Origin of the sequence: Streptomyces sp. NPDC012769 (assembly GCF_042901205.1) — a bacterium.
Classification (GTDB): Bacteria; Actinomycetota; Actinomycetes; order Streptomycetales; family Streptomycetaceae; genus Streptomyces.
On record NZ_JBIBCP010000003.1, the window covers coordinates 1 to 56284 of the forward strand.

Annotated in this window: 51 protein-coding genes, 1 rRNA gene and 1 riboswitch (1 of these 53 cut by a window edge); of the genes, 33 read left to right on the forward strand and 19 right to left on the reverse strand. The window is 73.0% G+C overall.

The window, feature by feature from the left end; all coding sequences use genetic code 11:
• The 11 genes from rrf to ACFY7C_RS15395 all read left to right on the forward strand — a co-directional run.
• Nucleotides 1-93: ribosomal RNA gene (rrf, locus tag ACFY7C_RS15345) — 5S ribosomal RNA — on the forward strand; the annotation flags it as partial.
• Between the two features lie 135 nt (nt 94-228).
• Entirely contained in the window at nt 229-837 is a 609-nt protein-coding gene (locus tag ACFY7C_RS15350) for a CDP-alcohol phosphatidyltransferase family protein (protein ID WP_389649562.1), read from the forward strand.
• A 114-nt stretch (nt 838-951) separates the two neighbouring features.
• Nucleotides 952-3447: a sugar phosphate nucleotidyltransferase gene (locus tag ACFY7C_RS15355; RefSeq protein ID WP_389649564.1), complete on the forward strand. Its 2496-nt coding sequence runs from the start codon at nt 952-954 to the stop codon at nt 3445-3447.
• A 111-nt stretch (nt 3448-3558) separates the two neighbouring features.
• A complete protein-coding gene (locus ACFY7C_RS15360) occupies nt 3559-4485 on the forward strand; it encodes a DUF881 domain-containing protein (protein WP_389649567.1) in 927 nt (308 codons plus the stop codon).
• Nucleotides 4482-4814 (forward strand): small basic family protein, encoded by a 333-nt coding sequence (locus tag ACFY7C_RS15365; RefSeq protein WP_015032176.1) that lies wholly within the window; start codon nt 4482-4484, stop codon nt 4812-4814. The genes ACFY7C_RS15360 and ACFY7C_RS15365 overlap by 4 nt, the downstream gene beginning before the upstream one ends.
• 5 nt (nt 4815-4819) lie before the next feature.
• Nucleotides 4820-5749 carry a DUF881 domain-containing protein gene (locus tag ACFY7C_RS15370; RefSeq protein WP_389649569.1) on the forward strand — a complete coding sequence of 310 codons (930 nt, stop codon included), beginning with the start codon at nt 4820-4822 and terminating at the stop codon, nt 5747-5749.
• A gap of 61 nt (nt 5750-5810) precedes the next feature.
• Nucleotides 5811-6773 (forward strand): FHA domain-containing protein, encoded by a 963-nt coding sequence (locus ACFY7C_RS15375; protein WP_389649572.1) that lies wholly within the window; start codon nt 5811-5813, stop codon nt 6771-6773.
• A 28-nt stretch (nt 6774-6801) separates the two neighbouring features.
• Nucleotides 6802-7545, forward strand: a complete 744-nt coding sequence (locus ACFY7C_RS15380) for a MerR family transcriptional regulator (protein ID WP_389649574.1) — start codon at nt 6802-6804, stop codon at nt 7543-7545.
• Between the two features lie 53 nt (nt 7546-7598).
• Nucleotides 7599-8072, forward strand: coding sequence for a bifunctional nuclease family protein (locus ACFY7C_RS15385; protein WP_265866874.1), 474 nt, complete (start codon nt 7599-7601; stop codon nt 8070-8072).
• Nucleotides 8073-8253: 181 nt separating this feature from the next.
• Nucleotides 8254-8877 (forward strand): MerR family transcriptional regulator, encoded by a 624-nt coding sequence (locus ACFY7C_RS15390; protein WP_389649579.1) that lies wholly within the window; start codon nt 8254-8256, stop codon nt 8875-8877.
• Between the two features lie 82 nt (nt 8878-8959).
• Nucleotides 8960-10375, forward strand: a complete 1416-nt coding sequence (locus tag ACFY7C_RS15395; RefSeq protein ID WP_389649582.1) for a DNA polymerase IV — start codon at nt 8960-8962, stop codon at nt 10373-10375.
• 119 nt (nt 10376-10494) lie between these two features.
• Here the strand turns inward: ACFY7C_RS15395 and ACFY7C_RS15400 are convergent, their stop codons facing one another.
• Nucleotides 10495-10869, reverse strand: coding sequence for a PRC-barrel domain-containing protein (locus ACFY7C_RS15400; protein WP_389649585.1), 375 nt, complete (start codon nt 10867-10869; stop codon nt 10495-10497).
• A 113-nt stretch (nt 10870-10982) separates the two neighbouring features.
• Nucleotides 10983-11081: riboswitch (glycine riboswitch) on the forward strand.
• 177 nt (nt 11082-11258) lie between these two features.
• On the opposite strand from ACFY7C_RS15400, the gene gcvP reads away from it, so the two are divergent.
• Nucleotides 11259-14144 (forward strand): aminomethyl-transferring glycine dehydrogenase, encoded by a 2886-nt coding sequence (gene gcvP, locus ACFY7C_RS15405; RefSeq protein WP_389649588.1) that lies wholly within the window; start codon nt 11259-11261, stop codon nt 14142-14144.
• Nucleotides 14145-14240: 96 nt separating this feature from the next.
• Here gcvP and ACFY7C_RS15410 read toward each other — a convergent pair whose 3' ends face one another.
• Entirely contained in the window at nt 14241-14447 is a 207-nt protein-coding gene (locus ACFY7C_RS15410; protein ID WP_352080233.1) for a DUF5999 family protein, read from the reverse strand.
• A gap of 302 nt (nt 14448-14749) precedes the next feature.
• Nucleotides 14750-15361, reverse strand: a complete 612-nt coding sequence (locus tag ACFY7C_RS15415) for a hypothetical protein (RefSeq protein ID WP_389649591.1) — start codon at nt 15359-15361, stop codon at nt 14750-14752.
• Between the two features lie 486 nt (nt 15362-15847).
• On the opposite strand from ACFY7C_RS15415, the gene ACFY7C_RS15420 reads away from it, so the two are divergent.
• Nucleotides 15848-17356: a glutamate--cysteine ligase gene (locus tag ACFY7C_RS15420; RefSeq protein WP_389649594.1), complete on the forward strand. Its 1509-nt coding sequence runs from the start codon at nt 15848-15850 to the stop codon at nt 17354-17356.
• A gap of 63 nt (nt 17357-17419) precedes the next feature.
• On the forward strand, nt 17420-18211 hold the full coding sequence (locus ACFY7C_RS15425; RefSeq protein ID WP_389649597.1) for a CPBP family intramembrane glutamic endopeptidase: 792 nt from the start codon (nt 17420-17422) through the stop codon (nt 18209-18211).
• Between the two features lie 100 nt (nt 18212-18311).
• Here ACFY7C_RS15425 and ACFY7C_RS15430 read toward each other — a convergent pair whose 3' ends face one another.
• Entirely contained in the window at nt 18312-19121 is an 810-nt protein-coding gene (locus tag ACFY7C_RS15430) for a PhzF family phenazine biosynthesis protein (protein WP_389649600.1), read from the reverse strand.
• Nucleotides 19122-19304: 183 nt separating this feature from the next.
• Here ACFY7C_RS15430 and ACFY7C_RS15435 point away from each other — a divergent pair, with 183 nt between their 5' ends.
• Complete coding sequence (locus ACFY7C_RS15435; protein WP_389649603.1) at nt 19305-19925, forward strand: PadR family transcriptional regulator; 621 nt, start codon at nt 19305-19307, stop codon at nt 19923-19925.
• Between the two features lie 86 nt (nt 19926-20011).
• On the opposite strand, the gene ACFY7C_RS15440 is transcribed toward ACFY7C_RS15435, so the two are convergent.
• The gene (locus ACFY7C_RS15440) at nt 20012-20440 is read right to left on the reverse strand and encodes an SRPBCC family protein (RefSeq protein WP_389649606.1); all 429 of its coding nucleotides are present in this window, start codon (nt 20438-20440) and stop codon (nt 20012-20014) included.
• 70 nt (nt 20441-20510) lie between these two features.
• On the reverse strand, nt 20511-20723 hold the full coding sequence (locus ACFY7C_RS15445; RefSeq protein WP_345490442.1) for a hypothetical protein: 213 nt from the start codon (nt 20721-20723) through the stop codon (nt 20511-20513).
• Nucleotides 20724-20991: 268 nt separating this feature from the next.
• Here ACFY7C_RS15445 and ACFY7C_RS15450 point away from each other — a divergent pair, with 268 nt between their 5' ends.
• The 3 genes from ACFY7C_RS15450 to ACFY7C_RS15460 all read left to right on the forward strand — a co-directional run bounded on the left by ACFY7C_RS15450 (nt 20992) and on the right by ACFY7C_RS15460 (nt 23913).
• On the forward strand, nt 20992-21591 hold the full coding sequence (locus ACFY7C_RS15450) for a Clp protease N-terminal domain-containing protein (protein WP_389652651.1): 600 nt from the start codon (nt 20992-20994) through the stop codon (nt 21589-21591).
• A gap of 23 nt (nt 21592-21614) precedes the next feature.
• Nucleotides 21615-22730, forward strand: coding sequence for a DMT family transporter (locus tag ACFY7C_RS15455; protein ID WP_389649609.1), 1116 nt, complete (start codon nt 21615-21617; stop codon nt 22728-22730).
• 175 nt (nt 22731-22905) lie between these two features.
• Nucleotides 22906-23913, forward strand: a complete 1008-nt coding sequence (locus ACFY7C_RS15460) for a DMT family transporter (RefSeq protein WP_389649612.1) — start codon at nt 22906-22908, stop codon at nt 23911-23913.
• Here the strand turns inward: ACFY7C_RS15460 and ACFY7C_RS15465 are convergent.
• Together ACFY7C_RS15465 and ACFY7C_RS15470 are read right to left on the reverse strand one after the other, a co-directional pair.
• A complete protein-coding gene (locus ACFY7C_RS15465) occupies nt 23910-24578 on the reverse strand; it encodes an FMN-binding negative transcriptional regulator (protein WP_389649615.1) in 669 nt (222 codons plus the stop codon). The genes ACFY7C_RS15460 and ACFY7C_RS15465 overlap by 4 nt on opposite strands.
• Before the next feature lie 10 nt (nt 24579-24588).
• Nucleotides 24589-25284: a pyridoxamine 5'-phosphate oxidase family protein gene (locus tag ACFY7C_RS15470; RefSeq protein ID WP_389649617.1), complete on the reverse strand. Its 696-nt coding sequence runs from the start codon at nt 25282-25284 to the stop codon at nt 24589-24591.
• 35 nt (nt 25285-25319) lie between these two features.
• Here ACFY7C_RS15470 and ACFY7C_RS15475 point away from each other — a divergent pair, with 35 nt between their 5' ends.
• Nucleotides 25320-26651, forward strand: a complete 1332-nt coding sequence (locus ACFY7C_RS15475; protein ID WP_389649620.1) for an aminotransferase class I/II-fold pyridoxal phosphate-dependent enzyme — start codon at nt 25320-25322, stop codon at nt 26649-26651.
• 38 nt (nt 26652-26689) lie between these two features.
• Here ACFY7C_RS15475 and ACFY7C_RS15480 read toward each other — a convergent pair whose 3' ends face one another.
• Nucleotides 26690-27676 (reverse strand): DMT family transporter, encoded by a 987-nt coding sequence (locus ACFY7C_RS15480; RefSeq protein WP_389649623.1) that lies wholly within the window; start codon nt 27674-27676, stop codon nt 26690-26692.
• Between the two features lie 73 nt (nt 27677-27749).
• On the opposite strand from ACFY7C_RS15480, the gene ACFY7C_RS15485 reads away from it, so the two are divergent.
• Nucleotides 27750-28670, forward strand: a complete 921-nt coding sequence (locus ACFY7C_RS15485) for a LysR family transcriptional regulator (RefSeq protein ID WP_389649626.1) — start codon at nt 27750-27752, stop codon at nt 28668-28670.
• Here ACFY7C_RS15485 and ACFY7C_RS15490 read toward each other — a convergent pair.
• Nucleotides 28667-29152 (reverse strand): pyridoxamine 5'-phosphate oxidase family protein, encoded by a 486-nt coding sequence (locus tag ACFY7C_RS15490; protein WP_389649629.1) that lies wholly within the window; start codon nt 29150-29152, stop codon nt 28667-28669. The two genes, ACFY7C_RS15485 and ACFY7C_RS15490, sit on opposite strands and share 4 nt — an antisense overlap.
• A gap of 94 nt (nt 29153-29246) precedes the next feature.
• On the opposite strand from ACFY7C_RS15490, the gene ACFY7C_RS15495 reads away from it, so the two are divergent.
• A complete protein-coding gene (locus tag ACFY7C_RS15495) occupies nt 29247-29954 on the forward strand; it encodes a cysteine hydrolase (RefSeq protein WP_389649631.1) in 708 nt (235 codons plus the stop codon).
• On the opposite strand, the gene ACFY7C_RS15500 is transcribed toward ACFY7C_RS15495, so the two are convergent.
• Nucleotides 29941-30387 carry a Rieske (2Fe-2S) protein gene (locus ACFY7C_RS15500; RefSeq protein WP_389649634.1) on the reverse strand — a complete coding sequence of 149 codons (447 nt, stop codon included), beginning with the start codon at nt 30385-30387 and terminating at the stop codon, nt 29941-29943. The genes ACFY7C_RS15495 and ACFY7C_RS15500 overlap by 14 nt on opposite strands.
• Before the next feature lie 241 nt (nt 30388-30628).
• Between ACFY7C_RS15500 and ACFY7C_RS15505 the strand changes: the two genes are divergently transcribed.
• The 3 genes from ACFY7C_RS15505 (at nt 30629) to ACFY7C_RS15515 (ending at nt 34313) form a co-directional block, all read left to right on the forward strand.
• On the forward strand, nt 30629-32224 hold the full coding sequence (locus tag ACFY7C_RS15505; protein ID WP_389649637.1) for an SDR family oxidoreductase: 1596 nt from the start codon (nt 30629-30631) through the stop codon (nt 32222-32224).
• Nucleotides 32221-33615, forward strand: a complete 1395-nt coding sequence (locus ACFY7C_RS15510; RefSeq protein ID WP_389649640.1) for a cryptochrome/photolyase family protein — start codon at nt 32221-32223, stop codon at nt 33613-33615. The genes ACFY7C_RS15505 and ACFY7C_RS15510 overlap by 4 nt, the downstream gene beginning before the upstream one ends.
• 116 nt (nt 33616-33731) lie before the next feature.
• Nucleotides 33732-34313 (forward strand): RNA polymerase sigma factor, encoded by a 582-nt coding sequence (locus ACFY7C_RS15515; protein ID WP_389649643.1) that lies wholly within the window; start codon nt 33732-33734, stop codon nt 34311-34313.
• 29 nt (nt 34314-34342) lie between these two features.
• Here the strand turns inward: ACFY7C_RS15515 and ACFY7C_RS15520 are convergent, their stop codons facing one another.
• From ACFY7C_RS15520 to ACFY7C_RS15540, 5 genes are all read right to left on the reverse strand, one after another.
• Nucleotides 34343-35701 carry a MerR family transcriptional regulator gene (locus ACFY7C_RS15520; protein ID WP_389649646.1) on the reverse strand — a complete coding sequence of 453 codons (1359 nt, stop codon included), beginning with the start codon at nt 35699-35701 and terminating at the stop codon, nt 34343-34345.
• A gap of 55 nt (nt 35702-35756) precedes the next feature.
• Entirely contained in the window at nt 35757-36419 is a 663-nt protein-coding gene (locus tag ACFY7C_RS15525) for an adenosylcobinamide amidohydrolase (RefSeq protein ID WP_389652654.1), read from the reverse strand.
• Nucleotides 36420-36575: 156 nt separating this feature from the next.
• Nucleotides 36576-37886: an ROK family protein gene (locus ACFY7C_RS15530; RefSeq protein WP_389649649.1), complete on the reverse strand. Its 1311-nt coding sequence runs from the start codon at nt 37884-37886 to the stop codon at nt 36576-36578.
• Nucleotides 37887-37993: 107 nt separating this feature from the next.
• Entirely contained in the window at nt 37994-39499 is a 1506-nt protein-coding gene (locus ACFY7C_RS15535) for an FAD-dependent monooxygenase (protein WP_389649652.1), read from the reverse strand.
• Between the two features lie 18 nt (nt 39500-39517).
• On the reverse strand, nt 39518-40399 hold the full coding sequence (locus ACFY7C_RS15540; RefSeq protein ID WP_389649655.1) for an NAD(P)-dependent oxidoreductase: 882 nt from the start codon (nt 40397-40399) through the stop codon (nt 39518-39520).
• Between the two features lie 215 nt (nt 40400-40614).
• On the opposite strand from ACFY7C_RS15540, the gene ACFY7C_RS15545 reads away from it, so the two are divergent.
• The gene (locus ACFY7C_RS15545) at nt 40615-40944 is read left to right on the forward strand and encodes an ArsR/SmtB family transcription factor (protein WP_389649658.1); all 330 of its coding nucleotides are present in this window, start codon (nt 40615-40617) and stop codon (nt 40942-40944) included.
• Here ACFY7C_RS15545 and ACFY7C_RS15550 read toward each other — a convergent pair.
• Both ACFY7C_RS15550 and ACFY7C_RS15555 read right to left on the reverse strand, forming a co-directional pair.
• Nucleotides 40923-42185, reverse strand: coding sequence for a Cmx/CmrA family chloramphenicol efflux MFS transporter (locus ACFY7C_RS15550; protein WP_389649661.1), 1263 nt, complete (start codon nt 42183-42185; stop codon nt 40923-40925). The genes ACFY7C_RS15545 and ACFY7C_RS15550 overlap by 22 nt on opposite strands.
• Before the next feature lie 95 nt (nt 42186-42280).
• Nucleotides 42281-42868, reverse strand: a complete 588-nt coding sequence (locus ACFY7C_RS15555; RefSeq protein WP_389649664.1) for a TetR/AcrR family transcriptional regulator — start codon at nt 42866-42868, stop codon at nt 42281-42283.
• Nucleotides 42869-43167: 299 nt separating this feature from the next.
• Between ACFY7C_RS15555 and ACFY7C_RS15560 the strand changes: the two genes are divergently transcribed.
• The 5 genes from ACFY7C_RS15560 (at nt 43168) to ACFY7C_RS15580 (ending at nt 50467) form a co-directional block, all read left to right on the forward strand.
• Entirely contained in the window at nt 43168-47058 is a 3891-nt protein-coding gene (locus tag ACFY7C_RS15560; RefSeq protein ID WP_389652657.1) for an amino acid adenylation domain-containing protein, read from the forward strand.
• Between the two features lie 95 nt (nt 47059-47153).
• Complete coding sequence (locus ACFY7C_RS15565) at nt 47154-47387, forward strand: tautomerase family protein (protein ID WP_389649667.1); 234 nt, start codon at nt 47154-47156, stop codon at nt 47385-47387.
• 53 nt (nt 47388-47440) lie between these two features.
• Nucleotides 47441-48187 carry an arylmalonate decarboxylase gene (locus ACFY7C_RS15570; protein WP_389649669.1) on the forward strand — a complete coding sequence of 249 codons (747 nt, stop codon included), beginning with the start codon at nt 47441-47443 and terminating at the stop codon, nt 48185-48187.
• 174 nt (nt 48188-48361) lie between these two features.
• Nucleotides 48362-49588, forward strand: coding sequence for an MFS transporter (locus tag ACFY7C_RS15575; RefSeq protein WP_389649672.1), 1227 nt, complete (start codon nt 48362-48364; stop codon nt 49586-49588).
• 183 nt (nt 49589-49771) lie between these two features.
• Entirely contained in the window at nt 49772-50467 is a 696-nt protein-coding gene (locus tag ACFY7C_RS15580; protein WP_389649675.1) for a TetR/AcrR family transcriptional regulator, read from the forward strand.
• Between the two features lie 305 nt (nt 50468-50772).
• On the opposite strand, the gene ACFY7C_RS15585 is transcribed toward ACFY7C_RS15580, so the two are convergent.
• Nucleotides 50773-53631 (reverse strand): BREX system ATP-binding domain-containing protein, encoded by a 2859-nt coding sequence (locus ACFY7C_RS15585; protein ID WP_389649678.1) that lies wholly within the window; start codon nt 53629-53631, stop codon nt 50773-50775.
• 382 nt (nt 53632-54013) lie between these two features.
• On the opposite strand from ACFY7C_RS15585, the gene ACFY7C_RS15590 reads away from it, so the two are divergent.
• From ACFY7C_RS15590 to ACFY7C_RS15600, 3 genes are all read left to right on the forward strand, one after another.
• A complete protein-coding gene (locus ACFY7C_RS15590) occupies nt 54014-54511 on the forward strand; it encodes a hypothetical protein (RefSeq protein WP_389649681.1) in 498 nt (165 codons plus the stop codon).
• Nucleotides 54508-55254: a thioesterase II family protein gene (locus ACFY7C_RS15595; protein ID WP_389649683.1), complete on the forward strand. Its 747-nt coding sequence runs from the start codon at nt 54508-54510 to the stop codon at nt 55252-55254. The genes ACFY7C_RS15590 and ACFY7C_RS15595 overlap by 4 nt, the downstream gene beginning before the upstream one ends.
• A gap of 108 nt (nt 55255-55362) precedes the next feature.
• Nucleotides 55363-56284 carry the 5' portion of a class I SAM-dependent methyltransferase gene (locus ACFY7C_RS15600; RefSeq protein ID WP_389649686.1) on the forward strand. It continues 5 nt past the right edge of the window, so 922 of the gene's 927 nt are visible here — the first part of the coding sequence; it begins with the start codon at nt 55363-55365; the stop codon falls past the right edge of the window.

Genomic DNA, 56284 nt, shown 5'->3' on the forward strand with positions numbered 1-56284 from the left:
ACGCCCGGTTACATTCCGAACCCGGAAGCTAAGCCTTTCAGCGCCGATGGTACTGCAGGGGGGACCCTGTGGGAGAGTAGGACACCGCCGAACAATCATTGTGGGAAAGCCCCGCACCTTATGGTGCGGGGCTTTTCTGCGTTCTGGGAGACCCCTGTGCATCCGGTCCTCGCGGCTGAAGGTAAGGTCATGGGGCATCGTCAGCTCGTTCCCACAGGAGGCCCCCGGGTGGAGGTCCAGGAGACTCGCGTTCAAACGGACCGGGTCCTCACCATCCCCAACATCCTCAGCATGGCGCGCCTCGCCGGCGTGCCGCTGTTCCTGTGGTTGATCCTTCGCCCCGAGTTCGGGGGGCCCAACAGTGATGGCTGGGCTCTGCTCGTCCTGGCGCTCAGCGGCGTCAGCGACTATCTCGACGGCAAGCTCGCCCGGCGCTGGAATCAGATCAGCAACCTCGGCCGGCTGCTCGACCCCGCCGCCGACCGGCTGTACATCCTTTCCACGCTGGTGGGCCTCACCTGGCGGGAGATCCTGCCGCTCTGGCTGACCGTCGCCCTTTTGGCCCGCGAGCTGATGCTGCTGGTCATGGTGGGAATCCTCCGCCGGCACGGGTATCCGCCGCCGCAGGTGAACTTCCTCGGCAAAGCTGCCACATTCAACTTGATGTACGCGTTCCCGCTGCTGCTGCTCAGTGACGGAAACGGATGGCTGGCGTCACTCGCCGAAGTTTTCGGGTGGGCCTTCGCCGGATGGGGTACAACTCTGTATTGGTGGGCAGGGATCCTCTACGTGGTCCAGGTCCGTCGACTCGTGAAGGCGGATACCGCGGCCGATTGAGCCCGTCCGTCTGCCGAGCAACGGCGCCGGCATGAACGAGGACGCCCCAGGGCCCGTTGAGCGGACAGGCACAGTCGGCAGGACCGTCGTCTCTTCAAGGAGGACGCTTCCGACATGAAGGCCGTCGTGATGGCCGGTGGTGAAGGCACCCGCCTTCGCCCCATGACCTCGAGCATGCCCAAGCCTCTTCTGCCGGTGGTCAACCGGCCGATCATGGAGCACGTCCTGCGACTGCTCAAGAGGCACGGTCTCAACGAGACCGTCGTCACCGTGCAGTTTCTCGCCTCGCTCGTCAGGAATTACTTCGGGGACGGCGAAGAGCTCGGAATGGAGCTCACCTATGCGAACGAGGAGAAGCCGCTCGGCACCGCGGGGAGCGTGAAGAACGCCGAGGAGGCGCTGAAGGACGACGCCTTCCTCGTCATCTCGGGCGATGCGCTCACCGACTTCGACCTCACCGATCTGATCGCCTTCCACAAGGAGAAGGGCGCTCTCGTCACGGTCTGTCTGACCCGGGTGCCCAATCCGCTGGAATTCGGCATCACGATCGTCGACGAGGAAGGAAAGGTCGAACGATTCCTGGAGAAGCCCACGTGGGGGCAGGTCTTCTCGGACACGGTGAACACGGGCATCTACGTCATGGAGCCCGAGGTCTTCGACTACGTCAAGGCGGATGTCCCGGTCGACTGGTCGGGTGATGTCTTTCCGCAGCTGATGAAGGAAGGCAAGCCCATCTACGGCTATGTGGCCGAGGGCTACTGGGAGGACGTCGGCACCCACGAGAGCTACGTGAAGGCGCAGGCCGACGTCCTCGAGGGCAAGGTCCAGGTCGACATCGACGGCTTCGAGATCTCCCCCGGGGTCTGGGTCGCCGAAGGGGCCGAGGTCCATCCCGACGCCGTGCTGCGCGGGCCGCTGTACATCGGCGACTACGCCAAGGTCGAGGCCGGGGCGGAGGTCCGGGAACACACCGTGATCGGCTCCAATGTGGTCGTCAAGAGCGGTGCCTTCCTGCACAAGGCCGTCGTCCACGACAACGTCTACATCGGGCAGCAGAGCAATCTGCGCGGCTGCGTCATCGGCAAGAACACCGATGTGATGCGGGCGGCCCGGATCGAGGACGGGGCGGTCATCGGTGACGAGTGCCTGATCGGTGAGGAATCGATCGTGCAGGGCAACGTCCGGGTCTACCCGTTCAAGACGATCGAGGCCGGCGCCTTCGTCAACACCTCCGTCATCTGGGAGTCCCGCGGGCAGGCGCATCTGTTCGGGGCGAGAGGCGTCTCCGGCATCCTCAACGTGGAGATCACGCCCGAACTGGCGGTGCGGCTCGCCGGCGCGTACGCGACCACGCTGAAGAAGGGTGCGACCGTCACCACGGCCCGTGACCACTCCCGGGGTGCGCGAGCGCTCAAGCGGGCGGTGATCTCGGCCCTGCAGGCCAGCGCCATCGACGTACGCGACCTGGAGAACGTGCCGCTGCCGGTGGCCCGGCAGCAGACGGCACGAGGCAGCGCCGGCGGAATCATGGTGCGGACCTCGCCGGGTGTGCCGGACTCCGTCGACATCATGTTCTTCGACGAGCGCGGCGCGGACCTGTCGCAGGCGGGGCAGCGCAAGCTCGACCGGGTCTTCGCACGTCAGGAGTACCGGCGGGCGTTCCCCGGCGAGATCGGCGACCTGTCCTTCCCGGCCAGCGTCTTCGACTCGTACACCGGATCGCTGTTGCGGAACGTGGACACCTCCGGGATCGCCGAGGCGGGTCTGAAGGTGGTCGTGGACGCGTCCAACGGCAGCGCCGGGCTCGTTCTGCCGAGCCTGCTGGGTCGGCTCCAGGTCGACTCGCTCACGATCAATCCGGGCCTGGACGAATCACGGCCGACCGAGTCTGCCGAGAGCCGGCGGGCCGGTCTCGTGCGGCTCGGGGAGATCGTGGCGTCGGCGCGGGCCGCGTTCGGTGTGCGGTTCGACCCGGTGGGCGAGAGGCTGTCGCTCGTCGACGAGCGGGGCCGGATCATCGAGGACGACCGGGCGCTGCTGGTGCTGCTCGACCTGGTGGCGGCCGAGCGCAGATCCGGGCGGGTGGCGTTGCCGGTGACGACCACGAGGATCGCCGAGCAGGTCGCCGCGTACCACGGCACCCAGGTGGAGTGGACGACGACCTCGCCGGACGATCTGACGAGGGTCGGCCGGGAGGAGTCGACGATCTTCGGCGGCGACGGCCGGGGCGGATTCATCGTTCCGGAGTTCAGCAGCGTCTTCGACGGCGCCGCGGCCTTCGTCCGGCTGATCGGTCTGGTGGCGCGGACCCAGCTCACCCTGAGCCAGATCGACGCGCGGATTCCGCGGGCCCATGTGCTGAAGCGGGACATCGCGACGCCGTGGGCGGTCAAGGGGCTCGTGATGCGCCGGGTGGTGGAGGCGGCCGGGGACCGGTCCGTGGACACCACCGACGGGGTGCGGGTGGTCGAGGCCGACGGGCGCTGGGTGATGGTGCTGCCCGACCCGGCGGAGGCGGTCACCCATCTGTGGGCGGAGGGCCCGGACGACGCCTCGGCGCAGGCCCTGCTCGACGAGTGGTCGGCGGTGGTGGACAGCGCGGGCCACTGAGTGACCGGTCCCCGTAGGGGTTGAGAGAGCCGGGAGGCACCGGGCGGTACCTCCCGGCTCTTCGGAGGGGCCATTCGGCGGTAGGGCGTGCGACGTGCGACGATGTGCGGCATGTCGCAGCAGCCCCCCGTTCGGAGCACAGGAACGCCCCCTCCGCGGCCGGACGCGTCCATGTCGCTGCTGAACAACGTGATCGACCACGCGCTCGACGACGGGTACGCGGAGGCGTCGGCCCGGCGCGCGGCCGAGGGCGGTGGCCTGCCCCGTACGATCCGGGCCAAGCTCGGTCTCGCGGTCGGCCTGGTGCTCGCGGCCGCCGTGGTGACGCTGGGTGCGGCCGAGGCGCGGGTGTCCGCGCCGGTGGTGGCCAAGGAGCGGCAGGAGCTGATCGACCGGATCGAGTCGGAGACCTCGGCGGCCGACCGGCTGGAGCAGGACGTCGAGCGGATCCGTGACGAGGTGGGGGAGCGGCAGCGCAAGGCGCTGGAGCAGCACGGGGGTGACCAGGCCGAGCTCGTGGCGCTGTTGTCCGGGGCGACGCCGGTCCACGGGCCGGGCGTCAGGCTCGTCGTGGACGACGCCAAGGGCACCGACACGGGGGGCGGCGGGCCGCGGGAGAGCAGTGGCTTCTCCGACACGGGGCGGGTGCGCGACCGGGACATGCAGCGGGTGGTGAACGGCCTGTGGGAGTCGGGCGCGGAGGCGGTCGCGATCAACGGGCAGCGGCTGACGGCGCTGTCGGCGATCCGAGCCGCGGGTGACGCCATACTGGTCGACAACAAGCCGCTGGTGCCGCCGTACACGATCCTCGCCGTGGGCGACGGGCAGCGGCTGAGCACCGCGTTCCAGGACAGCGCCGACGGGCAGTATCTGCACGCGCTGCAGGAGAACTTCGGGATCCGTACGAGCATCTCGGCGGAGGGCGATGTGCGTCTGCCGGCCGCGCCGAGCCTGATCGTACGAACAGCAGAGCCGAGGGGAGCCGGGGCGAAGGCCACCGGGCAGGCCACGGCCGACACAGGGAAGGGCACATCTTGATCGCCGTACTGGGCCTGATCGTGGGAGTCGTGGTCGGACTGTTGGTCCGGCCCGAGGTTCCGGCGGTGGTCGAGCCCTATCTTCCGATCGCCGTGGTCGCCGCCCTCGACGCGGTCTTCGGCGGGCTGCGGGCCATGCTCGACGGGATCTTCGTCGACAAGGTCTTCGTGGTGTCGTTCCTGTCCAACGTGGTCGTGGCCGCGCTGATCGTCTTCCTCGGCGACAAGCTGGGCGTGGGCGCGCAGCTGTCGACCGGCGTGGTCGTGGTCCTCGGCATCCGGATCTTCTCCAACGCGGCCGCCATCCGGCGGCACGTGTTCCGGGCGTGAGGCCGATGAGCGAGAACGACAAGAACCCGGCGCAGGAGCCGGAGGAGTCCCGGCCGCAACCCCGGCCCGAGCCGCAGCCGCGCCCGGAGCCGCAGGGGCGGCACGTGCCGTTGCCGCAGCCGCAGCCGCAGCCGCAAGGCCAGACGCCGTCTCAGCCGCAGCCGCAGCCTGCGGCGCCGGCCGGTCCTTCGGCGCCGGCGGCGGCCGAGTCCGGGGTCACCGGCCGTCAGCGGCTGGCCGCCAGTCTGTGGCCGCCGCGGGTGAGCCGGGCCCAACTCATCGTGGCGCTGCTGCTGTTCGTGCTCGGTCTCGGGCTCGCCATCCAGGTGCGGTCGACCAGCGACAACAGCGCGCTGCGCGGTGCCCGCCAGGAGGACCTGGTGCGCATCCTCGACGAGCTCGACGACCGGACCCAGCGCCTGGAGGACGAGAAGACGCGTCTGGAGAGCCAGCGCTCGGAGCTGGAGTCCAGCTCGGACCAGGCCGAGGAGGCGCGTCGGCAGACCCAGGAGAAGGAGCGGCAGCTCGGCATCCTGGCCGGCACGGTCGCCGCCGAGGGGCCGGGGATCACGCTGACGATCACGGACTCCACGGGTGCCATCGAGTCGGACATGCTCCTCGACGCCATCCAGGAGCTGCGGGCGGCGGGCGCGGAGGCGATCCAGGTCAACGACGTGCGGGTGGTGGCGGACAGCTATTTCTCGGGCAGCGGACGCGATATGCGGATTGATGGAACGCAGGTGGCCGCTCCGTACGTCTTCAAGGTCATCGGCAAGCCGGAGGATCTCGAGCCCGCGCTCAACATCCCCGGCGGTGTCGTCCAGACATTGGAGAAGGAGCAGGCCACGGCCACGGTGCAGCGTTCCGGGAAGATCGTCGTCGACGCCTTGCGGCCTGCGAAGCGGCCTGACTACGCTCGGTCGTCCTCGCAGTGAGGCGGGGGTCGATGACGGTCGCGCGGCAAGGGCATGACCTTGCGGGGGGTCGCCGCACCACATGGGTGGTGCGTGGTGGAAACTGTCGAGTGGATACGGACGTTGTGAAGATGTCCGGGTCGGCAGGTGTGTTCAGTCAGGGTTCGTCCTGCCCCACGGGCGGGTCTGTTTCGGTCAAGGGGAATCGCCCGTGAAGTTGTTTGCGAAGTTGTTCGGCAAGAGCGGACGCGAGGACGGCGGCAACGCCAAGCATCGCGCGCCGCGTCACGCGCAGGGTGAGGAACAGGGCGGCGAGCGCCCCCTCTTCCGCGATGAGGTCGGTGGACCGGGTGGCGACATTCCGGGCACACAGGGCGCGTCTTCTGTTGACCCTGCCGGTGCCGCGCGCATAGGTTTCGGAGAACCATCAACCTCAGGTACGGGTGGAGGGTTCGTCCCCGACCCGTACGCGACCCAGACCTCCGCGGGGCAGCCGCGGCAGGAGGACGCGTCCATGCCGGTGTGTACGAGGTGCGGTCACCGCAATACGGCCGACAGCCGCTTCTGCTCCCACTGCGGCGCGCCGCTGCGCGGCGGGGTGGCCCCGGAGCGCGCTTCCGAGACGACCTCGACGATCTCCATCTCGGGGCTCGAGGCCTACGACTCGGAGGTCACCGGTCAGACCGCGCTCCCGGCGCTGCCGCCCGAGGCGCTCGCCGCCGTCGAGGCGCTGCCGCTCGGTTCGGCGCTGCTGATCGTGCGGCGCGGTCCGAACTCGGGCAGCCGCTTCCTGCTGGACGGCGAGCTGACCACGGCCGGCCGCCACCCGCAGAGCGACATCTTCCTGGACGACGTGACCGTGTCGCGTCGTCACGTGGAGTTCCGGCGCGGGCAGGACGGCACCTTCACGGTGTCGGACGTCGGCAGCCTCAACGGCACGTACGTCAACCGGGAGCCGATCGACTCGGTCGTGCTCTCCAACGGTGACGAGGTGCAGATCGGCAAGTACCGGCTCGTCTTCTTCGCGAGCCAGCGGGGCGTGTGACGCTCCGGAGAACCTTCAGGGAAGGTCCATGCTGCGTACACCGACGGGCGGTGCCGGACTCGGCACCGCCGCCGCGGGCGACCGGCTGTTCAGCATCGGGACGGTGCTGAGCCAGCTGCGCGACGAGTTTCCCGAAGTGACCATCTCCAAGATCCGGTTCCTGGAGGCCGAGGGGCTCGTCGAGCCCCGGCGGACGGCTTCCGGCTACCGGAAGTTCAGCCCGCAGGACGTGGAGCGGCTCGCCCAGATCCTGCGGATGCAGCGCGATCACTATCTGCCGCTCAAGGTGATCCGCGAGCATCTCGACGCCCTCGCCCGGGGCGAGCAGATCAGGCTTCCCTCGCCCAGCCCCCAGCGGGACCTGCTGGACGGTGCCCTGGAGGCGGACGCCGAGCGGCCCACGGCGGCCAGGATCGGCCGGGCCGAGCTGCTCGCCGCCGCGGAGGTGACCGAGACCGAGCTCGCCGAATGGGAGTCGTACGGCCTGGTTGCCCAGGCGGACGGCGGCGGCTACGACGCCGAGACCGTGACCGTCGCCAAGCTCGTGGCGGACCTGGGGAGATTCGGTCTGGAGCCCCGGCATCTACGGGCGGTCAAGGCGGCCGCCGACCGGGAGGCCGGTCTGGTCGAGCAGATGGTGGCGCCGCTGCGCAGGCACCGTAATCCCCAGACCAGAGCCCATGCGGAGGCGACCGCGAAGGAGCTCGCCGGACTCTCCGTACGGCTCCACGCGGCACTGGTCCAGACCGCGCTCGGACTCCGTCTGCAGTGATCTCGGACCGGCCCGACTACCCAAACCGGTCGGGCACGTCCTAGGGTTGCTGTGTGAACGAGCTCGACGTTGTGGGTGTCCGGGTGGAAATGCCCTCCAACCAGCCGATCGTGCTCCTGCGTGAAGTGGGAGGCGACCGCTACCTTCCCATCTGGATCGGACCGGGGGAGGCGACCGCGATCGCCTTCGCCCAGCAGGGCATGGCCCCGGCCAGGCCGCTGACGCACGACCTCTTCAAGGACGTCCTGGAGGCCGTGGGGCAGGAGCTCACCGAGGTCCGCATCACGGATCTGCGGGACGGCGTCTTCTATGCCGAGCTGGTGTTCGCCAGCGGTGTGGAGGTGAGCGCCCGGCCGTCCGACGCGATAGCGCTGGCGCTGCGCACGGGAACGCCGATCTACGGCAGTGACGGTGTGCTCGACGACGCGGGGATCGCGATTCCGGACGAGCAGGAGGACGAGGTGGAGAAGTTCCGCGAGTTCCTCGACCAGATCTCGCCGGAGGACTTCGGGACCGGCAACCAGTAGGCCGTCAGGTCGTCGCCGGAGAGCGCCCTCGGAGCATTCGAGTAGCCTTTCCCCGGAGTGGGGTACGCGAAACCACTCTCAGGGTGATTATCACTCGGCGTGCCGAGTGTGGCGATCGTTGACGCACCCCGAGTGACTGCCTACCTTCGTGTGGGCAGGTCAAGGACGGAGGGTCGGCGTGATGAGCAGCGGCGACGGTACGGCAGGGGGCTTCCTGGGGCGTGCCCCCGGGGAGAAGGGCCCGTATCCGCTTCACGGGAGCGTGGGCGACTTCGGCACGGACGAGGGCGCGGACGCGGACGTGGGCTCTGACGCCATCGGTTACCGCGGCCCCACGGCCTGTGCGGCGGCCGGCATCACCTACCGCCAGTTGGACTACTGGGCGCGCACCGGTCTCGTCGAGCCGAGCGTGCGGCCCGCGTACGGCTCCGGGACCCAGCGGCTCTACAGCTTTCGTGACGTCGTCGTCCTCAAGATCGTCAAGCGTTTCCTCGACACCGGGGTCGCCCTGCAGAACATCCGGGCGGCGGTGCAGCACCTGCGGGCCCGGGGCTTTCGCGATCTGGAGCGGATGACGCTCATGAGCGACGGCGCGACCGTCTACGAGTGCTCCTCGCCGGACGAGGTCGTCGACCTGCTCCAGGGCGGGCAGGGCGTCTTCGGCATCGCCGTCGGAGTGGTGTGGCGGGACGTCGAGGCGGCGCTGTCACAGCTGCACGGCGAGCGTGTGGACACCGGCGAGACGCTGATCGGGCACAACCCGGCCGACGAGCTGGCGCGCCGGCGCCGGGACCGGGCCGTCTGACCTTCCGGGCCCCGGCCCGGATCGGAGCGGCCCGTACGCGCGTGCGGGCCGATTGTCAGTGGCGTAGGGCAGCATCGGAACCGTGAGAGCCGCGCCCACGATCCTGCATCTCGACATGGATGCCTTCTTCGCCGCCGCGGAGCAGGCGTCGAAGCCGAGCCTGCGCGGAAAGCCCGTGGTGGTGGGCGGGCTCGGGCCGCGCGGGGTGGTCGCCACCGCCTCGTACGAGGCGCGGCGCTTCGGGGTCCACTCGGCGATGCCGATGGCGCAGGCGCGCAGGCTCGCCCCGAACGCGGCGTATCTGGTGCCGCGCTTCGCCTTCTACCGGGCGATCAGCGGGCAGGTGATGGAGCTGCTCGGGCGGCTGTCGCCGCTCGTGGAGCCGCTCAGCCTCGACGAGGCGTTCGTCGACCTGGAGGCCGGGGGAGTGGCCGAGGACAGCGCGGGAGCGCGGGCGGCGGGGGAGCGGCTGCGTCGCGACATCCTGGCCACGACCGGTCTGACCGGCTCGGTGGGGCTGGCCGGCTCCAAGATGCTCGCGAAGATCGCCTCGGAGGAGGCCAAGCCGGACGGTCTCGTGCTGATCGAGCCGGGCACGGAGCGCGAGCTGCTCGGGCCGCGATCGGTGCGGATCATCCCCGGCATCGGTCCGGCGACCGGGGAGCACCTGCGGCGGGCCGGGATCATCACGGTCGCCGATGTGGTGGAGGCGGGCGAGGACGAGCTCGTACGGCTGCTGGGGCGGGCGCACGGCGGCTCGCTGTACCGGATGGCCCTCGGGCACGACGACCGGCCGGTGGTGGCCGAGCGGGACGCCAAGTCGGTCTCGGTGGAGGACACCTTCGACGTGGACCTGCACGACCGGCTGCGGATCCGGCTGGAGGTCGAGCGGCTCGCGGAGCGGTGTGTGGCGCGGCTGCGGGGGTCGGGCCACTCGGGGCGGACGATCGTCCTGAAGGTGCGGCGGTACGACTTCTCGACGCTGACGCGGTCGGAGACGCTGCGCGGGCCGACGGACGATCCGGTGGTGGTGAAGGAGGCGGCGGCGCGGCTGCTCGACCTGGTGGACACCACCGGTGGCGTGCGGCTGCTGGGGGTCGGGGTCAGCGGCCTCGCCGACTACACGCAGGAGGACCTGTTCGCGCAGGCCGAGGCGGAGCAGGCGGAGCTGGCCCAGGCGGCGCGGGAGGCGGGGGAGCCGGGGGAGTCGCGGGATCCGGCGACGGCTTCCGAGGCGGTGGCCGCCGCGGTGCCGGCCGCGCCCGCGACGGCCACGGAGACCGCGGAGCGGCGCTGGGCCGCCGGGCACGACGTGCGGCACGCCGTCCACGGGCACGGGTGGGTGCAGGGCAGCGGCGTCGGGCGGGTCACCGTCCGTTTCGAGGAGCCGGGCTCGGCGCCCGGTCGGGTGCGGACGTTTCCGGTCGACGACCCGGAGCTCGAGCCCGCGGACCCGTTGCCGCTGGTCCCGGGAGGGGCTACGGGAGCGGCGGCCTGACCTCACGGCCCCGGCGGCGGCCCGCGCGGCCGGTGGCCCGGTCGCCCGGTGCCGGTCCGGCGGCCGTCAGGCACCCGCGCGGCCGGTGGCCCGGTCGCCCGGTGCCGGTCCGGCGGCCGTCAGGCCTCCTCCTGGCCCGCCAGACGGCCGAAGTCGCGGTCCGGGGTGTCCTGGGGCGCGGGAGGCAGTGCGAGGCTGTAGTGGCGGTAGAGCTGGAGTTCCTGTTCGGGCGAGAGGTGACGGCCGACGCCGAAGTCGGGGGCGTCCTTGATGAGGGAGCGCTCGTACGGGATGTGGAGGGCCTCGCCCACCAGCTCGCTCGGCTCCAGGGGGACGAAGGCGTCGCGGCTGAAGAGGCCGGTGCGGACGGCGGCCCATTCGGGGACTCCGGTGGCGTCGTCCAGGTACACCTCGTCGACGGTGCCGATCTTGTGCCCGTTCCGGTCGTAGGCCTTGCGGCCGATCAGGCTGCGCGGATCGATATCGGTCTGCACGGTCCCTCCAACGGGTCGCAACTGCGCTACACCCCTACGAAAGTGCACATCTGGGATGTCGGCCACTTGAGCGATGGGAGACGGAACGGCGCTGGTAGGCTGGCTGTGGCTGTCGACCCCGCGCGGGAGAGTCCTCCGGAGAATCCTTTCGGAGGCGCCGAAGGAGCAAATCCTCCCCGGAATCTCTCAGGCCCCTGTACCGCGCGGACGAGGTCACTCTGGAAAGCAGGGCGGGCGTCGACGGCATCCGCTCTCACCGACGGTGAAAGCCGGTCCTCCGTCAGGCGGGCCGGTGAAGCTCTCAGGTTTGGATGACAGAGGGGGAGGCCGTCCGGGCACCCGCGCCGTGGTGCCCCTCGCAGGTCGTGACGACCAGGAGGCCCCCGCACATGACCGCCAACCGCACCCCGCTCGCCGAGCTCGAGCAGGGCATCCCCTTCGAGCAGCGGCACATCGGACCCGACGCCGAGGCGCGGGCCAAGATGCTCGCCCAGGTCGGTTACGGCTCCCTGGACGAGCTCACCGCCGCGGCCGTTCCGGACGTCATCAAGAACGCCGAGGCCCTGGGCCTGCCGGCCGCCCGCACCGAGGCCGAGGTCCTGGCCGAGCTGCGCGCCCTGGCCGACCGCAACCAGGTCCTGGCGCCGATGATCGGCCTCGGCTACTACGGCACCTTCACCCCGCCGGTGATCCTCCGCAACGTGATGGAGAACCCGGCCTGGTACACCGCCTACACCCCGTACCAGCCGGAGATCTCGCAGGGCCGCCTGGAGGCGCTGCTCAACTTCCAGACCGTGGTCGCCGACCTGACCGGCCTGCCCACCTCCGGCGCCTCGCTGCTCGACGAGAGCACCGCCGCCGCCGAGGCCATGGCGCTGTCCCGCCGGGTCGGCAAGGTCAAGAACGGTGTCTTCCTCATCGACGCCGACGCCCTGCCGCAGACCATCGCCGTCATCGAGACCCGCGCCGAGCCGACCGGTGTCGAGGTCGTCGTCGCCGACCTGTCCGCCGGCATCCCGGCCGAGGTCGCCGAGCGCGGTGTCTTCGGCGTGCTCATCCAGTACCCGGGCGCCTCCGGTGCGATCCGCGACATCAAGCCGGTCATCGACCAGGCCCACGAGCTCGGCGCGATCGTCACCGTCGCCGCCGACCTGCTCGCGCTCACCCTGCTCGCCTCGCCCGGCTCGCTGGGCGCGGACATCGCGGTCGGCACCACCCAGCGCTTCGGTGTCCCGATGGGCTTCGGCGGCCCGCACGCCGGCTACATGGCCGTCCAGGACAAGCACGCCCGCTCCCTGCCCGGCCGCCTCGTCGGAGTCTCCGTCGACGCCGACGGCAACAAGGCCTACCGCCTGGCCCTGCAGACCCGCGAGCAGCACATCCGTCGCGAGAAGGCCACCAGCAACATCTGTACAGCGCAGGTGCTCCTCGCCGTCATGGCCGGCATGTACGCCGTCTACCACGGCCCGGACGGCCTGAAGCAGATCGCGCAGCGCACCCACCGCTACGCCGCGATCCTCGCCGCCGGTCTGCGCGCCGGAGGCGTGGAGCTCACCCAGGGCGCCTTCTTCGACACCCTCACCGCCCGTGTCCCGGGCCGCGCCGACGCCGTCGTCGCCGCCGCCCGCGAGGGCGGTGTGAACTTGTACCGCGTCGACGCCGACCACGTCTCGGTCTCCTGCGACGAGACCACCACCCGCACCCAGGTCGCCGCCGTCTGGACCGCCTTCGGCGTCACCGCCGACATCGAGGCCCTGGACGCGGTCACCGAGGACGCGCTGCCCGTCGACGCGCTGCGCACCGACACGTACCTGACCCACCCGGTCTTCCACGCGCACCGCTCCGAGACCTCGATGCTGCGCTACCTGCGCAAGCTGGCCGACCGCGACTACGCGCTCGACCGCGGCATGATCCCGCTCGGCTCGTGCACGATGAAGCTGAACGCGACCACCGAGATGGAGCCGGTGACCTGGCCCGAGTTCGGTCAGATCCACCCGTTCGCGCCGGTCGAGCAGGCGCAGGGCTACCTCACGCTCATCACCGAGCTGGAGGAGCGCCTGGCCGAGGTCACCGGCTACGACAAGGTCTCCCTCCAGCCGAACGCCGGCTCCCAGGGCGAGCTCGCCGGTCTGCTCGCGGTCCGCGCGTACCACCGGGCCAATGGTGACGACCAGCGCACCGTCTGCCTCATCCCGTCCTCCGCGCACGGCACCAACGCCGCCTCCGCCGTGATGGCCGGCATGAAGGTCGTCGTCGTCAAGACCGCCGACGACGGCGAGGTCGACGTCGAGGACCTGCGGGCCAAGATCGAGCAGTACCGCGACGAGCTGTCCGTGCTGATGATCACCTACCCGTCCACGCACGGCGTGTTCGAGGAGCACGTCTCCGAGATCTGCGGCCTGGTGCACGAGGCCGGCGGCCAGGTGTACGTCGACGGCGCCAACCTCAACGCCCTGGTCGGCCTCGCCAAGCCGGGCCACTTCGGCGGCGACGTCTCGCACCTGAACCTGCACAAGACCTTCTGCATCCCGCACGGTGGCGGCGGCCCCGGCGTCGGCCCGGTCGCGGTGCGCGAGCACCTCGCCCCGTACCTTCCGAACCACCCGCTCCAGCCCAGTGCGGGCCCGGAGACCGGCGTCGGCCCGATCTCGGCCGCCCCGTGGGGCTCCGCGGGCATCCTGCCGATCTCCTGGTCGTACGTGCGCCTGATGGGCGGCGAGGGCCTCAAGCGCGCCACGCAGGTGGCCGTCCTCGCGGCGAACTACATCGCCAAGCGACTGGAGCCGCACTACCCGGTGCTGTACACGGGCCCGGCCGGTCTGGTCGCCCACGAGTGCATCGTCGACCTGCGCCCGCTGTCCAAGGCGACCGGCGTCAGCGTCGACGACATCGCCAAGCGACTGATCGACTACGGCTTCCACGCGCCGACGATGTCGTTCCCGGTGGCCGGCACGCTGATGATCGAGCCCACCGAGTCCGAGGACCTCACCGAGATCGACCGCTTCTGCGACACGATGATCGCGATCCGGGCCGAGATCGAGAAGGTCGGCTCCGGCGAGTGGCCGGCCGAGGACAACCCGCTGCGCAACGCCCCGCACACCGCGGCCGCGCTCGGCGGCGAGTGGAACCACCCGTACACCCGCGAGGAGGCGGTCTTCCCGGCCGGCGTCTCGACCGCCGACAAGTACTGGCCGCCGGTCCGCCGGATCGACGGGGCCTTCGGCGACCGCAACCTGGTCTGCTCCTGCCCTCCGCTGGACGAGTACGACAACTGAGCCACGACGACTGACCGACGACGGCTGAGCGACGACGACGGAACATGAGTCGAGGGCTGGCCCGGAGGATCCTCCGGGCCGGCCCTCGGGCTTTTCTCAGGCCGCCGTCGTCACCCGCGCCGCGGTCAGCGGGCGGTGCGGGGCGATGATCCGCCCGTCCGGCAGCAGCTCACCGGTGTCCTCGAAGATCAGGACTCCGTTGCACAGCAGGCTCCAACCCTGTTCCGGGTGGTGCGCCACGCGTCGGGCGGCCTCCCGGTCGGCGGAGTCGGCGGTGGGACAGGCGGGCTGGTGCTGGCACATGGGTGGGTTCTTTCGCTGCGTCGTGGTGGATGTCCTGCGGCTCTTCGTAGGCATGGCCGCCCCCGTAGGTCGGTTCGGTTCCGGTCCCAGTCTTGCCCCAAGGACGGCGTTCCGCAGGGATTTCGCGGCAGCTCGTCCTCTCCGGGGAAGACGCATCACCCGCAGGGGCGGTTCAGGTCAACCACCCCCTCTCTTCGGGGGGTTCGGGGTGGTCCCAGTGGGCTAGTCCGAACGGGAGCCTCCTCGGACAGCAGTGCGCCCCGGGACCGGTGGTCCCGGGGCGCGGGTGCGCGTGCGGTGGATCAGGCGGGCGCCGCGGAGCCCAGCAGGGGCGGCGGCGCGAGACGCAGTCCGATGACGGGCAGGAGGTCGGCGACCCGGTAGGGGCGGTTGGCGGCGATGCCGGGCGGCGCGGGGGCGAGCGGCACCAGGAGGTCGTCCGGGCCGGGTTCGGTGGTGGCGCCGTCCGCCTCGGTGTCGGTGTGCAGCCACAGCGTCAGCATGTACAGCTGCGGTACGGACAGCAACCGGGGCTGGTACGGAGTGACGAGCGCCTCGGCCTGGATCAGGGCCCGCTCGGTGGCCGTGACGTAGGGCCCCTCGAAGAAGTGGGAGAAGGACCACCCGTCGGGGGTGAGCATGGTGTCGGCGGCGGCGATCGCCCGGTCCCCGTTCCTGATCAGGAAGCGCCAGCCGGCCAGCACGGTCCTGGGTGGCTGCTGCCCTGTCGCGCCGGCGGCTCCGGTGGCGCCGGGCACGCCCAGCAGGTGGACGGGCAGGGGCAGTTCGGGGCTCAGCGGTCCCTGCGCGGCCCGCAGGGCCGGGGTTCGGGGCTCGCGGACCGCCGAGGGCGATCCGAGGGCCGCGAGGACACTGCGGAGGGCCGGCGCGGGGGCCGGGGAGGGTCGGAGCATAGTGGGTCGCCTCTCACTCAGGAGACACGGTGAAGCGTGGGCAGGTACGACGGCGCTGTCAGCGACGGGGTCAGAGAGGGGGGCCATGGGTCCCATGGCCGGGCGCCAACACTCTGCCTCGTGCGCGGAGTTTATACGACACGTGTTCACACAGTGTTTCCGCTAGAGGTCGCCGATATTCCTGACAAGGCGTCATTCGGTCGTATTCCCAGGGTGATTCGGTGGAATGCCTGCGTCCGGTGGATCGTCTGCCTGCACTTTCCCCGCCGGACCGGTCGGCCGAATCCCGACCCCACCTCCCGGGACAATATGACTTTGGTATATGTCCATTGCCATATGCCCTGAGGGACTGCCTCCGGAGATCCCGCTCCAGACTATCCGCCAAACCGTCCGCCCCGCAGGCGTTATGGATCAGCGGGTCGGGGCATCATCGTCCGTGACGCTCGCGGCCGTCGTGGCGGCTGCCCACTCGGGAGGGACGCTTCGATGGGGGAGAAGGTCGTGGCCGACGGGTTCGGCCCGTCCGACCGTCAGCGCTACCGCAGAAAGCTCCAGCAATGCCTCGCCGCCCTCGCGCGGCTGCTCGCGGAGAAGCGGTTCGACCGGCCCCGCAATCTCATGGGTCTGGAGATCGAGCTCAATCTCGCGGGCGAGGACGGCCGCCCCCGGATGCTGAACACACCGGTGCTCGACCGTATCGCCAGTCCCGATTTCCAGACGGAACTCGGAATGTTCAATCTGGAAGTGAACATCGCTCCGCACCGGCTCGACGGCCATGTATTCGACCGGCTCGCCGAGGAACTCCGTACCGGACTCGGATACGCCGACCGCAAGGCCAGGGAAGTCGGCGCCGGAGTCGTGATGATCGGCATACTGCCGACCCTCACCCAGGACGACGCGGTCCTGGCCAACCTCTCCGTCGCCGACCGCTACACGCTCCTCAACGACCAGATCCTCGCCGTCCGGGGCGAGGACTTCACTCTCGACATCCACGGCGTGGAGCGGCTGCACTGCACCTCGGCCTCGATCGTGCCCGAGGCCGCCTGCACGTCGGTGCAGCTGCACCTCCAGGTGACCCCGCCCCGCTTCGCCGCGGTGTGGAACGCGGCGCAGGCGATCGCCGGCGTCCAGATAGCGGTCGGCGCCAACGCGCCCTTCCTCTTCGGCCGGGAGCTGTGGCGCGAGTCCCGGCCGCCGCTCTTCCTCCAGGCCACCGACACCCGGCCGCCCGAGCTCCAGGCGCAGGGGGTGCGCCCGCGCACCTGGTTCGGCGAGCGGTGGGTCGACTCGGTCTACGACCTGTTCGAGGAGAACCTGCGCTACTTCCCGGCCCTGCTGCCGATCTGCGAGGACGAGGACCCGCTGCGGGTCCTGGACGAGGGCGGGGTGCCCAGGCTGCAGGAACTGGTCCTGCACAACGGCACCGTCTACCGCTGGAACCGTCCGGTGTACGGCTGGGTCGACGGCGTCCCGCACCTCAGGGTGGAGAACCGGGTGCTGCCGGCCGGGCCGACGGTCACCGACGTCATCGCCAACGCCGTCTTCTACTACGGGCTGGTGCGGGCCCTCGCCGAGGAGTCCCGGCCGATCTGGAAGCGGATGGCCTTCGAGGACGCCGACCACAACTTCGACACCGCGTGCCGCCACGGCATCGAGGCGGAGCTGCGCTGGCCGCGGCCGGGCCGCTCCGGAGGGGTCGGGACCGTGCCGGCGGTCAAGCTCGTCCTGGACGAACTGCTCCCGCTGGCCGCGTCCGGGCTCGACGCCTGGCACGTCGAGCGGCGCGACCGCGACTTCTACCTGGGGGTGATCGAGGAGCGCTGCCGGCGGCGGGTGAACGGCGCCTCCTGGCAGGCCGACACCTTCCACCAGGCCCTGGAGTCCGGCCTCGACCGGCCGGAGGCCCTCGCGGCCACCACGCGCCGCTACCGCGAACTGATGCTCACCGGGGAGCCGGTGCACACCTGGCCGGTGGGGGTGGACGGCACCGTGTAGGTAGGGTTCCCGTACCCGGCAAGCGATGGGGAATGGGAGACAGGTGTGGTGTCGGAGCAACGAGTGAGGGACGCTTCCCCGCCACCTGACGGGCTGCCGCGCACGACCCTGCGCTCCGAGACGCTGCTGGTGCTCGCGCTGTCCCTCGGCGCCAGCGCGGTCTCCTCGCTCATCAGCTTCGTCGGCGCGCTGACCAGGCCGGGGGCGCTGAAGGAGCAGGCGGCCACGCTCAACGGCTCCTACGCGCCCGGGCGGCCCTGGCTGGACCTCGCCTGGCAGCTCTTCGGCATCGCCACCGCGCTGGTGCCGGTCGTCCTGGTCGCCCATCTGCTGCTGCGGGAGGGTGCCGGGGCGCGCGGGCTGCGCGCGATCGGCTTCGACCGCACCCGGCCGTGGCCGGACCTGGGGCGCGGGGCGCTGGTGGCGGCCGGGATCGGCAGCGCGGGCCTGGCCTTCTACCTGGGGGCGCGGGCGGCCGGTTTCAACCTCACGGTGGTGCCCGAGTCGCTGCCGGAGGTGTGGTGGAAGTATCCGGTCCTGATCCTCTCGGCGATGCAGAACTCCGTCGTGGAGGAGGTGATCGTCGTCGGCTACCTGCTGCGCAGGCTCGACGGCCTGGGCTGGTCCCCGACGGCCTCGCTCGCGGCGAGTTCGGTGCTGCGCGGCTCCTACCACCTCTACCAGGGCATCGGCGGCTTCGTCGGCAACATGGTCATGGGCGTGGTGTTCGTGTGGCTGTACCGGCGCTGGGGGCGGGTCGGGCCGCTGGTGGTCGCGCACGCGCTGCTCGACATCGTGGCCTTCGTCGGTTACGGGCTGCTCGCCGGGAAGGTGGGCTGGCTGCCCACCCCGTGAGCGGAGGACGACGTGAGCGGACGACGAAGGGGCGTACGGCATCGGCCGTACGCCCCTTCGTCGTGTCGCGGGCCGGGTGGCCGGCCGGGTGGCGGTGGGGTCAGGCGTGCAGCTCGCCGTCGATGACGGTGACCGCGTGGCCGTTGAGGTGGGTGCGCTCGCCCCGCAGCCGGGTGCGGACGATGCCGGTGCGGGCGCCGCCCTGGAAGCCGGTCAGCTCGTCGCGGCCGAAGCGCGGGGCCCAGTAGGGGGCGAGGGCGGTGTGGGCGCTGCCGGTGACCGGGTCCTCGTCGACGCCCACGGCGGGGAAGAAGCCGCGCGACACGAACTGGTAGTCGCCCTCGGGACGGTCCGCGCGGGCGGTCGCGATCACGCCCCGCTCGGAGAGGACCTTCAGGGCCGCGAAGTCCGGACTCAGGTTCCGCACCGTCGTCTCGTCCTCGAGCTCGACGATCAGGTCGCCGATGTGGGCGGCGGTGTCGTGGACGGCGACCGGCTCGGCGCCCAGGGCCTTCGCCAGGCCGTCGGGGACCGGGACCGGGGTCAGCGAGGACGTCGGGAAGTCCAGGGTGATGGTGCCGTCCGGCTCGGCCGTCGCGAGCAGCACGCCGCAGCGGGCGGCGAAGCGGACGGTGCCGGTCGCCCTGCCCTCGCCGCGCAGGACGTGCGCGGTGGCGAGGGTGGCGTGGCCGCACATGTCGACCTCGGTGGTGGGCGTGAACCAGCGCAGCGCCCAGTCCGCCTCGCCGCCCGGCGGCAGGGGGTGGGCGAAGGCGGTCTCCGAGAGGTTGACCTCGGCGGCCACCTTCCGGAGCCAGTCGTCGTCCGGGAAGGAGTCGAGGAGCAGGACTCCGGCCGGGTTGCCGGAGAAGGGCCGGTCGGTGAAGGCGTCGACGATTCGAATCCGCATGAGCCGGAACGTACCGGATGCGGAAAACCGCAGGCCAAGGCCAATTCGGGAGAGCTGGACCGGTCGGGTGCGGTCCGGGGGCCGCCGGTCGGGGGTTCGGAGTGTTGCCGAACGAAGTGTTCCGATATATCGTTGAAGCATCGCGACAGTTCAACGATGAATCCCGATGGAAGGAGCGTTGCGATGCGTACACATGGACACGAGCACCAGCACGGACCCGGTCGTGGGTACTGCGGGCCCGGCCCTCGCGGTGACTTCGAGGGGCGGCGCGCCGCCTTCGGCCCCTTCGGGCCGGGGCCTTTCGGCGGCGGACCCTGGGGCGGCGGCTTCGGCGGCCGGGGCGGGCGCGGCGGAGGCCGCGGACGGGCCCGGCGCGGCGATGTGCGCGCCTCGATCCTGACCCTGCTGAAGGACCGTCCGATGCACGGCTACGAGATGATCCAGGAGATCGGCGAGCGCAGCGGCGGCGCCTGGAAGCCCAGCCCCGGTTCGGTCTACCCGACCCTCCAGCTGCTGGAGGACGAAGGGCTGATCGTCAGCGAGAGCGAGGGGGGCAAGAAGCTGTTCACGCTCACCGACGCCGGGCGCGCGGAGGCCGAGGCGGGGCCCGAGGCCCCGTGGGAGGAAGCCGGACGCGGCGTCGACTGGGAGGCCCTCAACGAGGTCCGGCAGGCCGGCTTCGGTCTGATGGAGGCGTTCGGCCAGGTCTGGAAGACCGGCAGCGCCGAGCAGCGGCAGAAGGCCGTCGAGGTCATCACCGAGGCCCGCAAGAAGCTGTATCTGATCCTGGCCGACGAGCACTGAGCGGTTCCGGTCCCGGAAGGGAAGGCGCGAGACGAGGGCCCCGCGGCGATCCGCCGCGGGGCCCCTCGCCGTACGGAGCGCGGCCGTCAGGAGACCAGGCCGGCGAGCTTGCGCAGCGACTCGGTCAGCGCCGCCGTCGCCGAGTCCCTGAGCTTGCCCGCCATCAGGGAGACGGCCGCACCCGTGAACTCCCCGTCGATCCGTACGGTGGTGGCGGCGCCGTCGGGGGTGAGCGAATAGCGCGTGCCGACGACCACACCCATCGGTCCCTTGCCCCGGATCGCGAACACCCGGGCGGTCTCCAGCTCCTCCACCGTCCAGGTCACCTCGGCGGGGAAGCCCATGAGCTTCATGTTCTCCGCGAAGGTGGCACCGGTCTCCAGGTCGGCCGGGCCGCCGTTCGGGAAGTTCGTGTGGGTGGCGTTCCACTCCCCGTACGAGCCGAAGTCGGTGAGCCGCGCCCACACCTTCTCGGCCGGTGCCTCGATCCGTGCCTCCGCGCTGACTTCGGCCATGGGACCACCCCTTCACGCGTACCAGTCGGGCCTTCGGTGTCGCGGAACGTAGCCGCAGGGCCGTGAACATTCAATACTGATGAACCGTCAGTTCTGCGGTCTCTCCGTCGATCCACCAGATCTGCGCGGAGTCGAACCAGTCGGAGGCGCGCGGTCCGCCGCTCTCGTCGTGGCAGTGGAAGGCGGCCCAGAACAGATCGGCCGGCAGCGCCTCCCGCGGTGCGTACACGCGGTAGACGTACTGCCGCCCGTCGAGCGCGAGCAGGGCCACCATCCAGAACATGCCTGAAGGACGATGCGGGGCGGGCCTGTGGTTGCGAACGGGGCGCAGATCAAGGCGGCGCGCGCCCCGGGAGGCGATGTCGCACGATCTCATCCGCAAGGAGGAGGAACCGCTCGCCCGTACCCGACTCCGGTGGGATGCGCACATGCTCCTCGCCGGGGATGTTCGCGCGCTCACGGGCTGATGAGGTGGAAGGGTGCAGCCTTCCGTCCCTCCGGCCTCCGCCCCGCGCGATCCCGCCTCGTCGACCCGTCCCGCCTCCTCGCCCCTGCCTGTCCGGTCGCCCCGTCCCGTACGGTCGTCCGCGCACGCCCTCGCCCCCCGGGCGCCGCGGCCATCGCCCGCGGCACGCGGAGCGGAACTCGAGAACGTCCTGACGCCGGAGCTCATGGCGGTGGTGGCGGGCGCCCGGCGCCGGGCCCTGCGTGACGGCGACCGGCAGATCGACACCGCGCACCTCCTGCACTCCCTCGTCGAGACCGACGCCGAGGCCGCCGCGGCCTTCGAGGACGACCACCGGCTGGCCCGGATCCTCGGCTATCTCGTCCAGCGCTCCATCGGCTACGGGCTGCGCTGGCAGCGCTCCGTCGAGGACACCGGCTCCGCCCTGCCCGTGCTGCGGGGTGCGGCCGGGAATGACGGCGCCGACTGGTCGCCCGCGGCCGCCGCCGCCCTCGCGGGCGCCTTCGAGCGGGCCGCGCGGCGGGGCGACCGCCGGGCCCGGGGCCTCGATCTGCTGGCGGCACTCGCCGCCGATCCGGACAACCGGGCCGCCGAGGTGCTGCGCCGGGCCGGGGTCGACGGGGCCGCTCTCGCGGCCCGGATCGGGGAGCCGTCTCAACAGGTGTCACGGGGTTCACGCTCCTGACCGGCTCCTGTCATGATGGCCCGATGCACGCGTCTCAGGGGAGAAGCGCCGGCCTGGGACTCGCCCTGGCCTCGGCCTTCGCATTCGGTGGTTCAGGTGTCGCGGCCAAGCCGCTCATCGAGGCGGGACTCGACCCGCTGCACGTGGTGTGGCTCAGGGTGGCCGGCGCCGCGCTCGTCATGCTGCCCTTGGCCTGGCGCCACCGCGACCTGGTGCGCCGCAAGCCCGCCCTGCTCGCCGGCTTCGGACTGCTCGCCGTCGCGGGCGTCCAGGCCTGTTATTTCGCCTCCATCTCCCGGATCCCGGTCGGCGTCGCCCTGCTCATCGAATATCTCGCCCCCGCCCTGGTCCTCGGCTGGGTCCGATTCGTCCAGCGCCGGCCGGTGACCCGCGCCGCCGCCCTCGGTGTCGTCCTCGCCGTCGGCGGCCTCGCCTGTGTCGTCCAGGTCTGGTCCGGGCTGAGCTTCGACCTGCTCGGCCTGCTCCTCGCGCTCGGCGCCGCCTGCTGCCAGGTCGGCTACTTCGTCCTGTCCGACCAGGGCAGCACCGAGGCCGAACCCGTCGACCCGCTCGGCGTCATCGCGTACGGCCTCCTCGTCGGCGCCCTCGTGCTCACCGTCGTCGCCCGCCCGTGGGGCATGGACTGGTCCGTCCTCGCCGGCCACGCCGACCTCGACGGCACCGCCGCCCCCGCCTGGCTGCTGCTCGGCTGGATCGTCCTGATCGCCACCGTCCTCGCGTACGTCACCGGTGTCGTCTCGGTGCGCCGGCTCTCCCCGCAGGTCGCGGGTGTCGTGGCCTGCCTGGAGGCGGTCATCGCGACCGTGCTCGCCTGGGTGCTGCTCGGCGAGCACCTTGCCGCGCCGCAGATCATCGGCGGCGCCGTGGTCCTCGTCGGCGCCTTCATCGCCCAGTCCTCGACCCCCAAGGCGACGGGGGACGAGCCGGTCGCCGGGTCGGTGGGCGGATCGGTGGCCGCGACGGTGGCCGGCGCGGCGGCAGCCGGCTCGGACGACGGCTCGGCGGGTGGGTCCGCCGACGGCCCGGCCGGCGGTCCGGCGGACGGCGGGGCCGCCGGGAGCGGCTCGTCGCCGGTGTCGGAGGAGGCCGGGTTGTCGGGCCGACGGACCACCTCGTAGGGTGACGATCATGCACTCGACCGTTCTTCCGCCTCCCGCCGCCTAGCGCGGGCGGCACCTTCCGCTGACGAAGACCGGACTCGGCGGCCCGCACAGGGCCCCCGAGCGGTTCGTCGCTGCCCGCCCGCGCCGGAGCGAAGCGACCACCCATCCCGTCTTCACGCGGAGAACACACGTGTCGAACACTCCTGGTTCCGCCCTGTCCACCGGGCGGAGCCTCACCTACCTGATCGTCGCCGGAATCGCCTGGGGCACGGCCGGCGCCGCCGCGTCCCTGGTCTTCCGGGCCAGCGGCATGGGCCCCCTCGCCCTCTCCTTCTGGCGCTGCGTCGGCGGGCTCGCCCTGCTCCTGGGCGTGCTCGCGCTGCGCCGGGGGTCACGGACCGCCACGCCCGCCGCGACCGCCGCGACAGCCGAGCCGCGTCGGCGGCGGCTCGTCCGCATCCTCGGTACGGGGATCGGCCTGACCGTCTTCCAGAGCACCTACTTCGCCGCGGTCGAGGCCACCGGTCTCGCGGTCGGCACCGTCGTCACCCTCGGCGCCGGACCCGTGCTCATCGCGGTCGGCGCCCGGGTGCTCATGGGCGAGCGGATCGGAGCCGGCGGAGCCGCCGCCGTCGCCGGGGCGCTCGCCGGGCTGGGGGTCCTCGTCCTCGGCGGCGGAGGCGCCGACGTCCGGCCGTTCGGCATCGTCCTCGCGGTGGTGTCCGCCGCCGGATACGCGGCGATCACCCTGCTCACCCGATGGCTCGGCCGCGACGGCGGCGGCGCGGACGCGCTGTCCACCACCACCTGGTCCTTCGCCGTCGGAGCGGTCGGCCTGCTGCCGATCGCCGCGATCGAAGGGCTCCTGCCGCACACCGACGCCCCGGCGCGGCTGCTCGTCCTGCTCGTCTACGTGGCCGCCGTCCCGACCGCGCTCGCCTACGCCCTGTACTTCGCCGGGGCGGCCGTGGTCCGCGCCGCGACCGTCTCGGTGATCATGCTCCTGGAGCCGGTGAGCGCGGCGGTCGTCGCGGTCGCCCTCCTCGGCGAGACCCTCACCGCGACGACCCTCGCCGGCACCCTGCTCCTGCTCGTCGCCGTCGCGGGGCTCGCCCTCGCCGAGACCCGCACGGCGGCGGAACGCAGGCGCGAGACGGAGGCCGTGACGGGGACGGAGGCGGAGGCGGTGACGGTCTAGAGGACTGGACGGTCCACGTTCGGGGCCGTGGTGCGGCGGCGGGACTGGTGGGACAGGGCTGCCGCGTCGCCGGGGCCGGCGCGGTCGGCGAGGTGGGCGGCCACCCGGTCCTGGACGTCCCGCGGCTTGTTGCCCGCGTACTTGAACTTGGCCCGTACGTCGGTCACCTCCAGGCGCAGCACGCGGATGCCGGGCAGCAACCGCCCGAAGGGGGCCTCGCCCGCGCGCACCGGGGCGGTGCCGCCCTCCGGCTGGAAGTGGGCGACCTGCCGGTCGAGCAGGGCGGCCTTCTCCTCGGGATCGTCGACCACGTGCGCGGTGCAGCGCAGCTGGACGGCCGCGTAGTACGAGGTGGGGGTGCCGTGCTCGGACGGGGCTCCCGCGGGGGCCGCCCAAGGGCCCGGGACGAAGACGTAGTCGTCGACCACGCTCAGCAGCACGGTCGGGTTCCGCTCCAGATCGCCCCAGAGCGGGTTGGGACGCGCCAGATGGGCGATCGCCTGACCGTACGGGCCGGGCTCGGCCTCGTACCGGAAGTGCGTCGGCTGCACCCACGGCGGCTCGCCGGGGCCGCCGTTGACCGCGAGCTGCCCGAAGTCGTGGGCGGCCAGCCAGCTCCGCCACTCGCGCTCGTCGTGGGGCGCGTCCCAGGGGTGGATCAGCACGGTCGGGTCCTCAGAGGGCGGCGAGGTAGTCGGGCAGGGCGATCGACGGGTCCAGGTCGGCGGCCGGGACCGGAGTGCCGTAACCCCGCTGGACCGGGATCACCCCGGACCAGTGGGGGAGCGCGGCGTCCTCCGGATCGTCGTTGGGCCCGCCGGTGCGGACCTTGGCCGAGACCTCGGTGAGGTCGAGGCGCAGGACGGCGGTCGCGGCGAGCTCCTTGGCGTTGCCGGGACGGGAGTCGGCGGCGCGGCCGGGGACGACCTGCTCGACCAGCGCGTCGAGCGCGGTGCGCAGCTCCTCGGGGTCGGTGACCTGGTGGGCGGTGCCGTGCACCACGACCGAGCGGTAGTTGAGCGAGTGGTGGAAGGCGGACCTGGCCAGCACCAGGCCGTCCACGTGGGTCACCGTGAGGCAGACCGGCAGACCGGGCGCCGTCTCGCCGCGACCGGCCGTCCGCAGCGGCCGGGAGCCGGTCGAGCCGTGCACGTAGAGGCGCTCGCCGACCCGGCCGTAGAGGGTGGGCAGGACGACGGGCGCGCCGTCGCGGACGAAGCCGAGGTGGCAGACGTAGGCCTCGTCGAGTATCGAGTGGACCAGCTCGCGGTCGTACGAGGCCCGCTCGCGGGACCGGGTGGGGACGGTCCGCTCGGTGGGCTCGTAGCCCGTCCTCGCGGAGTCGGTGTCGGTGACCCTCGCGTCCGTCATTGCGTCTCCTATTGCACTAGTGCATACTTGGCTTTGTGCTAGGAGAGTATCGGATCGAAGGTCGTCGCGCATCGGAGATCGCCGCCAGCGTGGAGCGGGGGGTGGGCTCCGGTCGGCTCACGCCGGGGCAACTGCTTCCGCCCATGAGGGAGTTGGCGGCATCACTCGGAGTGAACCCCAACACCGTCGCGGCCGCCTACCGCACCCTGCGCGAGCGCGGGGTGATCGAGACGGACGGCCGGCGCGGCAGTCGGGTGCGCCCCGCGCCCGCCACGACGGCCCGCGGCTCCATCCGGGTCGAGGCTCCGGAGGGCGTCCGGGACGTGAGCAACGGCAGCCCGGACCCCGCCGTGCTGCCGTCGCTCGGGGCGGTCCTCGCCGAGGTCGCGCGCGAGTACGCCGAGCGGCCCCCCATGTACGGGGAGGCGCCCGTCGACGAGGAGTTCGCGCGGCTCGCGCGGACCGCCTTCGACGAGGGCGGGGTCCCGGCCGGGCCCGTCGGTGTCGCGTCCGGCTCCCTCGACGCCGTCGAGCGGGTGCTGGCCGCCCACCTCAAGCCGGGCGACGCCGTCGCCGTCGAGGACCCCGGCTGGGGCAGCCTCCTCGACCTCGTACCGGCGCTCGGACTGCGGCCCGTGCCGGTCGCCGTCGACGACGAAGGGCCGCTGCCCGGCGCCGTGGCGCGGGCGCTGCGGGCCGGGGCGCGGGCGGTGATCGTCACCGACCGGGCCCAGAACCCGACCGGCGCCTGCGTCACGGCCGGGCGCGCCGCCGAACTGCGGGCGGTCCTCGACGGCCACCCGGACGTGCTGCTGATCGAGGACGACCACGGGCACGGCATCGTCGCGCAGCCGCTGCACCCGCTCGCCGACGGGCGGGGCAGATGGGTCTTCGTACGCTCCGTGGCCAAGGCGTGGGGCCCCGACCTGCGGATCGCCGCCTTCACCGGGGATCCGGAGACCGTCGACCGGGTCCTCGGACGCCAGCGGCTCGGCCCCGGCTGGGTCAGCCGGCTGCTCCAGCGGGCCGTGGTCCATCTGTGGACCACCGGGGCCGTCGACCCGGCGGTCGTGGCCGCCTCGTACGGGGCGCGCCGCGACGGTCTGGTCCGCGCGCTCGCCCGGCGCGGGGTGGAGGCGCACGGACGCAGCGGCATGAACGTGTGGGTGCCGGTCGCCGACGAGACCGGGGCCGTCGCCCGGCTCCTGGCGGCGGGATGGGCGGTCGCCCCCGGGGCCCGGTTCCGGATGGACGCGGGCCCGGCGATCCGCGTGACGGTCTCGGGGATCACGCGGGGCGACATCGAACCGCTCGCCGACGCCGTCGCGTACGCGGCAGGCCCGGCGCCGGCCCGCAGCTACGGCTGACGGCCGGGGCGTCGCGCCCGGCGGGTCACGGCGAGGGCTTACGTCCGGACGACGCCCTCCTCGCTGCGGCTCCCCAGTGGTCCTTCGGCGACGGCGGCGGGGGGAGGGGCAGGGGCAGGCGTACGGGTGGGGGACGTGGCCGTGGCGGCAGTCCGGCGGCTCGGGGCGCGGGTCTGGGTCAGGGCCGCGCCCGCCAGGACGATCAGGGCGCCCACCGGGGTGTTCCACGCCAGCTGCTCGCCGAGCAGGGCGACCCCGGCGGCCGTGGCGATGACCGGGATGAAGTACGTGACCATGGACGCCGTCGTCGGACCGACCTCCGCGACCACGCCGTACTGGAGTAGCATCGCCCAGCCCGTGCCCAGCGCCCCGAGGGCGACGACCGCGAGGAGGGGGACGATCTCGACGCGGTCCGGGAGGCTCGTGAACAGAGGTGTGACCAACGCGAGTTGGAGGGTCGCGAGGCCGACCTGGCCGGTCGCGAGCGAGAGGTTCGAGGCGCCGGTGCCGGTCAGTGTGCGGCGGACGTAGATCCAGCCGACCGCGTAGCTGAACGAGGCGAGCAGGGCCAGCGCCGTGCCCGTGACGTCGAGGCCCGAGAAGCCCTGCCACGCGCCGAGCACGGTCAGGACGCCGACGAAGCCGATGCCGAGCCCGGCGGCGCGCACCCGCGTCGGGCGGTCCTCGGAGAGCGCGACGAGCGACAGGGCCATGCCCCACAGCGGGGTCGTGGCGTTGCAGATGCCGGCGAGCGTCGAGGGGATCGTCAGCTCGGCGTACGAGAAGAGGGAGAACGGCAGGGCGTTGAGGAGGAAGGCCGCCACCGCCAGGTGGCCCCAGGTGCGGGCGCCTCGCGGCAGCCGGTCGCGCTTCACGCCGAGGGCCACCGCGAGCACCGCCGTACCGAAGAGGAGACGGCCGAAGGTGACCTGGAACGGGGCGAAACCGTCCGTGCCGACCTTGATGAGGAGGAAGCTGAAGCCCCAGATCAGGGCCAGGACACCGAAGCGGATGCGCCAGTTCATGCCCTCAGGGTGGCCGAGCGCACTTCGTAGCACAAGCGAGAGTTCGTGAGGGTCTTCTCGTAGAATCGCTAACATGTTGAATCTGGAGCGCCTGCGGACCCTGGACGCCGTCGCCCGGCACGGCTCGGTGAGCGCCGCCGCCGAAGGGCTGCACGTCACGACCTCGGCCGTCTCGCAGCAGCTGTCGAAGCTGGAGCGGGAGGTCGGCCAGCAGCTGCTGGCCAGGAGCGGGCGGGGGGTCCGGCTCACCGACGCGGGGCTGCTGCTCGCCGAGCACGCCTCCCGGATCCTGTCCCAGGTCCAGCTCGCCCAGGCGGACATCGAGGCGCAGCGCGGCCAGGTGGTCGGCGAGGTGCGCATCGCCGCCTTCCCCACGGCGATGCGCGGCCTGTTCCCCACCGCCATCCGGGCCCTGCGCGCCGCCCACCCGGAACTGAGGGTGCACACGGCCGAGTGGGAACCGGACCTGGGCGTGCGCGAGGTGCTGCGCGGGGACAGCGACCTGGCCGTCGTCCTGGACTGGAGCAACAAGCGGGCCCCCGTTCCGGCCGGGCTCGAACGGGCCCATCTGCTCGACGACTCCGCCGACGTCGCCCTGCCCTGCGACCATCCGCTGGCCGGGAGCGCGACGGTGGACCTGGAGGACTTCGCGGGGGAGGAGTGGGTGTCCTGGCCCGCGGGTGAGTTCTGCCACGACTGGCTGATGTTCACCCTCCGCTCCAAGGGCGTCGAACCCCGGATCGCCCATGTCGCCGGCGACCACCACACCCAGCTCGCCCTCGTCGCCGCCGGCCTCGGCATCTGCGTCGCCCCCCGTCTCGGCCGGCCGGCGACGATGGACGGCGTCTCCTTCGTACCCGTACGGCAGGCGGTTCGGCGGCACATCTACGCCACCTGGCGCACGGATGCCGGGCGTCGGCCGTCCATCCGTGCGGTGGTCGACGCCCTGCGGGAGGCGGGAGCCGCCGGGCAGGACCGGCCGGGGGCTCCTTAGCCCTCGGCGGGAGGCTGCGGGGAGCCCATCTTGCGGAAGTCCCAGGAGGCCACGGCGTCCGGGGTGAGGCGCAGCCATGCGTGCCGCCCGTCGTGGGGCATGCTGTCGAGGCCGAAGTTCTTGGCGGCGAAGAGCCGCTCGGGGGCGTCCAGTTCGGGACAGGCCTCACCGGTGCGCGGTGCCTCGCCCACGAATTCCACGGTGCCCGAGAGCTCCACCCCGCGCAGCTCGCCGTACTCCTCGCCGTCGTCCACCACGACCGCGATGTGCGGCCGGGCCCGCAGTTCGGCCCAACGGCGGCTCCGGGTGAGGGAGTAGAGCCACAGCGAGGTGCCGTCCCAGACGAACCAGAGGGCGCTGACGTGCGGGCGCCCGTCGGCGGAGACGGTCGCCACCCGGCAGGTGCGCTGTTCGGTGAGGAAGGTGTCGAGCTCGGCCGGGGTCATCATGATCCGGCGTCCACGGCGCTGTGCGACGGTCATCGTCCGCACCCTTCTGGATTTCTGATGGTGTGTCAGAAATCATGGGGGCTCCGCGGCCGTGGTGCAAGGTGCCGCCGCGAGGCGAGATGCCGCCATGACGGGCGACAGCGAGGAGGACACCGTGAGGCAGGAGGACACCGTGAGGCAGCGGGAACGGCTCAGGGAGCGGCTCAGGGAACAGCTCACCCCCGACGAGACCGTGCTGCTCACCGTCGAATGCCAGGAGGGCGTCGTGGGCGAGGACGGCGCCCTGCCCGAGCTCGCCGCCGCCGCCCGCTCCACGGGCGCCCTGCGCAATGTCGCCCGGCTGGTCGCCGCCGCGCACGAGGCCGGAGTGCAGGTCCTGCACGCCGTCGCCGAGCGCCGGCCCGACGGGCGCGGCGCCAACCGCAACGCCCGCCTCTTCCGCGCCGCCGCCCGGCTCCCCGTGCAGCAGCACAGCGGAAGCGCCGCCGTGCGCGTCGCCGCACCGATCGAGGTGGCCGAGCAGGACCTCGTGGTGCGCCGCCTGCACGGCCTCTCGCCGATCGCCGGCACCGACGTGGACGCGCTGCTGCGCAACCTCGGCTGCCTGAACCTGGTCGTCACCGGCGTCTCCGCCAACGTGGCGATCCCCAACGCCGTCTTCGACGCCGTCAACCTCGGCTACACCGTCGTCGTGCCCGGCGACGCCATCGCGGGAGTGCCGGCCGACTACCCGCCCGCGATGATCCGCCACACCCTCGCCCTGGTCGCCACCGTGACGACCACCGACGAGGTCCTCGGCTGCTGGAAGACCCCCCGCCGGGTCAGCCGAGCCTGATCGCGTCCCCGATCACCTCGATCGGGACCGGCTCCAGGGGCTGGGTCGCCGGCCCCTTCTTCACGCTGCCGTCCGTGGCGTCGAAGCGGCTCTGGTGGCAGGGACAGACGATGATCCCATCGGCCACGCTGCCGACATGACACCCCTGGTGGGGGCAGCGCGACGAGTACGCCTTGAACTCGCCCGCCTTCGGCTGGGTGACGACCACCCCCCGGTCGGCGAGCACCTTGCCGCCGCCCACCGGGACCTCAGCGGTGCGCGCGAGCGGCGCCTCCTGGCCCGTACCTTCGGACGCGCCCCCTCCACCGGACGCATCTCCTCCGCCCGAGGCCTCCTTGCCGTCCTGCGCGTTCCCGCCGCAGGCGGCGAGAGCCGCCACCAGCCCCGCCCCGCTCGCCGCCGCGACGACCGACCTGCGCCCCACACCGCTCATACCGCACCCTTTCGGATCACCGGAGTCCCGCCCGTACGCGCGCCATGGTGGCGGATGGAACCACCTGCGCGCCATGAAAACCGGAACGGCGCATCCGACAGAGCGACAGAAGGGGAAACACGGAAGGGAGAGAAGGGCAAACGGGGGACGAAGACACGGACGGGACTCGACCCCGCCCGTCCCGTCCCGCCCCGCCCGCGGACGCATACACGTACACGTTCACGAAGGAGGCCGAGCGGCCATGGCCCCACCCCAGCGCGGCGACACCGCCGGAGCCCTCTGCCTGGTCACCGGCGCGGGCGGCTACATCGGAGGGCGGCTCGTCCCCGAGCTCCTCGACGCCGGATACCGGGTGCGCTGCCTCGCCAGGACCCCGGCCCACCTCCAGGACCACCCGTGGGCGGACCGCGTCGAGATCGTCCGCGGCGACGTCACCGACGCCGAAAGCCTGCGGCCGGCCCTCGACGGCGCCGACATCGGCTACTACCTCGTCCACTCGATGGGCTCCGGCACCCGCTTCGAGGAGACCGACCGGCGCGCCGCCCGCACCTTCGCCGCCGAAGCGCGGCGGGCGGGGCTGCGGCGCATCGTCTACCTCGGCGGCCTCACCCCGCGCGACGTGCCCGAAGAGCGGCTCTCGCCCCACCTGCGGTCCCGCGCCGAGGTCGGCCGGATCCTGCTCGACTCCGGCGTCCCGACCACCGTCCTCAAGGCGGCCGTCGTCATCGGCTCCGGCTCGGCGTCCTTCGAGATGCTGCGCTATCTGACCGAACGGCTGCCGGTGATGGTCACCCCGAGCTGGGTGGGCACACGGGTGCAGCCGATCGCGGTGCGTGACGTGCTGCGCTGTCTGGTCGGCAGCGCCGCGATGGCGCCGGAGGTCAACCGGAGCTTCGACATCGGCGGGCCGGACATCCTCACCTACCGGGAGATGATGATCCGGTACGCGGCCGTCGCCCGCCTCCCGCGGCGGCTCATCGTGTCCGTCCCCATGCTCACCCCGCGCCTGTCGAGCCAGTGGATCGGACTCGTCACCCCCGTGCCCGCCTCCCTCGCCCGACCGCTGGCCGAGTCCCTGCGGTACGAGGTGGTGTGCGCCGAACACGACATCCGCGCGTTCGTCCCCGACCCGCCGGGCGGCGCCCTCCCCTTCGACCGGGCGCTCGAACTCGCCCTCCAGCGGGTGCAGGACGCGCAGGTCACGACCCGATGGTCCTCCGCCTCGCTGCCCGGAGCCCCCAGCGATCCGCTGCCCACCGACCCGGACTGGGCGGGCGGCAGCCTGTACGCGGACGAACGCAGCCGCACGGTCGACACCGACCCCGCCCGGCTGTGGCGGGTCATCGAGGGTGTGGGCGGCGAGAACGGCTGGTACTCCTTCCCCCTCGCCTGGGCGGTACGGGGCTGGCTCGACCGGCTCGTCGGCGGTGTCGGCCTGCGCCGCGGACGCCGGGACGCCCAGCGCCTGCGGGTCGGCGACGCGCTCGACTTCTGGCGCGTCGAGGAGATCGAACGCGGTCGGCTGCTCCGGCTGCGCGCCGAGATGCGGCTCCCGGGCCTCGCCTGGCTGGAGATGCGCGCCGAACGCGACGACGCCGGCCGCACGCGCTACCACCAGCGCGCGCTGTTCCATCCGCGCGGGCTCGCGGGACAGCTGTACTGGTGGAGCGTGTCCCCCTTCCACGCGGTCGTCTTCGGCGGCATGGCGCGGAACATCGCGCGGACCGCGGAGAAGGCGGCGCGGGCGGAAGCGCAGGGGCAGGGGCAGGGACAGGCGAAGGAGCAGGAGCAGGAGCAGGAGCGGGATCAGGGGCAGGGGCAGGGAGTGAGGTCGTGAACGGCCCCGCCGCCGTCGTCCTGTTCACCTCGGACCTCCGCGTCCACGACCATCCGCCGCTGCGCGCCGCCACCACCGGCGGACGCGACGTCGTGCCGCTCTTCGTCCGGGACCCGGCCGTCGACCGCGCCGGCTTCGCCGCGCCCAACCGGCTGGCGTTCCTCGCCGACTGCCTCGCCGACCTCGACCGCGCCCTGCGCGGGCGCGGCGGCCGGCTGGTCCTTCGTGACGGGGACACGGTGGCCGAGGTGTGCGCCGTGGTCCGGGAGGCCGGGGCCGACGAGGTGCACATGGCGGCCGGCTGCTCGGCCTTCGCCCGCGTGCGCGAGGAGCGGCTGCGCCGCGCGCTGGAGGCGGAGCGGTGCCGGCTGCACGTCCACGACGGCGTGATCACCGCCGTACCGCCCGGAGACCTCGCCCCTCAGGGCTCCGACCACTTCGCCGTCTTCACCCCCTACTTCCGGCGCTGGGTCGCCGAACCCCTCCGCGCGCCCCTCGCGGCGCCCCGGGCGGTACGGGTGCCGAGCGCGGTCCGCTCCGCGGAGCCGCCCTCGCGGTCGGCCGTGCCGGGCGTGTCCCGGGGCCTCGCGGCCGGCGGCGAGACGGAGGGCCGCAAGCGGCTCGGGTCCTGGCTGGCGCGGCACGCCGACGCGTACGAGGAGCGGCACGACGACCTCGCGGGCGATGCCACCTCGCGCCTCTCGCCGCATCTGCACTTCGGCACCGTCTCCGCCGTCGAGGCGGTGCACCGGGCGCGCGGGCGGGGCGGGCCCGGCGCCGAGGCGTTCGTGCGGCAGCTGTGCTGGCGGGACTTCCACCACCAGGTGCTGGCCGCCCGGCCCCGCGCCGCGACCGATGACTACCGGCCTCGCCACGACCGGTGGCGGCGCGGGCCGGGGGCCGAGGCGGACCTGGCGGCCTGGCGCGAGGGCAGGACCGGCTACCCGCTGGTGGACGCGGCGATGCGGCAACTCGCCCACGAGGGCTGGATGCACAACCGCGGGCGGCTGGTCGCCGCCTCGTTCCTGACCAAGACGCTGTACGTGGACTGGCGCGCGGGCGCCCGCCACTTCCTGGACCTGCTGGTGGACGGCGACCTGGCGAACAACCAGCTCAACTGGCAGTGGGTGGCCGGGACGGGGACGGACACCAGGCCGAACCGGGTGCTCAATCCGGTCCGGCAGGGCCGGCGGTACGACCCGGAGGGCGCGTACGTACGGCGCTGGGTCCCCGAGCTCGCCGGGCTGGGGGCGCCCGAGGTGCACGAGCCGTGGCGGCTCACCGGGCCCGACCGGGCGGCGCTGGACTACCCGGAGCCGGTGATCGGGCTCGCGGACGGCCTCGCGCGGTTCCGCGCCGCACGGGAAGGGCTGCTCGCTCCAGAGGAGTGATGCACAACCGATGCGAGTGGAACGGACTCGTTCGCCGGGTCGAGGCTGGGGTGTGCCGGAAGGCATCGCGGAACGCACCGCCCGTCCCCGGGTGGCCGTCGGGCGAAGGAGCCGTCATGACCACACTCTCGGATCTCCCGCATCCCCTTGACCTCTCGGACGAGGAGGTCGGCCGTGGCATCGCGCGGGGCGACGAGCGCTGTCTCACCGAGGCGCACCACCGCTGGGGCGGCCTCGTGCAGACACTCGCGGCGCGCGTTCTGGGCGATCCGCGCGAGGCCGAGGACGTCGCCCAGCAGGTCTTCGTCGCCGCGTGGCGCGGCCGGGCCGGGTTCCGCCCCGAGCGGGGCACCGTGCCCGCCTGGCTGCTGGGCATCACCCGCCACAAGACCGCCGACGCGCTCGCCGACCGGACCCGGCGCCGCGAGATCGCGGCCGCCGTCGCCCCGCGACCGGACGCCGAGGCCGACCACGGCCACGACCGCGTCCTGGACCGCGTGCTGGTGACCCGGGAACTGGCCCGCCTCCCGCGCGTCCAGCGCGACGTCCTGGCGCTGGCCTTCTACGGCGACCTGACCCACACGCAGATCGCCGACCGCACGGGCCTGCCGCTCGGCACGGTGAAGAGCCACGCACGCCGGGGCCTGCGAAGCCTGCGCCGGAACCTGGAGTTGACCGGCGCCGCCCCCGCCGGCTGAGACACGGCCGGACCGTCGGCCCCCGCGGCTCAGCCGCTCGCGGGCCGGGCGGAATCCTCGTACAGCCGGGACAGCAGCGTCAGGGCCTCGCGCAGTCCTCCGGGGTGGGGCATGCCGACGGCGGGCGCACGGCCGGTCCAGCCGGGGCCCGCGAGCACGACCAGGGGCGTCGTACGGGCGCCCCGCAGGCCGAAGGCCGTCGTGGCGACCTGGCGGGCCAGCGCCGGGTGGGCGGTCGAGCGGGACTGCGACCAGAGGACCACGGCGGCCGGACCGGAGCGGCGGACGGCGGCGTCCAGGGCCTCCGGGGGGACGCCGGCGCCGAAGACGCGGGTCGGAAGGCGGCGTTCGGCGAGTGCCGCCGCCAGGGCCTCCAGCGGGAGGGTGTGCTGCTCGGCCGGCGTGCAGGCGAGGAGCACGGGCGGAGCCGTGCCGGCCGGGGGCGCGGCGCCGGGGGCCCGCCGGAGGGCCGTGGACACGTGCCAGGAGAGCAGGTGCTCCACCTCGACGAAACGGTCGCCGGCGGAGGCCCAGGCGCGGCCCACGACATGCAGGGCCGGTGCCATCACCTCCTCCCAGGCGGTCACCGGGCCGTGCGCGGCGACGACCTCCCCGAGGAGGCGCTCCATGGCCGGCCCGTCGAGCCGCGCGGCGGCGCGGGCCAGCCCGCGGGACACCTGACGCAGCCCACCGGGCACCGCGCGCGCCGCCGACCCGGGCGCCGATCCGGCCACCGCACCCGCTGCCGGTCCGGGTTCCGACCCTGCGGCGGGGGCGGGGGCGGGGGCGGGGGCGGGGGCGGGCGCGGGACCGGCCGCCGGTTCCGATGCCGTGGCGGTCCGCTGCCGTACGGGCTCGTCTTCCGGTACGGCCGTCGTACCGGCGGCGGAGCCGAGCCCGGGACCTGGTCCGGGGCCCGGTACGGCCGCGGGGCCTCCTGGCGGGCCCGCTGCGGCGGACCGCTCCCGGAGCGCCGGGTCCGGCGCCGGACCGGTCCTCGCCCCGGCCGCCGCCCAGGCCGTCGTCCCGCCGAGTGCGGGGCCCGGGGAGGCCACCGGCGCTGCGCCGGATCCGTCCCGCTCCGGCTCGCCTTCCGGCACGGTCACCGCAGCGGAGTGCTCCTCCGTCGCCTCGTCGCGCCGGGACGCGAGTGCCGCTCGGGCGGCCTCGGCGGGCGGGACGCCCGAGGCGGTCAGGCGGCACATCTGCTCCAGGACGGCGACGTCCCGTGGCATCCAGCGGCGGTGGCCGCCGTGCGCGCGGGCGGCCGGGCCGATGCCGTAGCGCCGGTCCCAGGAGCGCACCGTGGTCGGCGAGACGCCCAGGTGCCGCGCCACGGCGCCCGTCGTGATGCCGTAGCCGGTCGGGTCAGGGGTCGCACCGGACATGTGGCCACCTTACGACGCACGAACGATGCGCGGCGTGCGCCGTGCGTGCCGTGCGTCAGTCGCCCCGGGTGAGCGCCGCCGCGCACGCCTCCCGGGTCGCCCGGTGCACGGCGCGGGCCAGCCGGGCGCCCCAGAGGGAGCGCGGGCCGGCGAAGGGTTCGGGGGCGGTGTCGCCGGTGCCCGGGCAGGCGACGCAGACCGCGTCGGTGGGGGTGCCGGACGCGTCGGCGCCGAGTTTCACCAGCGCCTGGACCTTGGCCTCGGTGGCCGTGGTGACGGCGTTGACGAGGGCCGCGTCCGTGAGCGGAACCGGGAGCGAGACGATGATGTTGACGGTGCCGGGGCGTGGCGGGCCGACCCGGCCGCCCTCGCCCTCGTCCGGGGCCGCCGCCCAGCCGCGTACCCCGATGCCGGCCGTGACCACGGCCTCGGCACCGCCGTCGGCGGCGAAGCGGCGGTCGGCGACCGGGGCCGCCGTCATCAGGCCCACCCCGGCGCCGTCGAGGCCGGCCCGCGCGGCCAGGTCCCGCAGATGGGCGACCGGGTCGAGGCGGGCGTACCCCGGCGGCACCTGGGCGTTGACCACCCAGCCGCGCTCGCCGATCCCGCCGCCGAGGACGGCGCTCGACACCATGCGGGTGCCGGGGGCCGGCGCCCACACCAGGAGCGGCCAGCGGCGGCCGTCCTCCTCGTGCCCGAGCAGGACGGCGTCGGCCAGCGCCGGTGTGGCGGGAACGGGTTCGGGGACGGGGCCGGTGAGGGCCGTGGGGCCGGGAAGGCCGGCGGGTCCGGCAGGTCGCAGAAGCACCCCGCACCCTAACGCTCCGGCCGCACCGAGCAGTGCGCCGGTCCCGTACCGTCGGCGCCTCGCCCCTCAGTTCGCGGCCCGGTCCCGTACCGTCGTCGTCCACGCGGGCTGCTCCTCGACCACCGGCTCCGGCTCGGCGCGGCGGCCGCCGCGGGTGAAGAAGTCGGCGAGGGGGAGGATCGCGGCGCCGACGGTCACGGCGTCGGGGCCGAGGGTGCCGAGGTCGATGGTGACGCGGGCCGCGGGGTGGCGCAGGGCGTAGCGGTCGGCGTGCCGGCGGACGGTGTCGAGGATGTGCCGGCCGAGCTGGAGGCCGGCCCAGCCGCCGATGAGGATGCGCTCGGGCTGGAAGAGGTTGATGAGGTCGGCGAGGCCGGCGCCGAGGTATTCGGCGGTGTCCTCCAGGACGGAGAGCGCCGCCGGGTCCGGCGCGGTGTCGGGATGGGCCGGGTGCGCGGCTGCCAGCATGGCGGTGAGTGCGGTCTCCTCGTCGGCGTCGGCGGGCGGCCGGCCGCCCGCCTCGCGCCACCGTTCGAGGAGCGCTTCGGCGCCCGCGTAGGCCTCCAGGCAGCCGTGGGATCCGCAGCGGCAGCGACGGCCGTCGACATGGACGGTGAGGTGGCCGAACTCGAGCGCGCGGCCGGGCCCGTGGGGGTCGGTGGCGACGCAGGCGCCGACGCCGGAGCCGAAGAGGACGAAGACGGCGCTCTGGGCGCCGCGTCCGGCGCCGAACCACAGCTCGGCCTGGCCGAGGGTGCGGGCGCCGTTGTCGATCCAGAAGGGCACGCTGGGCGGCAGCCCGACGGTGTCGCGCAGGAGGCGTTCGAGGGGGACGGCGTCCCAGCCGATGGTCTGGCCGTGGACGACGGCGCCCTCGACGGGGGTGTGGGCGACGATGCCGGGGACGCCGACCCCGACGCCGAGGAGCCGGTCCGGAGCGGTGCCGGTGGTACGGAGCACCTCGGCGATGCCGTCGTGGACCTGGGCGACGACGAGGTCGACGTCGTAGCGGCTGGTGCGGGGCCCGGTGGCGGGCAAGGGGCGTTCGGTGCGGGCGAGTTCGGTGAGGGTGAGGTCGAACAGCTCGACCCTGACGCGGGTCTCGCCGACGTCGACGCCGATCATGCAGCCGCTGCCGGGAGTGACCCGCAGCAGCGTACGGGGCCTGCCGCCGGCGGAGTCGACGCTGCCGGCCTCCTCGACGAGGCCCTCGGCGACCAGCTCGGCGACCACGTTGCTGACCGAGCCCGAACTCAGCCCGGTCGCCGGCCCGAGCGAGAGCCGGCTCATCGGCCCGTCGAAGTACAGCCGCCGCAGCACCGCGGCCCGGTTCTCCCGCCGTAGATCACGTACCGTACGGCCACTCGTCGCTCGCACCGTACCCCCAGTTCGTCAGCGTCCGAACTGCAAGATACACCCGGGGAAGGGCGCGACCCGCCCTTCCCTCGATGTTTAAGTCACATCCTGAATTAAGCGGCTCCTCGTCAGACGGCGGCGCCCAGCCAGCGCGTCAGCTCCGTGACGAGCTCGGCCGGGTCCGGCTCCGTCTCCGTCGCGGCCCAGGCCAGATAGCCGTCCGGCCTGCACAGCACCGCGTGCCAGGGCGGCGCGGTGCCGTCGGCGTCCAGGACCCGTACGGTCCGCAGGCGGCCGGCCCAGCGGTCCGGGAGGTCGGCCGGGACGGTCGTCACGTCCGGGGCGAGCAGGAGCAGGGGAGTGGCGTCCTCCAGGAGCTCGGCCGTGGTGCGCGGCCCGTCCTCGGTCTTGAACGTGTGGTTGGGAAGGAAGGCGCCGGTCAGGGGGTCGGTGCCCGGCCGGGGGTAGTGAATGCTCTGGCCGCTGATCTCGCCTGCGGTCGCCGCCCGTGCCTCCGGCACCTCCATCAGGCGCCCGAAGTAGGCGCGCAGCGGCTCCTGTTCGGGGCGCGGGTCCATGAGCGCGGCCTGCGCGCGGGTGTTGGCGACCACGGCCAGCGCCACCGCCCGCCGCTCGTGGGTGTAGGTGTCCAGGAGGTCGGCGGGGGCGTCGCCGCGCGCGACGAGACCGAGCTTCCAGCCCAGGTTGAAGGCGTCCTGGAGGCCGGTGTTGAGGCCCTGGCCGCCCAGCGGGGCGTGGACGTGCGCCGCGTCCCCGGCCAGCAGGACGCGGCCGGGGCCCGGGGAGCGGTAGGTGTCCGCGACCCGGGTGAAGTCGCTGAAGCGCGAGCCGTACGTCAGGTCCCGCATCGGCAGCTCCCGGCCGAGCACGCGGGCGGCGGTCGTGCTCAGCTCCCGGAGCGTCACCGGCTGTCCGCGGTCGGGGAACGGGCGGCTGAAGTCATGGGTCAGCACCCGGCTCGGGCCGCGTGGGTTGACGTTGATCAGCGTCGAGCCCTCGGGGCCGCGCGCCCAGCCGCCGGGCGCGCCGGCCGGGTCGACCAGCCGCACCAGGCCGATCACCCCGCTGAAGGACGGCTCCGTGGTGGTGACCGGGATGCCCGCCTGCTCCCGCACGGTGCTGCGCGCCCCGTCGCAGCCCACGACGTAGTCCGCTTCCAGCGTGCGGGCGGTACCGTCCCCGGTGAGCACCTCGACCTCCACCCGGTCGGGGTGCTCGGTCAGCCGGTGCACGCGCGGGCCCCGGCGTATCTCGGCGCCCAGCGCGCGGGCCCGGGCCTCGAAGGCCTCTTCCAGGGAGGACTGCGGCTGGTCTAGGATCGGCGGCCCTTCGGCCGTGGGGCTGGTGATCGTCAGGAGCGGCAGCCCGGCGAAGTGGAAGCCGGTGCGCTGCCACAGGTCGAGCCGGCCGGGCCGGGGCAGCCGCAGGACGCCCCGGCGCAGCAGGGACTGCACGCTGCGGGCGTGCAGGGTGCCGGCGCGCGGGGTGTCACGGACGCGGTCGTGCTGTTCCAGCACGATCGTGTCGACGTTCTGCAGGGCCAGCTCGCCCGCCAGCAGCAGGCCCACCGGGCCGCCGCCGACGACGAGGACGGTCGTGCGTTCGTTAAGCATGGCGGGCGTCCGGTGTCCTTACGCGTCGGCGTCGAAGCTGGCGAACCAGCCGGCGGCCATGTCCTTGTCGCCGTGGCCGAGCCGGGCGGCCCGCTGGAAGCGGCGGTGGCCGGCCTCGGTGGCGTCGAGCCGGACGCCGACGCGCTCGGCGGCCTCCAGGACGAGCCGGGCGTCCTTCTCGGAGTTGTCGACGGAGAACTGCGGGGTCCAGTCCTGCCCGAGGATCGCGGCGGACTTGCCCTGGAAGAAGCCGCTGTCCATGGGGCCGCCGGAGACGACGTCCACGAAGTGCCGGGGGTCGACGCCGAGCCGGTCGGCGAGCGAGAGGGCCTCGCCCACGCCGTGGGTGAGGGCGCCCACCCAGGTGTTCAGGACCAGCTTGAGACGGCTGGCCGCGCCGCTCGTGCCGTCCTCGCCGACCCAGACGGTCCGCGAGCCGATGGTGTCGAACAGCGGCTGGACGGTGGGGCGCACGCTCTCGGGGGCCGCGGCCAGGACCACGAGCTTGCCCAGTTCGGCCGGCTGGCGCGAGCCCTGGACGGGCGCGTCGACGAAGACGAGTCCGGCCTCGTCGGCGAAGGCGGCGAGCTCGTCGACGACCTCGCCCACGGTGCTGATCTGGACCCAGACGGTGCCCCGTGCCAGCTTCGGGGCGGCCGCCCGGACGGCCTCCAGGACGCGGGGGCCGTCGTTGAGGACGGTGAGGACGACATCGGCGCCGTCCACGGCCTCGGCCGGGCTGTCGGCGACCTGGACGCCGTCGGCGGCGAGCGCCTCGGCCTTGGCGCGGGTGCGGTTCCAGGCGCGGACCGTCAGGCCGGACGCGGCGAGGTTGCGGGCGACGGGGGCGCCGATGATGCCGGTGCCGAGGACTGCGATGACCGGCTGTGCGGAGGTCATGTCCGGACTCCTAGAGGGTGGTTCGGGTGTACGCGTGGGCGGCGCGGCGGGGGAGCGGCGCGGCGGACCGGACGCGTGGGTCGTCCGGGGCGCGCCGCCGAGGGGCCGCGGGTGGTTCGAAAATTTTCGTACCGGTTTACCTTAGGCAGGTCCCGCGGGTGCCCACAACGCGTTCCCGCGGGTATGTCACCTGTCCGACGACGAGAGGCCCCGTGATGCCCGTCGAGCTGTTCCACCCCGCGCTGGAGGCCGTCGAACTCGACGCGGTGTACGCGGCGTTGGCCGACCGGCACCGCCGTGGTGTGGTGGTCCGGCTGGCCCGGACGCCGGACGCCGAGGTCGCCTGCACGACCCTGGACGTGCCGGGCGCCAAGTCCACCCGCTCGTACCACTGGAAGGTGCTCCGCGAGGCGGGACTGATCCTCCAGCGCAGTACGGGGACGGGCATGCTGCTGCGGCTCCGGCCGGAGTTCGAGCAGCGCTTCCCCGGTCTGCTCGGCAATCTGCTCAGCCTGGAGGGCGGTCACGGCGTGCCGGCCTCCTGATGCCGCGCGGCGGGGGCCCGGGCCGCGGTCGGCGCCGGGGTGGTCGCCGGGTCGGGCAGCGGTGCCTTCGGCGTCCCGGGCGCGTCACCCATGGCCACCGCCCGCCGGTGCAGCAGTCCCGACACCAGCGCCGTGCCGAGACCGGCGACCGCGAGCAGCGCCCCGGACCAGACGGGCGCCGTGTAGCCGAGGCCCGCGCCGATCACGCTGCCGCCGACCCAGGGGCCGATCGTGTTGCCCAGGTTGAAGGCCGAGGTGTTGGTGGTGGCGGCGAGCGTCGGCGCGCTGCCGGCCTCGCGCATCACCTGCGCCTGGAGCGCCGGGTTGATGGAGAAGGCGGCCAGACCGAAGGCCAGGACCGCCACCACCGTGGCCGCCCTGCTGTGGGCGGTCACCGTCAGCAGGGCCAGCACCAGCGCCATCGCGCCGATCCCCACGTACAGGTTGAGCAGCGGACGGCGGTCGGCGAACCGGCCGCCGACGACGCTGCCCGCGAAGCAGCCCACGCCGAACTGGGTCAGCAGCACCGGCACCGCCGACTCGGAGAAGCCGCCGACGTCGGTGAAGAGCTTGGACAGATAACTGAAGCAGCAGAAGATCGCCGCCTGGGTGAGCATCGAGGTAGAAAGCGCCACCCACACCCGGGGGTTGCGGAAGGCGGAGAGCTCCGCTCGCACTCCGGCGTACGGGCCGTTCGGCCGGCGCGGCACCAGGAAGAGGACGCCGAGCAGGGCGAGCACCGCCAGCGCGTCCACCGCCCAGAAGCTGGCCCGCCAGCCGGCGTGCTGGCTGAGGAACGTGCCGGCCGGGACGCCGAGGACATTGGCCACGGTCAGCCCGGCGAACATGATGGCCAGCGCGCGGCCGCGGCGCTCGGGGCCCGCGAGCTCGACGGCCACCACGGACCCGATGCCGAAGAACGCGCCCTGGGCGAGCGCGGCGATGACCCGGCCGGCCATCAGCACGCCGTAACCCGGGGCGAGCGCGCCCATGGTCTGGCCGAGCACGAACAGGAGCAGCAGACCGACCAGCGAGGCCTTGCGGTTGACGCGGAGGGTCGCGACGGTGAGGGCCGGGCCGCCGATGACCACGCCCAGGGCGTAGCCGGAGATCAGCCAGCCCACGGCGGGCACCGAGACCGAGAGGTCCCGGGAGAGTTCGGGCAGCAGCCCGGAGATCATGAACTCGGTGGTCCCGATGCAGAAGACGCTCAGGCCGAGCACATAGACGGCGACGGGCATCGCCGCTCCTCCTTCGGTCTTGGCCAGATTTTGAATCATCGTTCCAGAACAAGCGCGAAAGAAAGGCCGACCAGGGGTCGGCCGTGGGGGAGGGGTCAGGGAGCGGGCGGCAGGATCTGGTCCACGAGGGAGGTCAGGGTCGCGCGGTCGCTCACCTTGCCGAGCACCCTCAGCCCGTACATCGAGTTGAGCAGATAGACCGCGAGCGCCTGGGGTTCCTGGTTCCGTGCCATCGAGCCGTCGCGCTGCCCCTGCTCGATGCTGACACGCAGTGCCGTCTGCATCCGGGTGAAGGTGTTGCGCACATGCTCCGTGATCTCCGGATCCTGGCCGGCCATCTCCATCGCGGTGTTCACGACGAGACAGCCGCGGTGCTCGGGCGACTCCGCCGTCTCCTCGTCGACGACGCTCATCAGGACCGTGCGGATCCGGTCGCGGGCCGGCCCGTCGCCCTCCTCGAGCAGACTCACCAGTCGGCTGGTCCACTCGGAGTCGTACCGCTGGAGCGCCGCCTCGAACAGGCCGCGCTTGCTGTTGAAGGTGTTGTAGAGGCTGCCGCGGCCGAGGCCCGTGCTGTCCACGAGGTCCTGGGCCGACGTTCCGGCGTACCCCTTGTCCCAGAACGTGGCCATCGCCGCGTCCAGTGCGTGGTTGAGGTCGAAGCTCCGGGGGCGAGGTGACATGCCGCCAGGTTAGCAGTTCTGGAACGATTGTTAAAATTCCATGGCGCGGCGTGACGACCTGCGGGAAGGTGTGATTACCTCAGGTCGTCGACGCGGCACCGAGTGCCCCGGACGCTGCACCGGGGACTCGTGTACGTCTGTCCGGCACGGGAGACCGACCACTTCCCCGTCGCCGGGGCCGCGAAGACCCGGTCCGCCCGCCAGAAACGGGTGGACACGGGGGAGAGCCCTGTCCGTCAGGGCACCAACATCGTTTTCATGGGGGAATCACCTTGGCACCCGTTCAGTCCGTTGCGCCCATTTACGGCTTACGCCTGGAAAACGGGGCTTGCCTGCCCGGCCTGCTGGAACAGCAGGCCGTGGCGCGGCCCGAGGCCGTCGCGGTCGTCTCCGACGACCGCAGCCTCACCTACCGGGAGCTCGCCGACTCCAGCGGCCGACTGGCCGTGCACCTGTCCGACCTGGGCGTTTCGGTCGACGCATGCGTCGGCCTCTACACCGAACCGTCGCTGGACCTGATGATCGGGGCGTGGGGAATCCTGTTCGCCGGGGCCGCGTATCTGCCGCTGTCCCCGGAGTACCCCGAGGACCGGCTCCGCTACATGATCGAGAACAGCCGCACCGAGGTCGTCGTGACCCAGGAGCACCTGCGGGACCGGCTGGCCGCGCTCGCCCCGGCCAGCACCCGGATCGTCACGCTCGCTGACGTCCCCGACGCCTCCCTCGACGGCGTGCCGCACTGCGGCGTCGGAAGCGCCGCGGCCACCGTCGAGGCCCCGCCCGAACAGGACCTCGCCCACCGGCAGATGGGCCCGCGGCCGGACTCCCTGGCGTACGTCATCTACACCTCGGGCAGCACCGGCAAGCCCAAGGGCGTGATGATCGAGCACCGGAGCATCGTGTCCCAGCTGCGCTGGATGCACTCCTTCGGCCACCTCGGCAGCCATGTCACCGTCCTGCAGAAGACCCCGATGAGCTTCGACGCGGCGCAGTGGGAGATCCTCGCCCCCGCCGCCGGAGCGAAGGTCGTCGTCGGCGCGCCCGGCATCTACCGTGACCCCGAGGCGCTCGTCGCCGCCGTCAGGCGCCACCAGGTCACCACCCTGCAGGGCGTACCCACCCTGCTCCAGGCCCTGGTGGACCTCGACGAGTTCCGCGCCTGCACCTCCCTGCGCCGGGTGTTCTCCGGCGGCGAGGCGCTGTCGCAGCGGCTCGCCCGGTCGCTGCTGACCGAGCTGCCGTGGATCTCGCTGGTCAACCTGTACGGCCCCACCGAGACCACCATCAACGCCACCGCGTGCCTGGTGGACCCGGACTCGCTCGTGGACGGCGCGGGCTCCGTGCCGATCGGCGTGCCGGTCGACAACACCCCGTGCTTCATCCTCGACGAGGAGCTCCGGCCGGTCGACATCGGCACCACCGGAGAGCTCTACATCGGCGGTGTGCAGCTGGCCCGCGGCTATCTGCACCGCGACGACCTGACAGAGGAACGATTCATCCCGTCGCCGTTCGTCCCGACCGAGCGGCTCTACAAGACCGGTGACCTCGCCTACTGGAACGAGGACGGCACCATCACCTGCGTCGGCCGCGCCGACAACCAGGTGAAGCTGCGCGGCTACCGCGTCGAGCTGGACGAGATCTCCCTCGCCATCGAGGAGCACGCCTGGGTCCGCCGCGCCGCCGCCGTCGTCACCGACGACCCGCGCACCGGCTTCCAGAACCTGGTGGCCTGCATCGAGCTCAACCCGCGCGAGGCGGCCCTGATGGACCAGGGCAACCACGGCGGCCACCACCAGTCCAAGGCCAGCAAGCTCCAGGTCAAGGCGCAGCTGTCCGACCCGGGTCTGCGCGACCCGGAGGAGCTGGCCGGCCGGCCGGTCCTCGAACTGCCCGGCAAGGAGGGCACCCGGCGGCAGCGCCGGGAGACCTTCGCCCGCAAGACCTACCGCTTCTACGACGGCGGCGAGGTCACCCGGGAGGACATCCGGCAGCTGCTCGCGCCGCCGCCGGTCGCTTCGCTCTCGCGCGGGCTCGACGAACTCGACATCGACCAGCTGGGCGAGGTCCTGCGCTGGTTCGGACAGTTCCGCAGCGACGAGCGACTCCTGCCGAAGTACTCCTACGCGTCGCCGGGCGCGCTGTACGCCACCCAGATGTACCTGGAGATCAGCGGCGTCGCCGGTGTGGAGCCGGGCGTCCACTACCACCACCCCGTGGACCACACCCTGGTGCGGATCGCCGGCACCGAGATGACGGGCCCCGCCCTGCGGGTGCACTTCGTCGGCAAGAAGCGGGCCATCGAGCCGGTCTACGCCAACAACATCCAGGAGGTCCTGGAGTTCGAGACCGGCCACATGCTCGGCGTCTTCGAGGAGGTGCTGCCGGAGTACGGACTCACCATCCGCCCCGCCGGCTTCACCCCCGCCGTCAAGGACCGCCTCGACGTCGTCGACGAGGACTACTACCTCGGCACCTTCGAGGTGTACCCGAACGACGGCGAGCCCCGCCAGGACCCGACCGAGATCTACGTCCAGGCGCACCCCGGCCGGATCGCGGACCTGCCGGCCGGCCTCTACCGCCACCACGAGGGCGCCTTCGAGCGCGTCTCGGACGAGCTGATCCAGCGCCGGCACGTCATCGCCATCAACCAGGCGGTGTACGACCGGGCCTCCTTCGGCATCACCGCGATCAGCCGCGCCGAGGAGCCCTGGCTCGAGTACGTCGCGATGGGCGCCAAGCTGCACCGGCTCCAGCGCAACGGGCTCTCCCTCGGCTTCATGTCCTCCGGCTACAGCTCCAAGTCGGGCAACCCGCTGCCCGCCGCGCGACGGATCGACGAGATCCTCGACTCCCTCGGGATCGGGACCGGCCCGTCGTACTTCTTCGTCGGCGGCCGGGTCAGCGAGGAGCAGCTCCTCAGCGAGGGCATGAACGAGGACGCCGTCCACACCAGAGGCCCGGCCGAGATCATCAAGGACGAGCTGGCCGGCTTCCTGCCCGACTACATGATCCCCAACAGGGTCCTGGTCATGAACGACCTGCCTCTGACCGCCAACGGCAAGGTCGACGTCAAGACCCTCGCCGCGAGCGAGCAGGTGCGCTCCGCGGGCAGCGGCGCCCCCTACGTCGCCCCGGCGACCGCCCACGAGCGGTGGCTCGCCGACGTCTGGGGCACGGCACTGAAGTACGAGGACGTGTCCACCGAGGACGACTTCTTCGCGGCCGGCGGCAACTCGCTGACCGCGGTCGCCCTGGTCAACCGGATCAACCGGGAGTTCGGCACCGAACTGCCCCTCCAGGTCGTCTTCGAGGCACCCCGGCTGCGCGATCTGGCCGCCCGCATCGCGGACGGCTCCGACGCGCCCGTCTCGCGCCTGGTCCGGCTGCACGACGACACCCCGAAGGGCGCCGAGGGCGTCACCACCCCGGTGTTCTGCTGGCCCGGCCTCGGCGGCTACCCGATGAACCTGCGGCTGCTCGGACGCGAGTCCGGCCTCGGCCGGCCGTTCTACGGGATCCAGGCGCACGGCATCAACGAGGGCGAACAGCCCTACCCGACCGTCCAGGAGATGGCGGCGGCCGACGTCGCGGAGATCCGGCGGATCCAGCCCGAGGGCCCGTACCTCCTGTGGGGCTACTCCTTCGGCGCCCGCGTCGCCTTCGAGGCGGCCTGGCAGCTGGAGCAGGCCGGCGAGAAGGTGGAGCAGCTGCTGCTGCTGTGCCCCGGCAACCCCAAGGTCCGGGCCGCCGAGGCCGACCGCCACGGCCGGGAGGCCTCGTACACCAACCCCGCGTACGTCACCATCCTCTACTCGGTCTTCGCCGGCTCGATCAGCGGCCCCGAGGTCGAGGAGTGCCTGGCGGTCACCCGCGACGAGGACAGCTTCGTCGCCTTCGTCCACGACCGAATACCCGCCCTGGACGAGCGGCTGATCCGCCGGATCACCCGCATCGTCGGCGAGACGTACGAATTCGAGTACAACTTCCGCGAACTGACCGAGCGTCAGCTGAGCACGCCGGTGACCGTCTTCAAGGCGACCGGCGACGACTACTCCTTCATCGAGGGCAGCTCCGGCTACTCCGCCGCTCCCGCCGCGGTCGTCGACCTGGAGGGCGACCACTACGGCGTCCTGAAGGAGCGCGGCATCGCCGAACTGGTGGCCGCCATCCGGGCCCGGCTCGCCGCCTAGCCCGCGCCACGCCGCCGCCCGGCCGCCGGCCGGAGCACCCTTCCGCATCACCCTCTCGAATCACCATTTCGAACCACCGGACCTGGAGTCCCCTCGTGCCGCACGTGGACATTTCGTACTACAACCGGGAATTCACCGACGAGCAGAAGGACCGCCTGGCCAAGGCCCTGTCCGACGTCGTCGTCGAGCACTTCTCGACCTACGACGGAGCCGTCTCCATCTCCCTGCACCCCGTGGACCAGAAGGACTGGCAGGACCAGGTCTTCGAGCCCCGGATCACCGGTCGCGCCGACCGGCTGATCAAGGCGCCCGACTACCGGTCCGCGTGACCGCCCGGTCCGCCGTCCCGGTCCACCACCCGCACACCTGAGAGGTACCCGCAATGACCGACTCCCTCGGCCCCCGACTCAAGGTCGGCGTCGTCGTCCCCTCGACCAACACCTCGGCCCAGCCCGAGCTGGAGGCCCTGCGCCCCCACCAGGTCACCAACCACGTAGGCCGCATGGTCATCGGCGACGACTCGATGGTCGACGAGCCCGGCTTCGACCACGTGATGCACAGCATCCGCAACTCCACCCACCCGGCGATCAAGAGCGTCGTCAGCTGCAACCCCGACACCGTGATCATCGGCGTCTCCCCGGAGAGCTACTGGGACGGCCCCGAGTCCCACGAGCGGGTCCTCGCCTCGATGCGCGAGGCCGCGGGCGGCCTGCCCGTCATCATGAGCCCCGACGCGATCAAGGCCGCGCTCGGCGCCTACGGCGCCCGCCGGATCGCCGTCATCACGCCGTACCTTCCGGTCGGCGACGACTCCGTCAGCCGCTTCTTCAAGGACAGCGGCTACGACGTCGTCCGCATCCAGGGCCTCGGCATGCCCAGCCCCGCGAAGATCTCGCACGTCTCGCAGAGCGAACTGCGCGACGTCATCAAGGAGATCGACGGCCCCGACATCGAGGCCATCGTCCAGGTCGGCACCAACGTCGCCATGTCGCACGTCGCGGCGGTCGCCGAGTTCTGGATCGGCAAGCCCGTGATCTCCAACAACACCGTCCTGTACTGGCACGCACTGCGCCAGAACGGCATCCAGGACCGCGTCCACGGCCACGGCTCGCTGCTCTCCGAGCACTGACCCACGGCCGGCCCCAGGGCGGTGCGGCGCCCTTCCGCCGCACCGCCCCTCCCTCCGGCCGATGCCCCGACCCTGACCGACCCCTTCCGACCTGTCCGACCCCGACCGTCCCCTGTCTGACCGATGGCCGCGGCCCGTCCCGAGCGGCGGACCGCGACAAACTGGAGAATTCCCGTGACCAGCACTGGCAGTAGCGAAGCGACCGCAACCGCACTGCGCCCCCACGAGGCGCCGTCCGAGGAACGGCTCCCCATCCTCAAACTCCTCGCGTTCACCGCCGCGGGCTTCCTCGCGATCATGACCGAGACGATGCCCGCGGGCCTGCTCCCGCAGATCGGGCGCGGCCTCGACGTGTCCGAAGGACTGGCGGGCCAGCTCGTCACCCTGTACGCCATCGGATCCGTCGTCGCCGCCATCCCGGTGATCGCCGCCACCCGCAGCGTGCGGCGCCGGCCGCTGCTGCTGGCCGCCGTCGGCGGACTGTTCGTCTTCAACACCGTGACCGCCCTGTCCACCAACTACGGCGTCACGCTCGGCGCCCGCTTCATCGCCGGCATGGCCTCCGGCGTGATCTGGGGCCTGCTCGCCGGCTACGCCCGCCGGCTGGTGCCCGAGCACCTGCAGGGCCGCGCCCTCGCCGTCGTCGGCGTCGGCCAGCCCATCGCGCTGACCGCCGGCGTGCCGCTCGGCACCTACCTGGGGTCGATCACCAGCTGGCAGGGCGTCTTCTGGATCATGTCCGCCGTCGCCCTCACCCTGATGATCTGGGTGCGCGCCCTGGTGCCGGACTTCGCCGGCCAGGCCGCCGAACAGCGCCAGCCCATCCGCGAGATCTTCGTGACGCCCGGCATCCGCCCCATCCTCGCGGTGATCTTCCTCTGGATCCTGGCCCACAACATCCTCTACACCTACATCTCGCCCTTCATGAGCAAGGCGGGCCTCGGTGAGCGCGTCGACGTGATGCTGCTGGTCTTCGGCGCCACCGCGATCGTCGGCATCTGGCTCACCGGCATGTTCGTCGACCGCAAGCTGCGCTTCCTGACCCTGGTCAGCCTCGCCGGCTTCGCCGCGGCCTCGCTGGTCCTCGGCATCGGCTACGACTCGCCGGTCGCCGTGATCGCCGGCGTGGTCGCCTGGGGCCTGACCTTCGGCGGCGCCCCCACCCTGCTCCAGACCGCCATCGCCGACGCGGCGGGTGACGGTGCCGACGTCGCCCAGTCGATGCTGGTCACCATCTTCAACCTGGCCGTCGCGGGCGGCGGCGTGGTGGGCGGTCTCCTCCTGGAGTCCTCCGGCGCCACGTCGTTCCCGTGGGTGCTGCTCGCGCTGGCCGTCCTGGCCTTCGCGATCGTCGGCACGGCCAAGGCCGGCTTCAAGCCCGGCCGCCGCGGCGCCGCCTGACCGGCGGATCGCACGGCCCGTACGTCCGGATGCCCGGCCCCGACATGGAGGGGGCCGGGCCTCCGGCATGCCCGGCGGTCCGGCATACACGACAGTCATGTTTCGTTGCCCGTGTTTTCGTACCGGACGCGGGCTCGGTACGAGACGATGTCGCTCCCCCTGTCCCCGACCTCGGAGCGTACGATGCAGCCGCTGACGCGTCCGCGCATCGTGGCGGCGGGACTGCGTCTGCTGGAGCGCGAGGGCGCGGCCGGCCTCAGCATGCGCAAGCTCGCCGGCGAACTCGGCAAGGCCCCCGCGGCCGTCTACAAACACGTCAGCGACAAACGCGAGCTGATGTCCCTGCTGTTCGACGAGGTGTCCCGGCGGATCGAGCTGCCGGACCCCGGGGACGACCCCCGCGCGGCGATCGTGGAGGCGGCGCAGAGCGCGCACCAGGTCCTGGAGGAGCACGGCTGGATCGCCGCCGAAATGCTCGACGGGCGGCTGCTCGGCGCCACCTCGATGCGGCTCTCCGAGTTCATCCTGGACACCCTGGTCCAGAGCGGGATGAGCGACGAGCGGGCCGCGCGGCTGCACGTGGCCATCTGGGAGTACCTGGTGGGACACCTGGTCGCCGCCCGCGCCGGGGCGCCGGGCCTGGCCCCGTGCCCGGCGGCGAACGAGGACGGCACGGAGGACTATCCGACCGTACGGCGGGTCGCCCCGCTCCTGGCCGGGATGAGCGACCAGGAGCGGTTCGCCGCCGGCCTGCGGGTCCTGCTCGACGGGGCGTTCGCGGAGGCGCTCGCCGCGGGGGAGCCGGCGGGGCGGCAGGACGCGCCGGGCCGGCGGGAGGGGCGCGTACCGCGGGACGCGCGCGCAGCCCACGGGTCGTAGGCGGTGCGAACACGGCGGGGCCCGCCCGGGCGGCGCGGCGGCGGGCTCCGCACGGCGGCAGGCCTCGCACGGCCGGGCGTCGCATGGCGGCAGGGCTCGCACGGCCGGGCGTCGCATGGCGGCAGGGCTCGCACGGCCGGGCGTCGCCACGGCGGCAGGCTCCGCACGGGCGGCGGCCTCGGCACGGTGGTGGGTCCCCCATAGTGGCGGGCTCCGCACGGCGGTGGGTCCCCCCACAGCGGGGGCCCCGCGCGACGCTCCGCCCGCGCGGCGGTCATGACCGCCGCGCGGGGCGCCGTCGTCCGTCAGCCGGTCCGTAGGTGGTGCTGCGGGGCCAGCGCGGGGCGGGGCTGGTAGATCAGGACCGGCGCCGCCGCGGACTCCTCCTCCGGCGGGAAGTACCTGGCCAGCTCGTGCCGACCGCTGATCCGCAACTTCCGGTAGGAATGGGTGAGATGGGACTCGACGTTCCGCAGGCTCACCTTGAGCAGATCGGCGATGTCGCGGTTGCTCATCCCGCCCGCCGCCAGCTCCGAGACCTGACGCTCGGTCGGGGTGAGCAGCGCCTCGGGGGAGTCCTTGCGCGGGTCGGGCCGCCCGCCCGCGTACCGCAGCTCGCGCTGCACCGCCTCCACCAGGCCGTCGGCACCCAGCGAGATGCCCAACTCATTGGCGCGGTGCAGCAGTTCGCGGGTGCGGCGGGCCTTGCCGACCTGCCGATGGGCCCGCCCCGCCTCGTACAGCGCGTGCGCGAACAACAGCGGCGTGGGGCCCGGCTCGAGGATCTCCAGCGCCTGGTCGGCCAGGTGCAGCGCCTCGATCCCCGAGCTCGCCGACGCCTGCGCGACCAGCGCGCGGCCCAGGGCGAAGGGCGCGCCCCAGCGGCGGGCGAGTTCCGTCTCCTCCCGGGCGACCCGCCGGGCCGCGGCCATGTTCCGCTGGGCCAGCAGGAGGGTGGAGCGGGTGGAACGCCAGGGCAGGACCGCCGGGTTGACGACACCCCGGCGGGCCAGCTCCTCCTCGCAGTCGGCGATCAGGGCGAGACCGCGCTGCGCCTGTCCGAGCCGGCCCAGGGCGCGCCCCGTGCTGTGCAGGAGGTACAGCCGCCACCAGGTGACGGGCCGCTCGCCGGGCAGCGGCGGGGCCTTGTCGAGCAGCGCGCCGGCCGCGGCGATGTCGCCCTTCTCCAGGGCCACGTCGATCAGGACGCTGCGGGCCAGCGACCCGACGTGGTGCGCGGCGGCGGCGACCCGGGTGAGCAGGTCGAGCGCCTGACAGGCGTCGTCCTCGGCGTCGGTGAGCAGCCCGCGGTGCAGCTGCACCAGTCCGCGTACGGCCAGGGCCTCGGCGATCCGCGTCACGGTGCCCTCGGCGCGGGCGAGGCGCACCTCGGTGTCCATGTGCCGCCGGGCCTCGTCGACGTCGCCCGCCCAGAGCAGCGCGAGCAGCGCGTGGTACCAGGTGGGCGAGCCGTAGGGGGCGCGGGGCACGGCCAGGGACCGGTCGGCGATCCGCCGGACCGCCTGCGCGGAGTCACCCGCCGCGGTGCGCAGCAGCAGCACCCGCTCCAGCCGGTCCTCGCCGCCCTCGCCGTCCTCGGTCCCGGGGCGGTAGGTGCCCTCGTGGAGCCGGATGTGGAGGAGTCGCTCGCGCAGTCGGCCGGCGGCGGAGGCGTCCAGGACGCCGATCTCCCGGCGGGCGTCCTCGAGCACCTCGCGGGCCCGGCCGAGGTCGTCCAGGCGCAGCAGGACGTCGGAGAGGCGCAGTGCCTCCTGGAGCCGGTCACCGGGGCCAAGCGGTCCGGCGGCGTGGGCGGTGAGCGCCTGGGCGGAGGCCGGCAGGTCCAGGGCGGTGAGTGCCTGGATGCGCAACCCCTCGGCAAGGGCGGCCAGTTCGTCCGGCACGCCGTGCAGCAGGGCCTTCTCGATCAGACGCCGGGCCCCGGCCGGGTCGCGGCCGACCATGCCCTGCGCGACGTCGACCAGCAGACGGGCCATCCACGGCTCGTCGAGCCGGTGGGAGCGCAGCAGGTGGGCGGCGACGTCCTCGCACGGCGCGCTGCGGCGCCACATGAACCGGGCGGCGAGCCGGTGGAGTTCGGCGCGCTCCGCGCAGGGGATGTCCTCGTAGAGCAGCCCGGCCAGGAGCGGGTGACGGAACTTCATGTCGTGCGGGCAGAGCAGTCCCGACTCGGTGAGCCGCGACAGGCTGCGGCAGGCGTCCTCCGTCGGAACCCCGCACAGGTCCGCCAGGATGGCGGGATCCAGCGGCGAACCCAGGATGCTGGCCGCGCGGGCGACCTCGAGGCAGTGCGGGTCGAGCCGCCGGAGCATGCACAGGATGCGCTCCTTGACCGCCTTCAGGCGCATCCGCTCGTCCGGCGGGTCCGTCGGCGTCCGGCCGGCGTGGTCGTCCGGGGCGTGCCCGGCCCCGCCGGGCAGCGCGGCACCGGGTCCCGCCGGGACGGTGCGTATCTGCTCGGTCAGCAGATAGGGGTTGCCGCCCGTGTCGGCGACCAGCGCGTCCACGGACTCGTGGTCGTGCCCGCACAGCGCGGCGGCCAGGTCGGAGGCGGCGCTCGGGCTCAGGTCGTGCAGATGGATGTGACGGTCGGGGCGGACGCCCTCCATGAACTCGACGAGCAGGTGCTGGTCGCTGGCCGGCTCGCCGCAGCGCTTGGTGGCCAGCAGCACGACGGGCAGGTTGTCGAGACGGCGGCTGAGAAAGCCCAGCCACAGCAGGGACTTGCGGTCGGCGTGCTGCACGGAGTCGACCGTCAGCAGGATCGGGGTGCGCCGCGCCGCCCGGCCCACGCCCGCGCAGAGCTCCGCGAGCAGGGGATAGTCGGGCTCGGCCGATCCGCCGTCGTCGCCCGCGCTCGACGCGAAGGCCCGCTCCCATCCCCCCGCCGTCTCGGGCAGCGTGCCGAGGAGCTGGTGCACGACGCCCAGGGAGAAGCGCTGTTCGGTGGGGGACGCCGTGGCGGAGAGCACGACCATGCCCTGCTCGCGAGCGGTGTCCTCGGCCCAGCGCAGCAGGGACGTCTTGCCCGTGCCGATGATCCCCTCCATCAGCGCGACCGCCCCCGCGCCCGCTCTGGCGGACTCGAGCAACTCTGTGATGATCTTGGATTCTTCGCTTCTGCCGAACAGTTCCTGGGGCACCGCCCTGAACCTCCTGCCGACCAGCGCCGTCAAGGGTAATTCCCGGTCATGATCAATCCGTCGCCGCCCTGGCGGAAAGGGCTTCTGCGGGCGGAGTGGAGAAAAACCGAGCCCCCACTTCGATCCCCCGATCACCGGTGAACGGCGTACACCTCTGATGCGCCCGACGCTAACACGACCCCCCGACACCCGAAGGTATCGATACGTATTCCTTCGGCCATTGCTTCGGTCCCACCGTATTGATGCGCGTGGGTACCGCACGGGTACGGTCTGCTGGCAATTGCCGTGGTGACCGGTGAGCCACGCGGAAAGCGTTCCCCCGGGACCTGACATATTCACCCGACGCCTAATGGCGAAATCTGATGGAAGGATCGGTGCTCGCGTGACCGCGACCAGCGAGGAGCTTCGCCCGTTATGGGCCGTCCGTCCGGCCCTGTCGCCGCGACCGGCCCCCGCCCCGTCCGACGGCGGCCGCACCGAGCGGTTCGTGCTCACCCTGACCGGCCTGCTGCCGCTGGTGTACGAGCAGGCATGGCAGACCGTCCTCGGCCCCGGCTTCCACCTCCAGGCCGTCGACTGGCGGGCCACCCGCCCGCAGGTGCAGGACGCCCGCCTCGCCGAGCGGCTCGCCCGGGAGTGGGTCACCGGACTGCCCCTCGACCAGGGGCCGTCGAGCGGCCTGATGTGCGCCACCCTGATCCGGCGCGACGACCGCACCTGGACCTTCGCCTGGCGCTACGCACGCGAGCTGATGGACCGACAGGCCGGCCTGCGCCTCCTCGACCAGGCCACCGAGGCGTACGGCGTCCTGCTGCGCGGCGGCACCCCGCGCCGCCCCTCCGCCGCCGGCGACCTGCTCGCGGGGCCGGTGAGCCGATGAACGCCGACAGCTCGGTGCGGCTGTTCTGTCTCCCCTTCGAGGGCGTCTCGGCCGGCGTGTACCTGCCCTGGATCGAGGCCATCGGACCTTCGGTGGTCGTCACCCCCGTGGAGCTGCCCGGCCGCGGCCGCCACCCGCGCACCCGCCCCTGCGATAGCCTGGAGGCGCTGCTCGCCGAGATCATGCCGTACGTGGCCCGCATGTGCGACCGGCCGTTCGCCCTCTACGGGCACGGCTTCGGCGCCCTCCTCGCGTACGAGATAGCCGCCCGCCTCGAATGGGAGCACGACGCGGTCGCGGACCGGCTCTATGTGTCCGGCTCCGGCATGCCGCACCGGGCGGCGCCGGAGCGGGCGGTCGGCCACCTGCCCGACGCGGCGATGATCCGCAGGCTCCGTGACCGCGGCCGGATGCCCCCGGTCGACCGCGACCCGCGGCGCGCCGCCCGGGCCCTGGGCACGCTGCGCGCCGACCTCACCGTCATGGAGGCCTACCGGCGCGACCCCCGCCATGTCGTGCACTGCCCGGTCACCGCCATGGGCGGCCTCCAGGACCGCAGCGTCACGGGGATGGACCTGGCCGGTTGGCGCCGGTGCACCCGGCGCGCCCTGCGGGTCGAGACCTTCCCCGGCGACCACTACTTCCCGCTCACCGCCCAGCGGGAGCTCCTGGACACCTTCGCCCGGGACCTGATCCGCCCGGCGGCCGCGCGCCGCATGCTGGCCGCGGCCGGCGCGTACTGACCCGGCCGGCGCGTACCGACCCGGCCGTCCCCCGGCCCGTTCCGGAATCGGCAACAGGAATTGCCCGTCGCCCCCGGCGTCCACATGCTGGCCGCCGGAGGTGACCCTATGACACCCACACACCGCGCCCCGGACCTCGACGGCGAGGTCCCCGGCGCCGAGCCGGAGCACGAGCCGGAGCACGAGGCGGAGTACGAGGCGGAGTACGAGGCGGACCTGCACTCCGGCTTCCTCGCGGACGCGGCGCACTGGCTGCGGGGGCTGCTCGGCCCCGAGGACCGGGTGACGGCGGCGGTCCGCCGGATCGTCGACGTCGGCAGCGGGCCCGGAGCGGCCTCCTGCGTCCTGGCCCGCGCCTTCCCCCGGGCGGAGGTCGTCGCCGTGGACCGCTCCGCCCCGCTCCTCGCCCGGGCCCAGGTCCGCGCCGCGGAGCGCGGGCTGACCGGACGGATCACCACCCGGCGGGCCGAACGGCCCGAGGAGTTCGGCCGGCTCGGGCCGGCCGACCTGATCTGGACCGGCAACGTCTGCCGTCACCTGGGCGACCAGCAGGCGGCGCTGCGGAGCCTCGCGTCCGCGCTGCGGCCCGGCGGACTGCTCGCCGTCGCCGAACGCGGGCTGCCGCCGCGCTTCCTGCCGCGCGACATCGGCATCGGCAGGCCCGGCCTCCAGGCCCGTCTCGACGCCGCCGTCGAGGAGCGCTTCGCCGCCGCCCGGGCCACGCTGCCGGGCTCCACCTCCGTGGTCGAGGACTGGCCCTGCCTGCTGGCCTCCGCCGGCCTCGTCCCCACCGGCAGCCGCACCTTCCTCATCGACTTCCCGGCCCCGCTGGAGCTGGCCGCGCGCCGGCATCTGCACACCTGGCTCGGCCGCCTGCTCGACGAGGTCGGCGAACGGCTCGACACCGTCGACCGGCTGACCGTGGAGCAGCTCCTCGACGGGGACGCCTGCACCGGCATCCTGTGGCGCCCCGACGCCTTCTACCTCACCGCGGTGACCGTCCACACGGCCCGCCTGTGCCGCCCCCGGG

Excerpts from the sequence above, each read along its gene's own strand:
- ACFY7C_RS15440 (WP_389649606.1), bottom strand. The coding sequence starts at position 20,440 with ATGGCCGAAGTCAGCGCGGAGGCACGGATCGAGGCACCGGCCGAGAAG.
- ACFY7C_RS15555 (WP_389649664.1), bottom strand. The coding sequence starts at position 42,868 with ATGTCACCTCGCCCCCGGAGCTTCGACCTCAACCACGCACTGGACGCG.
- ACFY7C_RS15355 (WP_389649564.1), top strand. The coding sequence starts at position 952 with ATGAAGGCCGTCGTGATGGCCGGTGGTGAAGGCACCCGCCTTCGCCCC.
- ACFY7C_RS15570 (WP_389649669.1), top strand. The coding sequence starts at position 47,441 with ATGACCGACTCCCTCGGCCCCCGACTCAAGGTCGGCGTCGTCGTCCCC.
- ACFY7C_RS15495 (WP_389649631.1), top strand. The coding sequence starts at position 29,247 with ATGACGGGCGACAGCGAGGAGGACACCGTGAGGCAGGAGGACACCGTG.
- ACFY7C_RS15380 (WP_389649574.1), top strand. The coding sequence starts at position 6,802 with ATGCTGCGTACACCGACGGGCGGTGCCGGACTCGGCACCGCCGCCGCG.
- ACFY7C_RS15550 (WP_389649661.1), bottom strand. The coding sequence starts at position 42,185 with ATGCCCGTCGCCGTCTATGTGCTCGGCCTGAGCGTCTTCTGCATCGGG.
- ACFY7C_RS15500 (WP_389649634.1), bottom strand. The coding sequence starts at position 30,387 with ATGAGCGGTGTGGGGCGCAGGTCGGTCGTCGCGGCGGCGAGCGGGGCG.
- ACFY7C_RS15520 (WP_389649646.1), bottom strand. The coding sequence starts at position 35,701 with ATGTCCGGTGCGACCCCTGACCCGACCGGCTACGGCATCACGACGGGC.
- gcvP (WP_389649588.1), top strand. The coding sequence starts at position 11,259 with ATGACCGCCAACCGCACCCCGCTCGCCGAGCTCGAGCAGGGCATCCCC.
- ACFY7C_RS15415 (WP_389649591.1), bottom strand. The coding sequence starts at position 15,361 with ATGCTCCGACCCTCCCCGGCCCCCGCGCCGGCCCTCCGCAGTGTCCTC.
- ACFY7C_RS15485 (WP_389649626.1), top strand. The coding sequence starts at position 27,750 with ATGTTGAATCTGGAGCGCCTGCGGACCCTGGACGCCGTCGCCCGGCAC.
- ACFY7C_RS15435 (WP_389649603.1), top strand. The coding sequence starts at position 19,305 with ATGCGTACACATGGACACGAGCACCAGCACGGACCCGGTCGTGGGTAC.
- ACFY7C_RS15580 (WP_389649675.1), top strand. The coding sequence starts at position 49,772 with ATGCAGCCGCTGACGCGTCCGCGCATCGTGGCGGCGGGACTGCGTCTG.
- ACFY7C_RS15370 (WP_389649569.1), top strand. The coding sequence starts at position 4,820 with ATGAGCGAGAACGACAAGAACCCGGCGCAGGAGCCGGAGGAGTCCCGG.
- ACFY7C_RS15375 (WP_389649572.1), top strand. The coding sequence starts at position 5,811 with ATGGGTGGTGCGTGGTGGAAACTGTCGAGTGGATACGGACGTTGTGAA.
- ACFY7C_RS15505 (WP_389649637.1), top strand. The coding sequence starts at position 30,629 with ATGGCCCCACCCCAGCGCGGCGACACCGCCGGAGCCCTCTGCCTGGTC.
- ACFY7C_RS15470 (WP_389649617.1), bottom strand. The coding sequence starts at position 25,284 with ATGACGGACGCGAGGGTCACCGACACCGACTCCGCGAGGACGGGCTAC.
- ACFY7C_RS15515 (WP_389649643.1), top strand. The coding sequence starts at position 33,732 with ATGACCACACTCTCGGATCTCCCGCATCCCCTTGACCTCTCGGACGAG.
- ACFY7C_RS15455 (WP_389649609.1), top strand. The coding sequence starts at position 21,615 with ATGCACGCGTCTCAGGGGAGAAGCGCCGGCCTGGGACTCGCCCTGGCC.
- ACFY7C_RS15540 (WP_389649655.1), bottom strand. The coding sequence starts at position 40,399 with ATGACCTCCGCACAGCCGGTCATCGCAGTCCTCGGCACCGGCATCATC.
- ACFY7C_RS15595 (WP_389649683.1), top strand. The coding sequence starts at position 54,508 with ATGAACGCCGACAGCTCGGTGCGGCTGTTCTGTCTCCCCTTCGAGGGC.
- ACFY7C_RS15410 (WP_352080233.1), bottom strand. The coding sequence starts at position 14,447 with ATGTGCCAGCACCAGCCCGCCTGTCCCACCGCCGACTCCGCCGACCGG.
- ACFY7C_RS15420 (WP_389649594.1), top strand. The coding sequence starts at position 15,848 with ATGGGGGAGAAGGTCGTGGCCGACGGGTTCGGCCCGTCCGACCGTCAG.
- ACFY7C_RS15390 (WP_389649579.1), top strand. The coding sequence starts at position 8,254 with ATGAGCAGCGGCGACGGTACGGCAGGGGGCTTCCTGGGGCGTGCCCCC.
- ACFY7C_RS15545 (WP_389649658.1), top strand. The coding sequence starts at position 40,615 with ATGCCCGTCGAGCTGTTCCACCCCGCGCTGGAGGCCGTCGAACTCGAC.
- ACFY7C_RS15445 (WP_345490442.1), bottom strand. The coding sequence starts at position 20,723 with ATGTTCTGGATGGTGGCCCTGCTCGCGCTCGACGGGCGGCAGTACGTC.
- ACFY7C_RS15490 (WP_389649629.1), bottom strand. The coding sequence starts at position 29,152 with ATGACCGTCGCACAGCGCCGTGGACGCCGGATCATGATGACCCCGGCC.
- ACFY7C_RS15480 (WP_389649623.1), bottom strand. The coding sequence starts at position 27,676 with ATGAACTGGCGCATCCGCTTCGGTGTCCTGGCCCTGATCTGGGGCTTC.
- ACFY7C_RS15360 (WP_389649567.1), top strand. The coding sequence starts at position 3,559 with ATGTCGCAGCAGCCCCCCGTTCGGAGCACAGGAACGCCCCCTCCGCGG.
- ACFY7C_RS15535 (WP_389649652.1), bottom strand. The coding sequence starts at position 39,499 with ATGCTTAACGAACGCACGACCGTCCTCGTCGTCGGCGGCGGCCCGGTG.
- ACFY7C_RS15430 (WP_389649600.1), bottom strand. The coding sequence starts at position 19,121 with ATGCGGATTCGAATCGTCGACGCCTTCACCGACCGGCCCTTCTCCGGC.